The 57,671-nt window shown below is 50.9% G+C and carries 59 protein-coding genes and 1 tRNA gene (2 of these 60 cut by a window edge); 37 read left to right on the plus strand and 23 right to left on the minus strand.

Annotated features, from left to right (window positions below; translation table 11 throughout):
- Window positions 1-1,076: the 3' portion of a DUF262 domain-containing protein gene (locus QUD54_RS11275; RefSeq protein WP_286336829.1), read on the plus strand. Its footprint begins 976 nt before the window's first position; only the last 1,076 of its 2,052 coding nucleotides appear in the window; its start codon lies beyond the left edge, outside the window; its stop codon occupies window positions 1,074-1,076.
- A 481-nt stretch (window positions 1,077-1,557) separates the two neighbouring features.
- Here the strand turns inward: QUD54_RS11275 and QUD54_RS11280 are convergent, their stop codons facing one another.
- The 3 genes from QUD54_RS11280 to QUD54_RS11290 all read right to left on the minus strand — a co-directional run bounded on the left by QUD54_RS11280 (window position 1,558) and on the right by QUD54_RS11290 (window position 3,939).
- The gene (locus QUD54_RS11280) at window positions 1,558-2,535 is read right to left on the minus strand and encodes a helix-turn-helix transcriptional regulator (protein WP_286336830.1); all 978 of its coding nucleotides are present in this window, start codon (window positions 2,533-2,535) and stop codon (window positions 1,558-1,560) included.
- Between the two features lie 198 nt (window positions 2,536-2,733).
- Window positions 2,734-2,810, minus strand: a tRNA-Ile gene (locus QUD54_RS11285).
- Between the two features lie 7 nt (window positions 2,811-2,817).
- Complete coding sequence (locus QUD54_RS11290; RefSeq protein ID WP_286336831.1) at window positions 2,818-3,939, minus strand: FtsW/RodA/SpoVE family cell cycle protein; 1,122 nt, start codon at window positions 3,937-3,939, stop codon at window positions 2,818-2,820.
- Window positions 3,940-3,982: 43 nt separating this feature from the next.
- Here QUD54_RS11290 and QUD54_RS11295 point away from each other — a divergent pair, with 43 nt between their 5' ends.
- The 12 genes from QUD54_RS11295 (at window position 3,983) to QUD54_RS11350 (ending at window position 17,156) form a co-directional block, all read left to right on the plus strand.
- Complete coding sequence (locus QUD54_RS11295; protein WP_286336832.1) at window positions 3,983-4,987, plus strand: RluA family pseudouridine synthase; 1,005 nt, start codon at window positions 3,983-3,985, stop codon at window positions 4,985-4,987.
- Window positions 4,896-6,149 carry a fibronectin type III domain-containing protein gene (locus QUD54_RS11300; RefSeq protein ID WP_286336833.1) on the plus strand — a complete coding sequence of 418 codons (1,254 nt, stop codon included), beginning with the start codon at window positions 4,896-4,898 and terminating at the stop codon, window positions 6,147-6,149. The genes QUD54_RS11295 and QUD54_RS11300 overlap by 92 nt, the downstream gene beginning before the upstream one ends.
- Window positions 6,150-6,157: 8 nt before the next feature.
- Entirely contained in the window at window positions 6,158-7,333 is a 1,176-nt protein-coding gene (gene trmB, locus QUD54_RS11305; RefSeq protein WP_286336834.1) for a tRNA (guanosine(46)-N7)-methyltransferase TrmB, read from the plus strand.
- A complete protein-coding gene (locus tag QUD54_RS11310) occupies window positions 7,326-7,997 on the plus strand; it encodes a cell division ATP-binding protein FtsE (protein WP_286336835.1) in 672 nt (223 codons plus the stop codon). The genes trmB and QUD54_RS11310 overlap by 8 nt, the downstream gene beginning before the upstream one ends.
- Complete coding sequence (locus QUD54_RS11315) at window positions 7,984-8,796, plus strand: cell division protein FtsX (RefSeq protein ID WP_286336836.1); 813 nt, start codon at window positions 7,984-7,986, stop codon at window positions 8,794-8,796. Before QUD54_RS11310 ends, QUD54_RS11315 begins: the two co-directional genes overlap by 14 nt.
- A gap of 5 nt (window positions 8,797-8,801) precedes the next feature.
- Window positions 8,802-10,013 carry a murein hydrolase activator EnvC family protein gene (locus tag QUD54_RS11320; RefSeq protein WP_286336837.1) on the plus strand — a complete coding sequence of 404 codons (1,212 nt, stop codon included), beginning with the start codon at window positions 8,802-8,804 and terminating at the stop codon, window positions 10,011-10,013.
- Between the two features lie 201 nt (window positions 10,014-10,214).
- Window positions 10,215-10,928, plus strand: a complete 714-nt coding sequence (pyrH, locus tag QUD54_RS11325) for a UMP kinase (RefSeq protein ID WP_286336838.1) — start codon at window positions 10,215-10,217, stop codon at window positions 10,926-10,928.
- A gap of 24 nt (window positions 10,929-10,952) precedes the next feature.
- Window positions 10,953-11,165 (plus strand): DNA-directed RNA polymerase subunit omega, encoded by a 213-nt coding sequence (locus tag QUD54_RS11330; RefSeq protein WP_406600565.1) that lies wholly within the window; start codon window positions 10,953-10,955, stop codon window positions 11,163-11,165.
- A gap of 9 nt (window positions 11,166-11,174) precedes the next feature.
- Entirely contained in the window at window positions 11,175-13,331 is a 2,157-nt protein-coding gene (locus QUD54_RS11335; RefSeq protein ID WP_286336839.1) for a RelA/SpoT family protein, read from the plus strand.
- A 47-nt stretch (window positions 13,332-13,378) separates the two neighbouring features.
- Window positions 13,379-14,578, plus strand: a complete 1,200-nt coding sequence (tyrS, locus tag QUD54_RS11340; protein ID WP_286338047.1) for a tyrosine--tRNA ligase — start codon at window positions 13,379-13,381, stop codon at window positions 14,576-14,578.
- Window positions 14,579-14,640: 62 nt separating this feature from the next.
- The gene (locus QUD54_RS11345) at window positions 14,641-15,669 is read left to right on the plus strand and encodes a nitronate monooxygenase (RefSeq protein WP_406600593.1); all 1,029 of its coding nucleotides are present in this window, start codon (window positions 14,641-14,643) and stop codon (window positions 15,667-15,669) included.
- Window positions 15,666-17,156: an N-acetylmuramoyl-L-alanine amidase gene (locus QUD54_RS11350; RefSeq protein WP_286336841.1), complete on the plus strand. Its 1,491-nt coding sequence runs from the start codon at window positions 15,666-15,668 to the stop codon at window positions 17,154-17,156. The genes QUD54_RS11345 and QUD54_RS11350 overlap by 4 nt, the downstream gene beginning before the upstream one ends.
- A gap of 57 nt (window positions 17,157-17,213) precedes the next feature.
- Here the strand turns inward: QUD54_RS11350 and ppa are convergent, their stop codons facing one another.
- The gene (gene ppa, locus QUD54_RS11355; RefSeq protein ID WP_286336842.1) at window positions 17,214-17,732 is read right to left on the minus strand and encodes an inorganic diphosphatase; all 519 of its coding nucleotides are present in this window, start codon (window positions 17,730-17,732) and stop codon (window positions 17,214-17,216) included.
- Window positions 17,733-17,857: 125 nt separating this feature from the next.
- On the opposite strand from ppa, the gene QUD54_RS11360 reads away from it, so the two are divergent.
- The gene (locus QUD54_RS11360; protein ID WP_286336843.1) at window positions 17,858-18,691 is read left to right on the plus strand and encodes an HAD family hydrolase; all 834 of its coding nucleotides are present in this window, start codon (window positions 17,858-17,860) and stop codon (window positions 18,689-18,691) included.
- On the opposite strand, the gene QUD54_RS11365 is transcribed toward QUD54_RS11360, so the two are convergent.
- The 5 genes from QUD54_RS11365 to aspS are packed head-to-tail and all read right to left on the minus strand — an operon-like array spanning window position 18,688 to window position 22,269.
- Entirely contained in the window at window positions 18,688-18,963 is a 276-nt protein-coding gene (locus QUD54_RS11365; protein ID WP_286336844.1) for a DUF503 family protein, read from the minus strand. The genes QUD54_RS11360 and QUD54_RS11365 overlap by 4 nt on opposite strands.
- Window positions 18,932-19,702 (minus strand): competence/damage-inducible protein A, encoded by a 771-nt coding sequence (locus QUD54_RS11370; protein ID WP_286336845.1) that lies wholly within the window; start codon window positions 19,700-19,702, stop codon window positions 18,932-18,934. The genes QUD54_RS11365 and QUD54_RS11370 overlap by 32 nt, the downstream gene beginning before the upstream one ends.
- Window positions 19,702-20,274: an adenylate kinase gene (locus QUD54_RS11375; RefSeq protein ID WP_286336846.1), complete on the minus strand. Its 573-nt coding sequence runs from the start codon at window positions 20,272-20,274 to the stop codon at window positions 19,702-19,704. The genes QUD54_RS11370 and QUD54_RS11375 overlap by 1 nt, the downstream gene beginning before the upstream one ends.
- Complete coding sequence (locus tag QUD54_RS11380; protein ID WP_286336847.1) at window positions 20,271-20,513, minus strand: FeoA family protein; 243 nt, start codon at window positions 20,511-20,513, stop codon at window positions 20,271-20,273. The genes QUD54_RS11375 and QUD54_RS11380 overlap by 4 nt, the downstream gene beginning before the upstream one ends.
- Window positions 20,500-22,269 carry an aspartate--tRNA ligase gene (gene aspS / locus QUD54_RS11385; RefSeq protein WP_286336848.1) on the minus strand — a complete coding sequence of 590 codons (1,770 nt, stop codon included), beginning with the start codon at window positions 22,267-22,269 and terminating at the stop codon, window positions 20,500-20,502. Before aspS ends, QUD54_RS11380 begins: the two co-directional genes overlap by 14 nt.
- A gap of 120 nt (window positions 22,270-22,389) precedes the next feature.
- On the opposite strand from aspS, the gene QUD54_RS11390 reads away from it, so the two are divergent.
- Genes QUD54_RS11390 through mrdA form a run of 13 tightly spaced genes read left to right on the plus strand, consistent with a single transcriptional unit; the run spans window position 22,390 to window position 32,957 of the window.
- On the plus strand, window positions 22,390-23,253 hold the full coding sequence (locus QUD54_RS11390; protein WP_286336849.1) for an NAD(+)/NADH kinase: 864 nt from the start codon (window positions 22,390-22,392) through the stop codon (window positions 23,251-23,253).
- The gene (locus QUD54_RS11395; protein WP_286336850.1) at window positions 23,250-24,788 is read left to right on the plus strand and encodes a DNA repair protein RecN; all 1,539 of its coding nucleotides are present in this window, start codon (window positions 23,250-23,252) and stop codon (window positions 24,786-24,788) included. Before QUD54_RS11390 ends, QUD54_RS11395 begins: the two co-directional genes overlap by 4 nt.
- On the plus strand, window positions 24,785-25,570 hold the full coding sequence (locus tag QUD54_RS11400; protein WP_286336851.1) for a TatD family hydrolase: 786 nt from the start codon (window positions 24,785-24,787) through the stop codon (window positions 25,568-25,570). The genes QUD54_RS11395 and QUD54_RS11400 overlap by 4 nt, the downstream gene beginning before the upstream one ends.
- Window positions 25,571-25,629: 59 nt before the next feature.
- Window positions 25,630-26,835: a lytic transglycosylase domain-containing protein gene (locus tag QUD54_RS11405; RefSeq protein WP_286336852.1), complete on the plus strand. Its 1,206-nt coding sequence runs from the start codon at window positions 25,630-25,632 to the stop codon at window positions 26,833-26,835.
- Complete coding sequence (locus tag QUD54_RS11410; protein WP_286336853.1) at window positions 26,819-27,610, plus strand: septal ring lytic transglycosylase RlpA family protein; 792 nt, start codon at window positions 26,819-26,821, stop codon at window positions 27,608-27,610. Before QUD54_RS11405 ends, QUD54_RS11410 begins: the two co-directional genes overlap by 17 nt.
- Before the next feature lie 3 nt (window positions 27,611-27,613).
- Window positions 27,614-28,189, plus strand: a complete 576-nt coding sequence (gene hisB / locus QUD54_RS11415; RefSeq protein ID WP_286336854.1) for an imidazoleglycerol-phosphate dehydratase HisB — start codon at window positions 27,614-27,616, stop codon at window positions 28,187-28,189.
- On the plus strand, window positions 28,186-28,680 hold the full coding sequence (locus QUD54_RS11420; protein ID WP_286336855.1) for a KdsC family phosphatase: 495 nt from the start codon (window positions 28,186-28,188) through the stop codon (window positions 28,678-28,680). Before hisB ends, QUD54_RS11420 begins: the two co-directional genes overlap by 4 nt.
- On the plus strand, window positions 28,671-29,204 hold the full coding sequence (gene lptC / locus QUD54_RS11425; RefSeq protein ID WP_286336856.1) for an LPS export ABC transporter periplasmic protein LptC: 534 nt from the start codon (window positions 28,671-28,673) through the stop codon (window positions 29,202-29,204). The genes QUD54_RS11420 and lptC overlap by 10 nt, the downstream gene beginning before the upstream one ends.
- Window positions 29,201-29,692, plus strand: coding sequence for a lipopolysaccharide transport periplasmic protein LptA (gene lptA / locus QUD54_RS11430; RefSeq protein ID WP_286336857.1), 492 nt, complete (start codon window positions 29,201-29,203; stop codon window positions 29,690-29,692). The genes lptC and lptA overlap by 4 nt, the downstream gene beginning before the upstream one ends.
- Window positions 29,673-30,290, plus strand: coding sequence for a ribosome biogenesis GTP-binding protein YihA/YsxC (gene yihA, locus QUD54_RS11435; RefSeq protein ID WP_286336858.1), 618 nt, complete (start codon window positions 29,673-29,675; stop codon window positions 30,288-30,290). Before lptA ends, yihA begins: the two co-directional genes overlap by 20 nt.
- On the plus strand, window positions 30,281-30,748 hold the full coding sequence (locus tag QUD54_RS11440; protein WP_406600566.1) for an N-acetyltransferase: 468 nt from the start codon (window positions 30,281-30,283) through the stop codon (window positions 30,746-30,748). The genes yihA and QUD54_RS11440 overlap by 10 nt, the downstream gene beginning before the upstream one ends.
- Complete coding sequence (locus QUD54_RS11445) at window positions 30,715-31,167, plus strand: hypothetical protein (protein ID WP_286336859.1); 453 nt, start codon at window positions 30,715-30,717, stop codon at window positions 31,165-31,167. The genes QUD54_RS11440 and QUD54_RS11445 overlap by 34 nt, the downstream gene beginning before the upstream one ends.
- A complete protein-coding gene (mrdA, locus tag QUD54_RS11450) occupies window positions 31,164-32,957 on the plus strand; it encodes a penicillin-binding protein 2 (RefSeq protein ID WP_286336860.1) in 1,794 nt (597 codons plus the stop codon). Before QUD54_RS11445 ends, mrdA begins: the two co-directional genes overlap by 4 nt.
- Before the next feature lie 78 nt (window positions 32,958-33,035).
- Here the strand turns inward: mrdA and QUD54_RS11455 are convergent, their stop codons facing one another.
- Window positions 33,036-33,968, minus strand: coding sequence for a calcium/sodium antiporter (locus tag QUD54_RS11455; protein WP_286336861.1), 933 nt, complete (start codon window positions 33,966-33,968; stop codon window positions 33,036-33,038).
- The gene (gene ybeY / locus QUD54_RS11460) at window positions 33,968-34,393 is read right to left on the minus strand and encodes an rRNA maturation RNase YbeY (RefSeq protein WP_286336862.1); all 426 of its coding nucleotides are present in this window, start codon (window positions 34,391-34,393) and stop codon (window positions 33,968-33,970) included. Before ybeY ends, QUD54_RS11455 begins: the two co-directional genes overlap by 1 nt.
- Before the next feature lie 99 nt (window positions 34,394-34,492).
- Between ybeY and queC the strand changes: the two genes are divergently transcribed.
- The 6 genes from queC (at window position 34,493) to QUD54_RS11490 (ending at window position 42,005) form a co-directional block, all read left to right on the plus strand.
- Window positions 34,493-35,131 (plus strand): 7-cyano-7-deazaguanine synthase QueC, encoded by a 639-nt coding sequence (queC, locus tag QUD54_RS11465; protein ID WP_286338049.1) that lies wholly within the window; start codon window positions 34,493-34,495, stop codon window positions 35,129-35,131.
- 336 nt (window positions 35,132-35,467) lie between these two features.
- A complete protein-coding gene (locus QUD54_RS11470) occupies window positions 35,468-36,352 on the plus strand; it encodes a VOC family protein (protein ID WP_286336863.1) in 885 nt (294 codons plus the stop codon).
- A 523-nt stretch (window positions 36,353-36,875) separates the two neighbouring features.
- A complete protein-coding gene (locus QUD54_RS11475; RefSeq protein ID WP_286336864.1) occupies window positions 36,876-38,243 on the plus strand; it encodes an NAD(P)/FAD-dependent oxidoreductase in 1,368 nt (455 codons plus the stop codon).
- An 11-nt stretch (window positions 38,244-38,254) separates the two neighbouring features.
- A complete protein-coding gene (locus tag QUD54_RS11480) occupies window positions 38,255-39,421 on the plus strand; it encodes a Rossmann-fold NAD(P)-binding domain-containing protein (protein ID WP_286336865.1) in 1,167 nt (388 codons plus the stop codon).
- On the plus strand, window positions 39,418-41,019 hold the full coding sequence (locus QUD54_RS11485) for an MFS transporter (protein WP_286336866.1): 1,602 nt from the start codon (window positions 39,418-39,420) through the stop codon (window positions 41,017-41,019). Before QUD54_RS11480 ends, QUD54_RS11485 begins: the two co-directional genes overlap by 4 nt.
- 110 nt (window positions 41,020-41,129) lie before the next feature.
- Window positions 41,130-42,005, plus strand: a complete 876-nt coding sequence (locus QUD54_RS11490) for a transporter (RefSeq protein WP_286336867.1) — start codon at window positions 41,130-41,132, stop codon at window positions 42,003-42,005.
- Between the two features lie 43 nt (window positions 42,006-42,048).
- Here the strand turns inward: QUD54_RS11490 and QUD54_RS11495 are convergent, their stop codons facing one another.
- The 7 genes from QUD54_RS11495 to mobB form a co-directional block, all read right to left on the minus strand.
- Window positions 42,049-43,143, minus strand: coding sequence for a TRAP transporter substrate-binding protein (locus tag QUD54_RS11495; protein ID WP_286336868.1), 1,095 nt, complete (start codon window positions 43,141-43,143; stop codon window positions 42,049-42,051).
- A 433-nt stretch (window positions 43,144-43,576) separates the two neighbouring features.
- Complete coding sequence (locus QUD54_RS11500) at window positions 43,577-44,740, minus strand: calcium:proton antiporter (protein WP_286336869.1); 1,164 nt, start codon at window positions 44,738-44,740, stop codon at window positions 43,577-43,579.
- Window positions 44,741-45,757: a hypothetical protein gene (locus tag QUD54_RS11505; protein WP_286336870.1), complete on the minus strand. Its 1,017-nt coding sequence runs from the start codon at window positions 45,755-45,757 to the stop codon at window positions 44,741-44,743. It abuts the gene before it with no gap.
- A gap of 8 nt (window positions 45,758-45,765) precedes the next feature.
- Window positions 45,766-47,733 carry a methionine--tRNA ligase gene (metG, locus tag QUD54_RS11510; protein ID WP_286336871.1) on the minus strand — a complete coding sequence of 656 codons (1,968 nt, stop codon included), beginning with the start codon at window positions 47,731-47,733 and terminating at the stop codon, window positions 45,766-45,768.
- Between the two features lie 94 nt (window positions 47,734-47,827).
- Window positions 47,828-48,031: a hypothetical protein gene (locus QUD54_RS11515; RefSeq protein WP_286336872.1), complete on the minus strand. Its 204-nt coding sequence runs from the start codon at window positions 48,029-48,031 to the stop codon at window positions 47,828-47,830.
- Window positions 48,018-48,869 carry a class 1 fructose-bisphosphatase gene (locus QUD54_RS11520; RefSeq protein ID WP_286336873.1) on the minus strand — a complete coding sequence of 284 codons (852 nt, stop codon included), beginning with the start codon at window positions 48,867-48,869 and terminating at the stop codon, window positions 48,018-48,020. Before QUD54_RS11520 ends, QUD54_RS11515 begins: the two co-directional genes overlap by 14 nt.
- Window positions 48,870-49,367 carry a molybdopterin-guanine dinucleotide biosynthesis protein B gene (gene mobB / locus QUD54_RS11525; protein WP_286336874.1) on the minus strand — a complete coding sequence of 166 codons (498 nt, stop codon included), beginning with the start codon at window positions 49,365-49,367 and terminating at the stop codon, window positions 48,870-48,872.
- A 104-nt stretch (window positions 49,368-49,471) separates the two neighbouring features.
- Between mobB and QUD54_RS11530 the strand changes: the two genes are divergently transcribed.
- Complete coding sequence (locus QUD54_RS11530) at window positions 49,472-49,966, plus strand: hypothetical protein (protein WP_286336875.1); 495 nt, start codon at window positions 49,472-49,474, stop codon at window positions 49,964-49,966.
- Here the strand turns inward: QUD54_RS11530 and QUD54_RS11535 are convergent.
- From QUD54_RS11535 to QUD54_RS11550, 4 genes are read right to left on the minus strand one after another with little or no spacing between them, the layout of a single operon-like run.
- Entirely contained in the window at window positions 49,896-51,518 is a 1,623-nt protein-coding gene (locus QUD54_RS11535; protein WP_286336876.1) for a lytic transglycosylase domain-containing protein, read from the minus strand. The genes QUD54_RS11530 and QUD54_RS11535 overlap by 71 nt on opposite strands.
- Before the next feature lie 4 nt (window positions 51,519-51,522).
- Window positions 51,523-51,816 (minus strand): YggT family protein, encoded by a 294-nt coding sequence (locus QUD54_RS11540; protein WP_286336877.1) that lies wholly within the window; start codon window positions 51,814-51,816, stop codon window positions 51,523-51,525.
- Entirely contained in the window at window positions 51,813-53,111 is a 1,299-nt protein-coding gene (gltX, locus tag QUD54_RS11545) for a glutamate--tRNA ligase (protein ID WP_286336878.1), read from the minus strand. Before gltX ends, QUD54_RS11540 begins: the two co-directional genes overlap by 4 nt.
- A 45-nt stretch (window positions 53,112-53,156) precedes the next feature.
- On the minus strand, window positions 53,157-55,241 hold the full coding sequence (locus QUD54_RS11550) for an EAL domain-containing protein (RefSeq protein ID WP_286336879.1): 2,085 nt from the start codon (window positions 55,239-55,241) through the stop codon (window positions 53,157-53,159).
- A gap of 69 nt (window positions 55,242-55,310) precedes the next feature.
- On the opposite strand from QUD54_RS11550, the gene QUD54_RS11555 reads away from it, so the two are divergent.
- From QUD54_RS11555 to QUD54_RS11565, 3 genes are read left to right on the plus strand one after another with little or no spacing between them, the layout of a single operon-like run.
- The gene (locus QUD54_RS11555) at window positions 55,311-55,769 is read left to right on the plus strand and encodes an iron-sulfur cluster assembly scaffold protein (protein WP_286336880.1); all 459 of its coding nucleotides are present in this window, start codon (window positions 55,311-55,313) and stop codon (window positions 55,767-55,769) included.
- Window positions 55,769-56,590 (plus strand): ferritin family protein, encoded by an 822-nt coding sequence (locus QUD54_RS11560; RefSeq protein ID WP_286336881.1) that lies wholly within the window; start codon window positions 55,769-55,771, stop codon window positions 56,588-56,590. The genes QUD54_RS11555 and QUD54_RS11560 overlap by 1 nt, the downstream gene beginning before the upstream one ends.
- On the plus strand, window positions 56,591-57,418 hold the full coding sequence (locus QUD54_RS11565) for a phosphatidylserine decarboxylase (RefSeq protein ID WP_286336882.1): 828 nt from the start codon (window positions 56,591-56,593) through the stop codon (window positions 57,416-57,418).
- Window positions 57,419-57,486: 68 nt separating this feature from the next.
- On the opposite strand, the gene QUD54_RS11570 is transcribed toward QUD54_RS11565, so the two are convergent.
- Window positions 57,487-57,671 carry the 3' portion of a transglutaminase family protein gene (locus QUD54_RS11570; protein ID WP_286336883.1) on the minus strand. Its footprint extends 1,816 nt past the window's final position, so the window shows 185 of its 2,001 coding nt (coding positions 1,817-2,001); its start codon lies off the right edge, out of view; the stop codon is at window positions 57,487-57,489.

Here is a 57,671-nt window from a genome sequence, read left to right on the forward strand (position 1 = left end):
AATATTTTCTTCTTCATGTTTTGAAACTTTACTCCGAAGAAAAGGAGAGTATTGAAATTAACGACGCCAAGCTACTCGAGCAGTTTGAAAGATTCAAGTCTGCTGAGAAAAAAGAGAAAAAGGCTTTTATGAACGACTTGCTGGCCTATCGGATACTGTACGACTATTTTGTCGTAAAACGACAAATGGATGGTGATGAACCTTTTTTCGCGGTTTTAGAGACGGCAAACAAAGGATTGGGTATCGATAGAAAAGCAGCTGAAAAGGATCTGAAGATATCTCGGGCCATTATGAATATGCAACTGCTATTCAATTTCACGACAGATTTTTTCGCGCAAGACTGGATTTATACGGTATTGAAATGGATCAAAAGTTTGGAAAATGATGTTCTGAGCGAAAAATTTTATGATCGATATTTGGAGTTTTTGAAATCGCTTGACAAAAAGGCAGCTTTGACGAGGTTGCGAAAGGGAGATTTGAAAAAGATGTTCTATTCATATAATGGTCCTCCTGCAACAACGGATGGTGAAGATGCAAAACCGTGGAATTTAGATGAAGTGCTTAATAGAGGTACTTCTACGCCCCATTATTGGTTTTATAAACTCGATTATCTTCTCTGGGAGCAGGAACTCTTGGAATCTAAGTTTGAAAAAGGCGAGTACGAGCATCCTTTTAGTGAAGAGGAGAAGTTTAAATATGAAGAAATCAAAAAGAATTTTCGCTTATCCAGGCTTAATTCAATCGAACACATGAAGCCGCAAAGTAAAGCGAATGATTGGGGAGAGCGATGCAATGGCTGTAAAGCTAAGCGTAGTATAGACTGCTTCGGAAATTTGGCTTTGGTGACGCACCACCTGAACAGCTCGTTGCTTGACGATGAAGTTAATAAAAAATATACCATCCAGCGACAGCTCAACAGGGGAACGATAGAAAGTTTAAAAATGATCGATTTTTACAGCCGTATTCGAAATTCTCAAGAGATGACGATCGACCATTGCCGTGAGCATCATAAAGAGATGGTGGGAATTTTATGCAAATCATTAGGGGTAAACGGAGATAGATCATGTCCCGCCTGAAACTGACCCTCGACGCGCTCTTCCCCCTATCGTGGCGATGAAAAAGAACCGCCGTAGGGTGGAAGATTTCGGCTACCCAGGGAAAAAGCGCGAAGAGCTGGAGCGGATCCGGAACGTCTATGAAGAAAAAAGGTGGCGTTGGGGCTGGCGGACTAGGCAGATCTACTTGCCGAAGGGCTGAAACGACTGCGTTTAAAGGGGGCAGGTGATAGCTGATAACCTTAAGGTTTTTCCGCTACAAAATACCCGGATTTTGCTTTTCAAATGCGCGCCATGCTCCAGTGAGATAGCCCACATACATAGCTATCTGTATCGTCAATTTCAAAGATAGTTAAAATTCAAGCCCCTTTTTAAATCTTGATGTAGTTGTTGATAACGAACCAGGAAATATATTTTCGGATCATCAACTGGGATTAACCGCAAAAGGACGTTAGGATTTTTCGATAGTCGTAAGGGGAGGGGGTACGGATGGAAATCCATCTTAAATCATCTTCTCGCCGGATAGATACGCTTCGGTATCTTTCCGTATCATATCGTCCAGCCATTTCGGCTCCACAATATGGATATGCGGCATCCAGTATTTGACGATGGGAACGATCTCCATTTCATGGGTGATCTTTATGACTGCCTCTATGCTGCCGTCACTGTCCTCTCCCTCGATGGCTTGATTTTTGCAAATCGGCTTGACTCGAAAATATTTTGCGACTTCGGCATCGATGAAAAGCCTTACCTCGAACGGTTCCTTACCGGCATCGAACCATACGTTGATGGCGTTTTCAAGCTTCTCTTCCATTTCACTGGAAACGTCGAATGTCTCGTTCTGTACTGTAATATCCGAAATATTTCGCAGCAGGTATTTTTTAACGATATCGTTTCTCGCATCCATGGCGATAACGTACCAAAACCCTTCGAAATTCGCGATTTTGAGCGGTTTTATATCGATATCGTGTTTGTTTTCTTCCATCTTGTAGACGCATTGCAACAGACGCTTTTGCTTGATCGCCTTTTCAATTTTGGTAGCGACCGTCAGTTTGTCGCCGATATCTTCCATATCGAGTTTCGCGTAGAAGGGATTGGCGGCGGTGGCTTTGAGTTTTTTTAGAAGGTTGTGGGCTTTCGAGTAGAATGCATTTCCCTGTTTTTTGCTCAGTTCATCGAGAAGTTCGAGAACCGAAATCTCTTCCGGAGTGAAAGCCGTCTCGTTTTGCTCGGCCCATTTCAGCCCGAACCTGTCACCGTTTTTTCGTATCGGGAAACCGGCCATACGTTCGTTGACATCCCGCTGGATCGTGCGCAGATTCACGTCGAACTCGTCGGCTAGCTCTCTCATGGAGAGAATTTCGCCCGCATATAGCCTCGACAATATCACGGCGATGCGTTCATTACTTTTTGCATAGCGGCGTTCACGCTCCTTTTTGGTAGTATGGGAAGGTTTATGGCCGGGAAACGGTTTTTGCAAAATTTCATCCTTGAATTATGTTTGTCTAATTATAAACTTTTTATTCCGTTTTATTCTGTCAAATGCTGGAATCGGCAATTTTTCCATGAAAGTACTTGTTTTAGCAGATTCTATCGGATATCTTTGGACGATACAAGTGGCTGAAGGTTCGGATATGCGGTATTTTACGGATTTTTTGGACGCTGTCGGATGCAGGTTTGGTGGGCCAACCAGGACTCGAACCTGGGACCATCCGGTTATGAGCCGGATGCTCTAACCAACTGAGCTATTGGCCCGTGAGCACTAAAGAAAGGTGACTTTAGAGCCGGAATTATACAGGAAATTGAAGCGAAAAGCAATAAAGTTTTCCAAAATACCAAAGAGGACCATAAAGTTGATGAAGCTGCTTCCTCCATGGCTGAGCAGGGGTAGGGGAACGCCGACAACGGGTGCGAGGCCGATAGTCATGAGGATGTTGACGCTGGTGTAGACGAAAAGCAGAAAGGCGATACCGTAGGCTGTGACGCGAATGAAGTAGTCGGCGTGGGCGTGAATGCCCAGACTGAAGATGTGCAGGATCAAAAGCGCATAGAGGAAGATGAGTCCCGCCGCACCGACAAAACCGAAGCGTTCGACGAAATAGGCGAATATGAAGTCACTCGAGGCGATGGGTAGAAACTTCAGCTGGGTCTGTGTCGCTTCCTCTTTGGGTTTGCCCGTCATACCGCCCGAACCGATGGCGATGATCGACTGCTGAACGTGATAGCTCGGTTTTTCTGCCAGGAAATCATGGATGCGTTTTTTCTGATAGTCGTGCAGGTTACTGTAGAGAAAAGGTGCCGCAACAGCCAGCGTGATGGCGATGCCGGCCCAGATTTTCCAGTGAACGCCGACCAGAAAAAGAACGCCGTAGCCGATGATGAGAAGAACGAGGGCGGTACCGAGATCCGGCTCTTTGGCGATGAGCAGAAAGGGAAGCAGAATGTAGAACGAAAACTTCAGGAACTGTTTGAGCCGGTAACCGCCAGGTGGTGGTGGATTCTCCTGAATAAGGTGCCCCAGCATCAGGATAAAGGCGGGCTTGAATAGTTCGGAGGGCTGAATGGTCATGCCGATAAAAGGAAGTTGCAGCCAGCGCTGTGCACCCAGTTTCGTAACACCGAAAAGATCGACACTGATCAGCAATAGTATCGTCGACCAGTAGAAAAAGGGGATCAGCCACCGTAAAGATCGCCATGGAATGAGAAAAAAGATGAAAAACACTACGAAACCGAGCCCGATGTAAAAGAGTTCTTTGCGAAAAAGAGCAGGGCTTATCTCTTTTACGAGGGTCAAAGAGATGAGAATGAGCGGCAAAATAAAAAGAATAAGGAAAAAGTCGAAGTGTGTTAAAATGCGTCTGTCGAACATCAATGTATGTTTCATGGAAACCTGTCCAAATTTTTATCAAAAGAATTGTACCCAACGAATGAAAAAAGAGAGTTTAACAGCAGACCGGCAAGAGCGGCTCGACAAATTTTTGCATCGTCATATCGGCGGGTCACGGAACCAGATAGAGCATCTGATCAAGAGAGGGTTTGTAGAGGCTTCCGGAAAGCAGGTCACGAAAGCCGGTTACAAATTGAAGCCGGGCGAAAGCGTTTTCTATACGATACCGCAGGAACCGGTATACGAGGAAAAAACGGTCGGATTCGACGTTCCGGTCATTTACGAAGATGAAGATATATTGATTGTCAACAAACCGTCGGGGCTGGTCGTGCATCCTGCACCAAGCGTGAAAGAGGCGACACTGGTCGACTGGCTCAAAGCGAAAGGTGTGAACCTTTCGACGATCAGCGGCGAGGAGCGTCACGGTATCGTTCACCGCCTGGACAAAGAGACGAGCGGTGCGATGGTGGTTGCGAAGAACAATGCCGCCCATGAAAAGCTTTCGAGGCAATTGCAGAACAAAACGATGGGGCGTTACTATGTCGCGGTCATCGATTATCCTCTCAAAAGTTCGGGGATTGTCGAAGGGCCGATCGCCCGCAACCCCTCCAACCGTCTGAAGATGGGGATCGTCAATGGTGGGAAAGCGGCGAAAACAGAATTTCGGAAACTTCTGGAAAGTCCGAAGGAACGATACGAGCTGATCGCCGCCAAACTCTACACGGGGCGTACCCACCAGATCCGTGTCCATCTCACTTCGATCGGCCGTCACATCGCAGGTGACAGTTTATACGGTTTTAAGAGCCGGGGCGGTAAAATAGAACGCATTTTGCTGCATGCCTATATACTCTATCTTGACCATCCCGAAACGGGCGAACCGATGCAGTTTACAGCCCCGATACCGGTCGATATGAAAACAGCCTGTGAAAGTTTTTTTGAGAAGGAGAAATTAGATGAAATATTGGATCCGTGCGCTCTGCTTCGGCGCTTTGATGATGATTGCAAGCGGCTGCGCACCCAAGAGCCTGAGCCAGGAGGCTCCTAAAATCCTGCCCAACCTTCCGACGGTCGAATCGATCAAGACGCTCAGCAGCATGACGGCAGTGGGCTTCGAATGGAAAATGGTACCTTCATCGCAGATCGCTGGCTACAGGCTCTACCGTATGGAACCGAATGCAACACAGAAGAGACTCAAGCGTGTGGCACAAATCGACGACAGGTACAGTTCCCACTACGTCGATGTCAAATTGAAACCGGGTATAGAATACATCTATCAGATGTCAACGTTCAACGAAGAGGGATTCGAGTCGAAACAGTCCGAACCCGTACGCGTTCGAACCAAACCGATGGTCAAATCGGTCAGTTTCGTACGTGCCATCACCGATCTTCCAAAGCGGATCAAGCTGATCTGGCGCCCGCATCAGGATCTGCGAGTTACCGGCTATGTCGTCGAGCGTGCACGGGTCACGGAGCCGGATAAATGGAAAAAAATAGCGGAAGTCCCCAATCGCCTGAGTGCCGAATATATCGACAAAGATCTTGGAAACGGGGAAATCTATATCTACCGGGTCCGCGTCAAGCTCTGCAATGGGCTGACGTCCGGTCCGAGCACGGCCGTGAAGGCTATTACCAAGCCGCTTCCGAAGCCGCCGACGGATCTGAAAGCCACGTTTGACCTGCCTAGAAAGATCCATTTGGAGTGGCAGCCGAGCCCGACGCAGGATGTGGTTTACTACAAAGTCTACCGTAGCCCGTTCAATATGGGATTTTATAGCTACCGCGCCAAAACGGATAAAACCTTTTTTGACGATGTCGTCGACGATGATGGAAAAATATACTATTACAAAATTTCGGCGGTCGACAAAGACGGGTTGGAGAGCCCGATACCGGAAACGCCTGTCATGGGAAGCACGCTGGTCAAACCGAGTGCACCGACGATCACCGCTGCGAAAGTCGCTTTCAATCAGGCGATCATTCTTTGGGAGCCGGGTGATTCCCGTGCCGACAGATACGATGTCATCCGAACCGAATGGGAAGGCCTGACCAGGAAAAAGCGTGTCTTTAAAAATATCTACGGAACCAAGTTCGTCGACAAATTCATGAAACCCGGTGTCAAATATACCTACCGGGTTGTCGAAATCGACAAAAACGGGCTACGGTCGGAGCCCTCCGAGCCGGTTGAACTCTACATCGCGACGAAAGAGTAACGTAGTCGATGCCCCATATTCGTATAAAATCTTTCGACCTTTCGAAAATACCGTTTGAAAGGGAGGATGTCCGTTTCGAATGGTACGCCGAAAATCTCCAAAGTGCGGGGGAAGGGCTCGTGGGAGTGCGTGTTTCGAATATCCCTTTTTTACTGCAGGTAAAGCCCAAAGGTGATAGTGTTCTGCTCAAAGCGGAAAAGATATCCCGTCCTTCTCCAAATACATTGGTCAAAAAGGCACTTCATGCCTATATCGAAGAGGCGAGGCCGCAACTTCTCTACTCCAACATCGCCAATGTCGACCAGGCTGTGCTGAAAGAGCCGCTGCCCTGCCTCAAAGAGATCGCCACATTCGATGCATCATCTCTTCCTGAAAAACCGCTTTGGATCGAGATCGGTTTTGGAAGCGGACGGCATCTGCTTCATCAGGCACAAAAACATCCGGATGTCCATCTGATAGGACTCGAAATACACAGGCCATCCCTCGAACAGGTGATGCGCCGTATCGATCTCGAAAAGCTCGAGAATGTCTGGGTGATCGACTACGATGCAAGGCTCTTCATGGAGCTGCTGCCAAGTAATCGTGTCGAGCGGATTTTTGTCCATTTCCCCGTACCATGGGACAAGAAGCCGCATCGGCGTGTCATTTCCGAAAGCTTTCTCGAAGAGGCGTCGAGGGTTCTCTCACCCGGTGGAACGCTCGAACTCAGGACCGATAGCGAAAACTATTTTCGCTATGCGATGGAGGTTTTTACAAAACCCGAACAGGTCAGGCTCAGACTCGAAAAAAATCTCGAAGCAGCCGTCCGGAGCAAATATGAAGAGCGATGGCTGCGCATGGAAAAAAATATTTACGAGATTCATGTCGAGTCGCTCGAGAGATCGCCTGAACGAAGTGTCGAGATAGATTTCGGCTTTCCGGAGGGTGCCTCTATCTCGAAACTTTTCGAAAACCGGCCTCCGAAAGCTTTTCTGACGCCGGAGTGTTTCGTACATGTCGAACGCTTCTACGCCATCAACGAAGAGGATGGCCTCATCCGTGTCTCTTTGGGAAGTTTCGACAGGCCCGAGCACAAATTTATCCTGATACAGAACGGAAAAGCCTCCTACTACCCGCATCCGCCGGTTGCAACGCAGACCAACCGGAAGGCGCATGAAATCCTTCGGGAGTGGTTCCATGCCTAATGTGGTGGAGGCGCAGAGCGTCAAACTCGCCTATCCGCGCCACGAACCGGTGATAAAAGATGCCACGTTCACCGTTGAAACGGGAGAGTTCGTTTTCATTACCGGTGCAAGCGGCAGCGGAAAATCGACACTGCTCAAGTCGATGTACGGTGCCATGGAGATCGGCGGTGGGGGGATGTCCGTCGGAGGGATCGATATGCGCTCGATCTCGGGATCGAAGCTTTACAAACTGCGCAGACATATAGGCATCGTTTTTCAAGACTACAAGCTGATTAGGGAGTGGAGTGTCGAAAAGAATGTGATGCTGCCGCTTATCATCGCGGGATTTCCGAAAGATGTCTGCCGTGCCCAGGCCCAGAAACTTCTCGCCCATGTCAAGCTTTCGCACAAAGCGGACAAGTATCCTCTGGAACTCAGTGGCGGCGAGCAGCAGCGGGTCGCGATGGCGAGAGCGCTTGCCCACAACCCTTTTTTGATCTTGGCCGATGAGCCGACCGGCAATCTCGACGATTACTCCTCCCAGGTGGTGTGGGAACTGCTGGAACGGGCCAACGAGGAGCTCGAAACGACGATTCTGGTTGTAACCCATCACATTCCCGAAATGTTCAGTGCGGACTATCGGCATCTGATGATCGAAAACGGAGTTCTCTATGAAATCCGTTAGAAACCATCTCGCTCTCATTCTCCCTCTGTTTGCGATACTCTTCGCCGTCGAGTATCTGCTTGTTCTCGAGAGAGTCGTTCAGGCATACGAGAACCGTCTCAAAGAGCAGTACAGTGTCATCGTCGTGGCGGACAGAAGTGTGAAAAGCGATACGATCGGCCGGGTAAACGGTCTCATCGAAAATGTCGAGCCTGTCGATGCGGAAAAAGTGCTGATGCGAATTCGAAAGCAGGTGAGCAAGGAGAGTTTGGAGAAGCTTCAGGCGGTGATGCCGGCTTTCTATACGGTCAAATTGCGGCGCTACCCCGACAAGAAGAGCCTGGAGCGTTTGAAAAACGATCTGTTGTCGCTCGAAGGCGTCAAACGTGTAAAGGTGTTCGAAAAGGTTCACGACCCGCTCTATGCGATGCTCGCGTTCATGAAAAGCAATGTTCTCGTCTTCGCCATCCTTCTTGGAATAACCGGTTTCCTGCTCATAATAAAGCAGATGTATATATGGCAGCTCGAGCATAAAGAAAGAATGCAGATCATGGCACTTTTCGGTGCGCCTGTCTGGTTGCGAAGCGGCGTGCTCTTCCGGCTCGCCATCGTGGATGCGATCATCTCTTTGCTTCTTGCCGGTGCAATGACGCTCTATCTCATGACGAACAGTACCGTCAGATCGTTTCTTTATGAGATCGATATGCGAGTGGACAGTCTGGTAGGGTTCGACGATTTCGGCCTTCTCGCCGCCGTGGCACTGGGTATGGCACTTATGTGCGCCTTCTGGGTCGTCGTTCGTTTCAAAGAGGAGTCGTAACGGGCATGGGGGGCAAAATATTTCTTTTTCTGGTGATGCTCCTTCCTTTTCTTTCGGCCGCCACGATCGACAAAAAGATAGAACGCTCCAAAGCACGGCTGGCGAGTACCAAAAACGCCTTTGCGAATATGGACAGAAAGCTCGCGAAAATTGCGAGGCAGATCGCCGCCAACCAGAAAAACCTCAGAAAACTCGACGAAACCATCGCGAAACTCGACAAAGAGATCGCCGTGAATGCAGTGCTTCTTGAAGAGGGTAAAAAACGCCTCGTCACCATCGAGTCCCAACTTCGAAAACTGAAGAAAGAGCGTCTCGAAAAAGAGCGTAAACTGGTCGACATGCTTGCCGACCGTTATGTAATCGAAGAGATCGTCCGAGACAAAGAGATGCAGTCTCCGGAGAACGTCATCGAATCGGAGCTTCTCGCCGCTTTGATCAAATCGGACAGTGAAGCGCTGAAATCGTTGCAGAGCTCCTACTTGAAGACGCTCAAACGGAGTGAAGCGCTGAATCGCGAAGCACAGCGGATCAAAGCGATGATCGTACGCTTGCAGAACCGGAAAAAAGAGGCGGCCAGGGAGAAGGAGCGGCGAAGCAGGCTGATGGCGAAGCTGGAAAAAGAGAAAAAGGCCTACCAGTCCCGTCTTGAAAAGCTTCAAAAAGAGGAGAGCGATCTTAGAAAAACCCTGGCGAAGCTGAACATCTTGAAAAGAGAGTCCCTTTCACAGAGAAAAAAGAAAAAACAGACCAGTGTCGCCATCGCGAAGGGGGACAAACTGAAAGTCCGGACCATCGGCTCTTCCTACCAACGTCATGCCATCGGCCGGTATCGGGGAAAAAAGACGATATCGCCCGTCGGCAAAGCGAAAGTCGTCAAGAAGTTCGGCCCCTACGTCGATCCGGTTTACGGGATAAAAATATTCAACGAATCCGTGACGCTTCAGCCCTATAAAAAGAGGGCGAAGGTCAAAAATGTCCTCAATGGACGTGTCGTTTTCGTCAAAGATACGCCGATGCTCGGAAAAGTCGTTATCATCGAACACAAGAACAATCTGCACACCATCTACGCGAAAATGGATAAAATCGCTCCGACGATCAAAGAGGGCAAGAAGATCAAAAAAGGGTACGTCATCGGCAGGGTGGAGAAGGAGTTGATGTTTGAAGTGACGCAGAAAAACCGACACATCAACCCCCTCGAGCTGATCCGCCTGAAATAGGCTGGCGAGCCTTCGACAAGATCCGCCAAAAGAGGAAAATAGAGGGTAAAAGCGATGATCGTTTCATTCGTTCCCACTCTCGATTGAAGTACCGTTCGGCGTGCGAAGTGTCGCTTGGAAAGAGAGTAGCGGAGAGTTTATATCTTTTTCAAAGTAATTTTTGGGTAAAATCCAATCAATTTTAAGATCGGCGAAAGGATAGTGATGGCGAAGCAGCGGGTATTGGTCAAGTTTTCCGGTGAAGCTTTGGCAGGTGAGAGCGGGTATGGAGTGGATACCTCGATTTTGAAATTTATCGCCGAAGAGATCAAGCAGCTGATAGACAGCGGCATCGAAGTGGGTGTCGTGATCGGAGGCGGAAATATTATCCGCGGTGTGACGGCGGCGAAAGACGGCATCATCAAGCGTACCAGCGGAGACTATATGGGAATGCTCGCGACAGTCATCAACGCCGTGGCGATGCAGGAAGCTCTGGAATATCTTGGGATGCGCGTTCGTGTTCAGAGCGCGATCAAGATGGAGCAGATCTGTGAAACCTTCATTGTAAGGCGGGCGATCAGGCACCTGGAGAAGGGGCGTATCGTCATATTCGCAGCGGGAACGGGCAATCCGTTTTTCACGACCGACACTGCCGCGACGTTGCGTGCCATCGAAATCGGTGCGGATATGATCATCAAAGCGACCAAGGTCGATGGCGTCTACGATAAAGACCCGAACAAATATTCGGATGCGAAGAAGCTTCCGACACTCAGTTACGACGAGGCGCTGGCGGACAATATCAAGGTGATGGACGATACATCCATCGCCCTCGCCAAAGAGAACAAGCTTCCGATTGTGGTATGCGACATGTTCAAAAAAGGCAACCTGCTCGCGATCATGCAGGGCGATTATGAAAAGTGCTCGATCGTCAAATAAAAAAATAAACTTCAGGAGATTAAGATGAGATTGGAAAAAGTAGCGGCAAAAGCCCTGGAAAAAGCGAACTTCAACCGATACCTGCTTTCGGCAGCCGTATCCAAGCGTGCAAACGAATTGGCGGCAGGTGCCGAACCGATGATCGAAATGGATCCGAAAAAACACAAATACTCGGATATCGCCATTACGGAAATCGCGCAGGGGTTTATCAGGATAGAGGGTATGGAAGACAGCTAAGGTCTGTTTGTGCATCCGGCATTGGAGCCTCTGCTCGATATTATCCGTGCGGTCAAGACGGTCGATGAAGCGGAAACCATACTGTTCGATACGATTGAACCGACCGATGCAATCAGGCGTGCTTTGGATTTTGCCGGGGAGGCACATAAGGAACAGCTGAGAAAAAGCGGCGAACCCTATATCATCCATCCGATCCTTGTGGCGGCGATCACCGCTTCGATCAGCGAGGACGAGACAATGGTCCTGGCGGCACTTCTTCATGATGTCGTGGAGGATACACCCTATACGATCGACGATATCGAGGAGCGCTTCGGCGAGGATGTCGCCTATCTGGTGGAGGGCCTTACGAAGATAGTCGAGATTCGCGACAGCGAGTTGGTTCCCTCCACATCCGACGAAAAACTGATCTCTTCCGCCCTCAGTTTCCGGAAGATGCTGATCTGTTCGATCGAGGACGTCAGGGTTCTGGTCATCAAGCTGTGTGACCGCCTTCACAATATGATGACGCTCGATGCACTTCCCGAGCCAAAACAGCACCGCATCGCCGAAGAGACACTCGTCGTCTATGCACCGATCGCACACCGTCTCGGTATCGCTGCGCTCAAAAACAAGCTGGAAGATCTCAGTTTCTACTATCTTTTCCCAAAAGAGTATGCCAAAATCGATGCGTACATCCGTTCGCATCGTCAGGATTTTCAGATCAAACTCAACACTTTCATCTCGAAAGTCAAAACGCTGATGGTCCATAACGGATTCCACGCAGACAGTTTCGAGATATTTGGCCGCGTAAAACATTACTACTCGATCTATCTGAAGATGCAGCGAAAAGGGATATCGATCGACGAGATTCTCGATCTTCTGGCGATTCGGATTCTGGTCCCCGAACCGATCGATTGCTATCGCTCGCTAGGAACGCTGCATCTGAATTTCAAACCGCTGATCGCACGTTTCAAAGACTATGTGGCACTTCCGAAAGAGAATGGCTACCAGACACTGCATACGACAGTCTTTGACGATACGTCGATCATCGAGGCGCAGATTCGTACATTCGAAATGCACAAAACTGCCGAATTCGGCATCGCGGCTCACTGGAAGTACAAACTCGGCGAGTCTTTGATCAACATCGAATGGTTGAAAAACCTGCAGTACCAGAACGAATCGATCGAAGAGTTTTACGAGCTCGTCAAAAACGATCTCTACAGCGAGGATATCAGCGTCTTCACTCCCGCGGGCGATCAGATTACGTTGCCAAGGGGCGCTACGGTTCTCGATTTCGCCTATGCGGTCCATACACAAGTCGGTGAACGTGCGAGTGCCGCACTCGTCAACAAACAGCCCTCTTCGCTTTTGAGCGAGTTGAAAAATGGTGACCTCGTCCGGATAATCACGGCCGATCATCCCATTTATCACTGTACCTGGATCGACGCGGTCAAAACCTCCCGTGCCAAGAGCCATATGCGTACCCGCTGTAACCAGCGCCGCAAAGAGATCGACCGGATGAGTGCCGTCAATATCCTCTCCGCGACCCTGGGCCTGCCGGCCGAAAAAACGGAAGCGTGGATCGAAGAACAGGGACTTGCGGAACAGATTTACCGCGTTGCGAGGGAGTTAAGTTTCTACAAAGAGGTCATTCATCGCTTTTTGGATACGAAAAAAGAGAAGTCGATCCTTTCGTCGATTTTCCAGCGCCCGTACCGGCGCCTCAAACGGTTCGATTTCGAAAATTTCGTCATCTATTCGACGGAGAGTGTCAACAGTGTCGAGTTCGACTACTGCTGCCATCCCAAAAGGGGAGACCCTATTGTCGCATTCAAGCTGGGAAACAAGGCCGTCGTCCACCACAAGTTTTGCGAAAAGGCCTACACACTCATTCAAAAACGGACGCCGATGCTGTTCGTCGAATGGAGCGAGAACAGAATGCAGCGCTACCGTCTTCTGGTAACGCTCAAAGACGAGAAAGGGGCTTTGGCGAAACTTCTTGCCTACCTGGCGAAGATCGATAGCAACATCATTTCGATCAAGCTGGGGGATGGAACGTCCCAGAGCAATCTGTGCGAAGTGATTTTCGAAAGCAAAGAGCACGACCAAAATCATCTCAAAAAGATCATAGAACGCCATTTCAAAGTGATCGAACTGGTGAGCCTCACCGATGCGTACAAACAATAGCAGGAAGGAAAGAAATGGAGGAAAATCGCGCAATGGAAAACGATAAAATGATAGAAGAAGCTTTAAACGAGATCAAACGCGGAGCTGCGGAGATCATCACCGACGAACAGATCGAAAAACTGCTGAAACGCTATTACGAAACAGGTGAACCCTACTATGTCAAAGCCGGCTTCGACCCGACGGCGCCCGACTTGCATCTGGGCCATACGGTTTTGCTGCAGAAACTGGCAACGTTTCAGAAGTATGGAGGGATCGTTCAGTTTCTGATCGGAGATTTTACCGGTATGATCGGGGATCCGACCGGAAAGAGCCAGACGCGAAAGAAACTGACCCAGGAAGAGGTGAAAGCCAACGCCAAAAGTTATGAAGAGCAGGTTTTCAAAATTTTGGACCCGGAAAAGACGGTCGTCGTTTTCAACAGCGATTGGCTCGGCAAACTGAGCAGTTACGAGATGATCGAACTCGCCTCCAAACGCACCGTGGCCCGAATGCTCGAGCGTGACGATTTCGAGAAGCGTTTCAAAAGCGGGCAGGATATCTCTTTGTACGAATTTTTCTATCCGCTCTTCCAGGGCTACGACAGCGTCGTACTCAAAAGCGATATCGAGATCGGCGGAACCGATCAAAAGTTCAACCTCCTGATGGGACGTCATCTGCAGCGCGCCTACAATGTCGGCAAAGAGCAAGTGGTCTTGATGATGCCGATTCTAGAAGGCCTCGACGGGGTTCAGAAGATGAGCAAGTCACTCGGAAACTTCATCGGTGTCGCGGAAGACCCGAACACGATGTTCGCCAAAGTGATGAGTGTCAGCGACGATCTGATGTGGCGCTATTACGAACTGCTGAGTGCACGTTCGCTCGGAGAGATTGCACAGATGAAAGCGGATGTCGAAAGCGGAAAACTTCATCCCAAGCGTGCAAAGGAGATGCTTGCCGAAGAGATCGTCGAGCGTTTCCACGACAAAGAAGCGGCGCTGGCGGCGTGTGAAGAGTTCAACAAGGTCTTCAAACAAAAAGACCTTCCCACCGATATGCCCGAATACGAGATCGAAGGACCGATCTGGATCGCCAAGGCGTTGGTCGAAGCGAAACTCGAACCCTCCACCTCACAGGCCAGGCGTGACCTTCAAGCCGGTGCTGTACGTATCGATCAGGAGAAGGTGAACGACAAAGACTTGCAATTGGAAGCGGGAGATTATATACTTCAAGTTGGAAAGAAAAAATTTGCAAAAGTGAAGGTGAAATAGTGGAGCTGAAACCTGTAAAAATCGGAAAATATACGCTGAAATATCCGATCATCCAGGGCGGTATGGGTGTCGGAATCAGCTGGGACAAACTTGCGGGGCATGTGAGCCTCGAAGGCGGCCTCGGTGTCATCAGCAGCGTTGGGACCGGGTATTATGAAGATAGAGCCTATGTGGAGAAACTGGTTGCCGACAGACCGCTGGAAGTGGAGAACTTCTACTCCAAAAAGGCGCTTGTCAAAATTTTCGAGAATGCGCGTAAAATCTGCGGTGACGCACCACTCGCATGCAATGTACTGTATGCGATCAACGACTACGGACGTGTCGTCGAAGATGCGTGTGAAGCGGGTGCGGATATGATAATCACCGGTGCCGGCCTTCCGACCAACATGCCGGAGTTCACTGCCGACTATCCCGATGTGGCGCTCATCCCCATCGTTTCGTCTCCCAAGGCGTTGCGGCTGATCTGCCGTCGGTGGGAAAAACGCTACGGTAGGATCCCCGATGCCGTGGTCCTCGAAGGGCCGCTCAGCGGTGGCCACCAGGGATTTACCTACGAACAGTGTCTGATGGAAGAGTATCAGCTCGAAAACCTGATCGGTCCGGTCGTCAAAGAGGCGAACAACTGGGGCGGTATTCCCGTTTTCGCAGCCGGCGGTATTTGGGACAAAAAAGATATCGAGCGCTGCATCGAACTGGGCGCCGCAGGCGTACAGATGGGAACGCGCTTTATCGGTACCCATGAGTGTGACGCGCACGACAACTTCAAAGAGGTGCTGCTCAAGGCGAAAAAAGAGGATATCCTTCTGCTTAAATCGCCGGTAGGCTATCCTGCACGGGGTGTCCGCACGAATCTGATCGACCTCGTCGATAAACGTGAAGGCCCCGCGATCAAATGCATCAGCAACTGTGTCGCTCCCTGCAAACGCGGTGTCGAAGCCAAAGAGGTCGGCTACTGCATCGCAGACCGATTGAGCGACGCCTATATGGGCAACAAAGAGCTTGGACTCTTTTTTACCGGCTCCAACGGCTATCGCATCGATGAATTGATCAGTGTCAAAGAGCTGATGCACAAACTCGTCCACGGGGAGTGACCATAAAAAAGGCGCTGCTACTTCTGGCGTTTTTCGCCGTATTTCTTTTCGGGTCCGATTATGCTTCACGGCTTGAAAATGCGGCGAAAGCGATAGGCTCCGATAAAAAATCGATCGTCTGGAAAGGGTATCACGACTATCAGTCCCTTTACATGAAAGGGTTGCTCGAACAGAACAAGACGCTTCAGGTCGAAGCGCTTCAAGGGCTTATCGAGGCATCCTCTTCCCTCGGACTCGATCCTGAACGTTATAAAAATGCGTTAAAGAGTCTGCGCCCCGATCTATTTTCCAAACAGAAGAAGCGCTCCAAACGAAAAGCGTCCCTCAAAAATGGCACGGCCAAAACGCAACCGGCACCGGTTTCCGGAAAAAAAGCGAAGCTTCTCTCGTCGCGCCTCGATGCCAACCGGCTGATTTTGGAATTTTCGCTTCCGATTTCCGAAAGGGCGATCCGCCATTTCGTTCTCAAAAGAAAACATAGCGTTCTCTACGTTTACGACATAAAACCCGCTCGCGTCCCTTTTTCCATCAAACGATACAAAGGCGGCCGTTTCAAAGAGATAAGAATCGCACAATACGATCCGAAAAAGATACGTATCGTCATCGAAACGCAGCGCCCCTATACGCCCCAATTGAAAATTACGGGGCAAAAGGTGGCAATCACTCTTCCCGGAGCCGCAGCCGAAATGGCCTCCTCCAAGAAGCCCGGGCACGATACGAAAAAGAAAAAGAAACTTCATTTACAACCGCAAGCTTCTCAGAGTGCCTCTGCCGCCACAACTCAAAAGAAGCCGAGGCTGAAAACCTATACCGTCGTTATCGACCCGGGCCATGGCGGCAAGGATGCGGGGGCTGTGGGGTATAAGCGAAGAAAAGAGAAAGATGTCGTGCTAGCGGTTGCGAAAGACCTGAAAAAAGTGTTGAAAAAACGTGGTTTCAAAGTCTATCTGACACGTGAACGGGACAAGTTCATCCCGTTGAAACGGCGCACCCATTTCGCCAACAGGAAAAATGCCGACTTCTTCATCTCGATCCATGCAAACGCCGCTGCAAAGAAGAGCAGTTATCTCAAAAACAAAGGGATAGAGACCTATTTTCTTTCATGGAAGCGCAGCGGACGTGCCAAACGGGTGGCTGAGCTCGAGAACAGGGCGGATCTGAGCGACAAAAACTTCTATACGAAAAATACCTATCTCGATGTCATGAATAGAGAGAAGATCATCGAGTCGAACAAACTCGCCATCGATCTACAGCGGCAGATCCTCTCATCGGTCAAAAGAAAGTACAAGGATGTCGTGGACAACGGCGTGCGGGATGGGCCGTTTTGGGTGCTGGTCGGTGCGCAGATGCCCGCGGTGTTGATCGAGATCGGCTACATCACCCATCCCAAAGAGGCGAAACGGCTTTTCAACCCCTACTATCGCAAACTTTTGGCCGAAGGGATCGCCAACGGAATCGAAAGTTACATCTATCATAACAAACAGTAAAAAATAGGGGAATGGTTAGGGAGTCGGAGGGGGATAACCCCTCCGGCATACACTCTTTTATTTGTAGTTTTTGATCGAAATCTCGAGAAGTTTCGCAGCTTCCTCTTTGCCCTGGAAGTCTTTGACCTTGACCCATTTGTTGGGTTCGAGCATCTTGTAGGTTTCGAAGAAGTTTTTGATCTTGTTCAAAGTCGCCTGCGGCAGATCTTCGTAGCTCTGAATCGCATCGTAGGTCGGGTCGATTTTGCTAACCGGAACCGCGAGGAGCTTTTCATCCATTCCTGCTTCATCTTCCATGATCAAAACACCGATCAGACGGCATTTGATGACGGAACCCGCCTGAACCGGATAGTCGTTGAGAACCAGTATGTCGATCGGGTCGCCGTCGTCGGCGAGTGTATTGGGGACGAATCCGTAGTTGGCCGGGTAGAACATGGCAGAGTAGAGTACCCGGTCTACGACGACGGCACCGCTCTCTTTGTCGAGTTCATACTTGATGTTCGATCCGTAGGGGATCTCGATGAGTGCGTGAACCTTGTCGGGGCATTCGCCGCTTCCGATTTTTGATATATCCATCGTTGCTTTCTCCTTGCAAAGTTGATGTGGAATTTTAGCGCAATGTGATTGAAAATCAAATCAAGCCAACCCGGAGCCGGTATGCTACAATTGCGTGAATTTCAAATACGAAAGAAGAGAGTGGAATGAAACAGTTTTACTTGACCGACCTCGACAAAACTTTTCTACGCACCGACTTGAGCATCAGCCATTACAGCCGGAAAGTTTGGAACGAAGCGGTGGAAAGGGGAGAGAAACTCTCGATCGCCACGGCTAGAAGTTACACCGGTGTTCGCAAACTCTTGAAAGAGCTGCATCTCAAAGAGCCGCTGATCCTTCTGGATGGCGTCATGATCGCCTCCCCGGAGGGAGAACTGCTTCACGTCAGTGCATTGAATCGTGAAATAGGCGATGAGATCATCGAGACCGGATACAAAGTCGGCGGACTCTACCCATTGCTTGTAGGCCTGGACGATGAAGGCATCGAACGGTTCGTCTACCCCAAACATCGCAACCATTATCAGGAGGAGTTGCTTGGAACTTACCACAACGATCGCAGAGTGCTCGATGCCGACCCGCTCCGGGCGATGAAGAGAAACCTCAAAATCGTCTATATGGAAAGCGAGGATGTGACGGCGGAGCTCGAGCGTGCTTTGAAGGAGCGGTTCGGCGGGACAATCGAGATCAAACGCTCCAAAGACCCCTATATGGACTGCTGGTTCATGACGGTGTTACATGCCGAAGGGGACAAAGTGCATGCGTTGATGCGATTGGAAGAGATCGAAGAGGTCGATCGAGACCACACCACCGTTTTTGGCGACAGTCACAACGACTTAGGGCTTTTCACCGCCGCCGGACGAAAGATCGCCGTAGCCAACGCCATCGACGAACTCAAAGCATCTGCCGATGAGGTTCTGCCGTGGACGAACGATGAAGATGCGGTGGCGAGGTTTTTGGAAAAAGAGTTTTCGATTGGCTAAATCGATTCATAACTCAATTCTGCTTCGATCTCCGGAAATCTGGTTTCGAGCATGGTTTCGATCTTTTCGATTTTCTGTTTTGCCTGTTGCTCATCGGGTGAGAGAAAGGCGATGGCGATCTCTGCCTCTTTCGGATACTCGCCCGAGATATCGAGAACAGAGCAGTTTAACGCCGCAAGGCGGTCTTTGATGGCATTGAGGATGGCGCGTCTTCCTTTTTTCGAGGAGACGTAGGGCAAGTCAATCGTCAGGGTTGCATAGGTCAGGGTCATTGTGCCTGTCTCCTTCTATCCACTCTATGCCTTTTTCTTTCATGAATCGAACAAACTTCCCATACCACGTATCGACCAAACTTTTCTCTTTGCTGCACAGACTTATGACGGCGATACGCCTGTCGCCACAGAAGGTGGGAAGCGATGAGAGTTCCACCTCTTCGGGGACCTGCTGCATTATTTCGATCAGATCGTTTTCGCTCGTGAGGGCCGTGAAGGTTTTCCGGTGAAGCGGTTTGGCGTCGGGCAGCAGGGTCGTGATGGCTTGCTTTATCATCGGGTGGGCCATCTGCGGAAAGCCAGGGACGAAAAAAAAGCGGCCGCCGACACTGAAACCGGGAACGTTGTTGACGGGATTGTCAAGCAAATCGGCACCTTCTGGCAGTTCCGCCATATGGATGCGGTGCGGATAGGCGTCGTCGCCAAACTCTCCTATAATGCGCCGTTTCGCCTCTTCGTGCACGGCAAGCGGCTTTCCGGTAAAGACTTTGGCGGCGATTTCGCGGGTCAGGTCGTCGGGTGTGGAGCCGATACCTCCGAAGCTGAACATGATGCTTTCGGGGTCGTTTTTTATGAGTTCGAAGACATTTTCGATGAGCTGTTTGTCGTCTTCGATGATGAAAGAGGCATAGAGCTTCTCTCCGCGGGCAAGTAGCTCGGCGGAGAGAAAGTCGAAGTGTTTGTCGCTTCTGCGACGGCCCAGTATCTCAGATCCGATGATGACCTGGTAGATGTGCATCAGATTTTGCTTTTGATGAACGCTTCCATCTCGTCGACGATCTCTTCGATGCTGCGTTCGCCGTTGATCACATGCAGCAGGCCCTTTTCTTTGTAGAACTTGCGGATCGCGTCGATCGGCTCGGTGTAGACTTTCATACGGTTTTTGAAAACCTCTTCGTTGTCGTCGGCACCGCGTGCACGTCCCAAAACACGCTCTTTTGCGACATCTTCGCTGACGTCGACTTCGATGACCGCTTCGAGTTTGACCTCCGGCTCATCGCTGAGAATCTTGTCGAGTGCTTCCATCTGCTCGACACTGCGTGGGAATCCGTCGATGAGAATGACGGGTTTGTCGCATTTTTTGATCGCACTTATGATCGTATCGATGACGATCTCGAGCGGTACGAGGTTGCCCTGGCTGATGTATCTGTCGATGGTTTGACCCAACATGGAGCCACTGGCCACTTCGGCGCGAAGCAGTTCACCGGTAGAGTAGTGTGCAATGGTATCGGCATTGTTGGCCGCGATGATTTCCGCGTCGGTGGTTTTTCCGCTGCCGGGGGCGCCGATGATAAGAAACAGTTTTTTCATGATGTTCTCCTGAGTTTGATTGGTTTTATTATAATTTTCTCTGCCTGACCGCGACATAAAGCGATGTCGATATTGTCGTTTTTGATTTCGATGGGGCCCAAAAAGGCCTTCGATTTCACCTCGACGATATCGCCGATGCGAATACCCAGGGCATCGAGGCGGCATTTGAATTCGTCGCAGCCACCTTCGAACCCCCTGATTTTAACAAGATCGCCCGGTTTTGCCTCACTGAGTCGCATCGGTCTTAGGCTGCTTCCTGATTCTGATTCCAAGCTCTTTGAGCTGTGCGTCGTCGACCGGACTCGGTGCATGGGTCAGCAGACAGGTGGCACTCTGTGTTTTCGGGAAAGCGATGACGTCACGGATGCTCTCTTTTTTGGTCAGAAGCATCATGAGACGGTCGAAGCCAAGGGCGAACCCACCGTGTGGCGGCGCACCGAATTTGAGTGCGTCGAGGAGGAAACCGAACTTTTCGTCCGCCTCCTCTTCGCTGATGCCCAGCATCTCGAAAACCTTCTTCTGAATATCCAGTTTATGGATACGGATACTTCCGCCGCCCAGCTCGATGCCGTTGAGAACGACGTCGTAGGCGATCGAGTCGATCGCTTCGATATCCTCTTCGTCGATGTTCTTAGGCATCGTAAAGGGATGGTGAAGCGCTTTGAGATGCAGTTCGCCCTCTTCGAGTTCGAACATCGGGAAGTCGACGACCCAGACGAACTCGAAACGGTTTTCGTCTATCAGGTTCATGCGCTTCGCCACTTCGGTGCGCAGGCGCCCCATGTAGTCCCAGACCGTTTTGCGGTCACCCGCACCGAAGAAGACGATGTCGCCGACTTGCAAATCGAGGCGCGATTTCATCGTTTCGACCGCTTCTTCGGAGAGGAATTTGAGGATCGGCCCTTTGAGACCTTCCTCTTTGACCTGAATGTAGGCGAGGCCTTTGGCACCGAATTTCGTGACGAAGCTCTCGAGCTCTTTGATAATCTTGCGCGAGAAGGCGTTGTCACCGCCGGGGACCTTGAGCGCTTTGATGCGGTTGAGCTTCTTGTACTGGGCGATCTCCGCGAAGATCGGACTGTCGCAGTTTTCGAAGAGGTCGATGACGTCGACCAGTTCCAGGCCGAAGCGCAGGTCGGGGCGGTCGTTTCCGTATTTCTCCATCGATTCGCGGTAGGTGATGCGGTTGAAGGGGGTCCGGATCTCATGGCCGCAGGCATTGAAAACGGCTTTGAGAAGATCTTCGGCCACTTTCATGACGTCTTCTTGGGTGCAGAAACTCATCTCGACGTCGATTTGCGTAAATTCCGGCTGGCGGTCGGCGCGGAGGTCTTCGTCGCGGAAACATTTGGCGATCTGGAAATAGCGGTCGAACCCGCTGACCATCAGCAGCTGCTTGAAGAGCTGCGGCGACTGGGGCAGGGCGTAGAACTCGCCGTTGTGAACGCGGCTCGGGACCAGGTAGTCGCGCGCCCCTTCGGGAGTCGACTTGGTGAGAATCGGTGTTTCGACCTCCAAAAAGCCCTGCGAGTCGAGCAGGTTGCGTGCCGCGATCGCCGCTTTGGAGCGGAGTTTGAAGGTTTCGAACATCTCTTTCTGGCGCAGGTCGAGGTAGCGGTACTTGAGACGGATGTCCTCGCCGACGTTCGGGTCGCCGAGGGTAAAGGGCATCGGCTCGCTGCGGTTTTCGACAACGAGTTCGTCGATGACCACTTCGATTTTACCTGTCTCGAGGCGTGGGTTTTCAAGCCCCTCTCCGCGCCGTCGTACTTTGCCTTTGGCGATCAGGACATACTCATCCCGGATATGGGAGGCGACTTTATGGGCCTGCTCGTTGTCGGCGGGGTCGCAGACGAGCTGGATGAGGCCGGTTTTGTCACGCAGGTCGATAAAGATGACACCCCCGTGGTCGCGGTAGCTGTTGACCCATCCGGCGAGAGTGACCTCTTCGCCGACATGGTTTTCATTAAGATCGGTACAGTAATGTGTTCGCAAATCGAATCTCCAGTATCCTGGGCGCAAAAGGAGGCACCCGTTTGAGTTAATGGCGCGATTATATCAAAACCAAACTTATTTTTTGTTAGAATCGCCATAGATATTGAAAAAGGTTTTCCCGTGCAAGAGAAACTAACCATCAAGCGTGTCGGCATTGTACTGCGTCCTTCCACGCCGGAGCTCAAAGCACTTTTCTATCAGGTGAAAGGGGCGTTTGAAAAACATGGCACCGAAGTTTTCATCGATGCGATCAGTGCCGGAATGATCGGTGTTTTGGGGCAAGAGTTCTCTTCGATGTGCCGGGTAAGCGATATTCTGGTCTGCATCGGCGGAGACGGGACGCTGATTTCGCTCGCACGCAGAAGCTACAGGTATCACAAGCCGATTCTGGGGATCAATGCCGGTACACTCGGCTTTCTCGCGGACATCAACCCTTCGGAAGTGGAGACCTTCATCGACAAACTCTATACGGGCGAGTATCGGATCGATGAGCGTATGATGATCGAGGGCGTACTCGCGGGCGGCGGTGAAGAGACGATGCTTCACTCTTTCAACGATATCGTCATCAGCCGCCCCTCCATTTCGAAGATGGTCAAAGTGGATGCCTATATCGACAGCAAATGGTTCAACACCTACTACGGCGACGGGCTGATCATCTCGACGCCGACCGGATCGACCGCCTACAACCTCGCCGCCGGCGGGCCGGTTACCTTCCCTTTGACGGACGCCTTTATTCTCACACCGATCTGTCCGCACTCTCTGACCCAGCGGCCGCTCGTAATTCCCGCCAATTTCGAAATCGAGATCAAAACACCCGAAAAAGAGTCGCTTGTCATCATCGATGGGCAGGAGCAGTACGATTTCGGTCCCGACGACACGCTCGTCATCCGAAAAGCGCCCATCGGTGCGCGTCTCATCCACCGGGTCGAGCGCAACTATTTCGATGTGCTTCGCGAAAAACTTTCATGGGGACAGGGACGATGATCGAGCGTTTTTACGCCCGAAATCTGATCGGGTTCGAGACCATCGACCTGACGTTTGAACCTGGCCTGATCGCCATCACCGGTCCAAGCGGAGCGGGGAAATCGGTCTTTATGGGCGCGCTGCTGGCACTCTTCGGGCGTGCCGACATTCGAGCCGATGTCTCGGAAGCGGTACTTCGAAAGAGCCCCCTGCTGCAGCTGGAGAGTTTCGAGGTCGAGGAGGCGGAGGTGACGGTACGTGCGGTAAAAAAAGAGAAGATTCGCTTCTTTCTCAACGACCTCACCATCTCCAAAAAGCGGCTCAAAGAGATGCTCTCACCGCTGGTGCGGCATATCGCGCAGCGCAGCAACAACGAACTCTCTTCCGAACTTCTGTTGGCGCTACTGGATGCGATGGCGGCGCAGGAGGATGTCTCCTATACGGAGCGGATCGGAACCTATCGGGAGATTTATGACGACTATCAGGCGAAACTTCGAAAACTCGAATCGATGCGGGCCGACGAGAAGCGTGTCAAAGAGTTGATCGAGTTCGCGGAGTTCGAGATCGCCAAGATCGATGAAGTCGCGCCGCGCCCCGGCGAGGACGAGGAGCTGATGGTCATCAAGCGAAAACTCTCCAAAAAGGAGAAGATCGGCGAGGCGATCGCGAAGGCATCGAGGATTTTCGAAGCCGAAGACGATGTTTTGGAAGCACTCTCCCTGATCGAGAGTGATACGGTGCTTTTCAACGAAACGATGAATATGCTCAGAAACGAATTCGAACGTGCCGAAGAGATGCTGGGAGAGCTCGAGGAGACCGATGTAGAGCAGGTACTCGACCGTATCGAGGCACTCGCCGCTCTCAAGCGGCGTTACGGTTCGATCGAGGATGCGCTCGCCTACCGTGACGAAAAGATCGAAGAGCTCGAGTATTACAGAAATATCGATCATGAACTGGGCGGACTGGAAGAGGAGACGGAACGGCTCTACCTGCAGCTTGAAAAGAGTGCCGAGGCGATCAGCCGGGCGCGAAAGGCAGCGGCAAAAGATGTAGAGCGTTTTATCAACAGTTATCTCGAGCAGTTGAGAATGCCTGAAATGCGCTTCGAATTCGGATCCAAACCACTCGACAGAGAGGGTTCCGACGCCGTCAATATCGATCTACAGGGTTCCTCGATCGAGACACTCAGCGGCGGGGAGTTCAACCGTATACGGCTTGCGTTGCTCCTGTGCAAAAGCGAACTGGCCGGCGGGGAGGGGATTTTGCTGATTGACGAGATCGACGCCAATGTCAGTGGCGATGAGTCGATCGCCATCGCGAAGCTTCTCAAGCGGCTTTCGAAGAACTACCAGATCGTCGCCATCTCCCACCAGCCCCATCTGAGCGCTGCGGCACGACAGCACTTTCTGGTCACGAAAGAGGGGGGAAGAAGTGTGGCCAGAGCGCTGAGTGCCGATGAGCGCATTCGTGAAATTTCACGGATGATCGCCGGAGAGAAGGGAATGCAGGAAGCCCGGAATCTTGCCGAAAGAATTGTAAAGGAGTTTTCAGCATGATTATCGATACCCACTGCCATCTCGACGATCCGAGATTTGACGACGACCTCGAAGAGGTAATCGCCAGAGCCCGGGAGCATGGTGTCAGAGGTTTTCTGATACCCGGTGCCGATCCCGATACTCTGCAAAAGGCGCAGGCCATCGCACATCGGTTCGATGGAGTCTATTATGCAGCGGGCGTCCACCCGTACGATACGCAAAAGTATGACGAAGCACTGCTGCGTGAGCATTTAAAAGATGAAAAGTGTATCGCGGTGGGCGAGTGCGGGCTGGATTACTACCGGCTTTCGGAGGACGAGGCTCAAAAACATGAGGAAGTCGCCGAACAGAAACGTGTTTTCGGACGTCAGATCGAGCTGGCAAAGGCGGTGGGAAAACCGCTGATCGTCCATATCCGCGATGCGAGCGACGATTCGATGCAGATGCTGATCGACCACGGGGCGGGCGAGGTCGGCGGCGTGCTGCACTGCTACAATGCTGACGAACAGCTGCTGAAACTCGCCGACTACGGCTTCTACTATGGTATCGGCGGGGTAGTGACGTTCAAAAACGCCAAAAAGCTTCCCCATGTGCTGCCGAAAATTCCCTACGGCCGTCTCGTTGTCGAGACCGATGCGCCTTATCTGACGCCTCACCCTTTCAGGGGGAAACGAAACGAACCTTATTACACGGTTTTCGTCGTCGAAAGAATTGCCGATATACTCGGAAAGAGCGTCGAAGAGATCGAAAGGGTGACGACGGAAAACGCCTGTCGGCTCTTTCGACCGTTTTCCACGGTTTGAAAGTTGTCAGTCTTTAAATGGTATAATAAAAGACTTTTGCCAAATTTCCAGGGGGTATTGTGAAAAAATTTCTGCTTGTTTTTGTCACGGCATTTGGATTTTTGCATGCATCGCTCTTTATGGAACCGCAGTACAACGACGATGTCAAAGTACTGCAGACGCTCGACATCGAATCTTCGTTTTTACGGGATCCCATCTTTCTTCAGCTCAAAAACAGCCTGACGACGAGCAAACGGAACCATTACCTCAAAATGCTCGAACGCGGGTCGCTCTATATTCCGACGCTGCGAAAGATGATTCACGACAACAACATTCCGCAGGTCTTTTTGTATATGGCGATGGCGGAATCCAACTTCGACACCCACGCACTTTCACACGCCAAAGCTTCCGGCCTCTGGCAGTTCATGCCGAAAACGGCGAAAATCTACGGCCTGAAGATCGATCGTTACATCGATGAACGCAGAGACCCCGTCCGTTCGACCGAAGCGGCCATCGCCTACCTCAAGCGTCTGCACAGACTTTTCGGTAAGTGGTATTTGGCGGCACTGGCCTACAACTCCGGAGAAGGAAGGGTGCTTCGTGCGATCAAGAGAGCGGGCAGCGACGACCTGCATGTACTTTTGGACGAGAAAAAGAAGTATCTGCCGCGAGAGAGCCGAAATTACATCCGAAAGATCGTGTCGCTCGCCCTGGTCGCCAACGATGCCGAAATGTGTTTCTCCGGCGAGCAGTCGCATATGTTCAATCGTACGGAGGGCCGGTCGCTGGTACGTGTGAAGGTGAGTGGGGGCGAAACCCTCGAACACATCGCCTCCCAGATCGGCATGAGCGGTAACGACCTCAAACTCCTCAACCCGCAGTTCAACTACAGCTTTACGCCGCCGGATGAGGGGGCGCATATCAACATCCCCTACAGCAGACTGACCCGTTTCAAGGAGGTCTACCGGCCTGGCAGGCAGAAAAACATGTTTCTGGTGCATACCGTCAAAAAGGGGGAGAGTCTCAGCAAAATCGCGCATCGCTATGGCATTTCGTACAAGATGATTCTCAGTTTCAACCGGATGAAGAGACCGGTTATCTACCCGAAACAGGAGCTCATCATTCCGGTACCGAAGGGTTCGCTTCACCACTACAGGGTGAAGAAGGGAGACTCTATCTATAAAATCGCGAGACGCTTCGGGATCAAAGTCGCGACGCTCAAGGCGCGTAACGACCTGAAGGGGAACATCATACATATAGGTGACAAGCTTGTCATTCCGAATTGACCGTTTTGCACTGATGCTTTTTGGAGCATGGATGCTCGTTGGATGCAGCAGCCATACCTACGTTCCACCAAATTCCTCTGTCATCGAACCGGCACAGACGAAACCGCGCTCGTCCGAAGCGATTCACAGGGCGACGCTGCGGCCCTATACGATAAACGGAAAAACATACCATCCGACGGTCGTTTCGCTCGGATGGACGCAGGAAGGGATTGCGAGCTGGTACGGCCCCAATTTCCACGGAGGAAAAACTTCCAACGGTGAACGTTACAATATGTATGCGATGACGGCGGCACACAAAACGCTTCCGATGAATACGATGATACGCGTCACCAACAAGCGTAACGGCAAATCGGTGGTCGTCAGGGTCAATGACCGCGGGCCGTTCGTACGCGGGCGGATCGTCGACCTCTCCTATATCGCGGGCAAGAAGGTCGGCATCGACAAGACCGGAACGGCACCGGTGAAACTGGAGGTTCTCGGTTTCGATTCGCTGATCGCCTCGATGGCTTCGAAAAAAGGAAAGCGTGCCAGAAAAGAGGTCGTTCTGGGCGGATTCGGTGTACAGGTGGGCGCGTTCCGGCGTCTGCAAGGGGCGCAGATCTATCAGCAGCGCTACGACAATTTCGAGGGGCGATACCATACGAAGATTCGGAAGTTCATCGTCGACGGGGAACCGCTTTACCGTGTCTGGCTGATGGGATTCAAAAGCGAGGCGGAAGCGAAAGATTTTATCGAAGCGTGGGGTATTCCCGGCGCATTTATCATAAGGGGGTAACAGGTGAGTGTTGAAAAAAGACGTGTAACGAAAGAGACGAAGATCGTACTGAAACTGGATGTGGACGGTTGCGGCGAATCGAAAATATCGACGGGTGTCGGATTTTTCGACCATATGCTCGAGAGCTTTTCGAAGCATGCTCTTTTCGATCTGGAGGTAGCGTGCGAAGGGGACATTCATGTGGACGATCACCACAGTGTGGAGGATGTCGGTATCGTGCTCGGGCAGGCGCTGCGCGAGGCGATCTATCCGCTGCAGGGGGTGGAACGTTTCGCCAATACCATCATCGTGATGGACGAGGCGGCAGTCGAATGTGCGATGGATCTGAGCAACCGTCCCTACCTGGTCTATGAGATCGACGTCGAAGGAAAAGTGGGGCAGTTCGACGTGGAGCTTGCGGAAGAGTTCTTCAAAGCGCTGACATTCAATGCGGGATTGACGGTCCACCTTTCCATGCTTCGCGGAAAGAATCGACACCATATCGTCGAAGCGGCGTTCAAAGCGTATGCCGTCGCACTTCGGCGTGCACTCGCGCCCAATCCGAAAGCGGGGGTTCCGAGTACAAAGGGCGTACTGTGATCAGGCTTCTGGTTCTCGATGTCGACGGATGTCTCACCGACGGTAAAATCATCTATACCGACGAGGGGGACGAGATCAAGGCGTTCAACGTCAAAGACGGTTTCGCCATCGTCAACTGGATGGCGCTGGGACGGCATGCCGCCATCATTACCGGCCGTCGTTCCAAGATCGTGGAACGGCGTGCGAAGGAGCTCGGCATTGTCCACTTCTACCAGGGTGTCAAAGACAAATTGGCGATGCTGCAGGAGCTTTGCGACGAACTCGGCATGACGCTTGATGAAGTGGCTGTCATAGGCGACGATTTGAACGATTACCGAATGCTCGAGGCGTGTGGACGGTCGTTCGTCCCTGCCGATGCGATGCATCATGTCACTGCGATCGCCGATGTCGTATTGAGCCAAAAGGGAGGGGATGGCGCCGTCCGGGAGATGATCGACCTTCTGATCCGTCAGGAGGGACTTGAAGAGGAGTATCTGTCGCGGTGGACCTGAACGTCAAACACTTTTTCGGCCTCCTCTTTTTGCTGATGGCAGGCGCGATTTTCTGGCTCAAACCGCACAAAGTGGACGTGGTGAAGAAGAAGGGTGTCCCGCAGGTCGCCTTTATCGATTTCCAAAGTTACGAGATCACCCCCAATGGGGTCGAAGCGCTAATGCATGGCGAGCGTGCCCTGAAGTTTGCGGACTATATGCATGTGGAGCTTCCGGAGATGAAACGCCTGACCCCCAAAGGTGTCGAGTCCGTCAAGGCGAAAGAAGCTTTTTTGTATGACCGAGAGGGCATCGAACTCAAAGAGCGTGTCCATCTGGCCAGAAGCGACGGGTGGGAGATCACGACCGACAGGATCTATTACGATCTGAAGAAAAAAGTCTATACGACGAAGGGACTTCCCTTTACAGCGCGCTACGGCAAGAGTGTCGTCGAGGGAAAGAGTATGGTGTATGAGCAAAAAAGTGGTAAAATCAGTGCGGAATCGATCCGTGCGATTATCAACGAAGAGGATAGAATAAATTGAAAAAGCTATGGAGTCTAACGCTGTTCTGTCTGTCGGCAGTGGCAATCTACGCGGCATCGGAACAGGTCGAGATTACAGCGGACCGTTTCGAAGCGAGCGAAACGGAGCGGCTGACGAAATTTATCGGGCATGTCCATATGAAAAAAGGGCCGGACGAGCTGAACGCATCGAAAGTCTTCGTCTATTTCGACAAGGCACGCAAACCTATGCGGTATGAAGCGGTTGGAAATACGTCGTTCGTCATTCATATGGACAACAACCAGACCTATGTCGGCCGGGCCGACAGACTTCTCTACCGCCCTGGCAAAGAGATTTATGAACTCTTCGGCAATGTGGTGTTGAAAGAACCCAGGCTCGATCGTACGCTGATGGGTGAAAAGGTTGTCGTCGAGAAGATCAGCGGGAAAGCCCATGTCGAAGGGAAAGAGGACAAACCGGTAAAATTCATTTTCAAAGTGGAGGACAAGAATGCCAGCAAGGATCGTTGATGCCTCCTTCCTCACGAGTGCAAGCAAGATCGATGAGGCGCCTGCCGAAGGGATTGGCGAAGTGGTCTTTCTTGGCCGTAGCAATGTAGGAAAGAGTTCGCTTCTAAACTCCCTCACCCATCGCAAGAGCCTCGCCAAAAGCTCTTCGACTCCTGGAAAGACCCGTCTCATCAACTACTTCGAAGTGGTCTACAAAGATGACGAAGCGGATGAAAAATACAATCTCCATTTTGTGGACCTGCCGGGATTCGGATACGCCAAAGTTTCTAAGAGTATGAAGTACGAGTGGCAGAAAAGCCTCAACGAATTCATCAAAAACCGAAGGACGATCCGCCTTTTCGTCCATCTGCGCGATGCACGCCATCCCAACGAGCCGATCGACGACGATGTCAAACGCTATATTGAAGAGTTTATCGGCCCCGACCAGTGCTATATCGAAGTTTTCACGAAATCGGACAAGCTCAAACAGAAAGATCTCTCCAAAATACTCAAAGAGCATCCGGGGGCACTTCTGGTTTCGAACCTGAAGAAGCGCGGCATCGAGAAGTTGGAGCATCTGATTTTCGATATCGTCATCAAGGGGCAGCCGTGCCCGTGAAGTTCGAAAAACCGATTCTGCCCGATATCCCCGAGATGCAGGCAATCGTCAAGAAAGAGGTGGAAGAGGGGGTGATCCTGCCCCGAAGCGACGACGAGCTGGCGACGAACATACGCTCCTACACGGTAGCGAAAGAGGCGGAAACGGGGGAGATTATCGGGTATGTGGCACTTCATATCCACTCGATGCGCCTTGGCGAGATACGCAGCCTCATCGTCAAAGAGGGGCACCGTCACAGAAAGGTCGGCAGCCGCCTGGTCGAATTGGCGGTGGAGGAGGGGCGAAAACTCCGCCTTCAGGAGGTGCTCGCACTTACCTACATGGGATCTTTTTTCGAGCGTCTCGGCTTTAGCGAGATTCCCAAAGAGACGATTCCCGAACATAAAATCTGGGCGGACTGCATCAAATGCAAATATTTTCCGGTGTGCAACGAAATATCGCTGATAAAAAAACTCTGACGCCGCTGCTTCTGCTGGGTTTGATCCTTCTCTATCCTTCGATGGAGGCGATCTATCCGCTGCTGCCACCGCTGCTCGGCATCGCCTATGTCAAATGGAGGGAAGCGGTTTACCGGCACGATTTTGTGCAGGCAGGTGCCTGGATGCTCTATACCCTCGTACTGGAATCGGTTTGGGGCTTGCCGTTTTACGGTACCTGGACCGTCATGCTCGTCACCTTTACGATATTCGATCCGAAAATCACGCAGCTTCTGCATATGCCTTCGATGATACGTGTCATCAGTGTCATATTTTTCGATCTGCTCTATCTCGCCTTTTTGTATGGATACGGCGCTTTGATGCATCTGAAACTTGTCGATGGTGATCTTATTTTGCTCTACTATCTTTTGGTCGATATATTGGGAGTGCTTCTGTTTTGAGAATCAAACTGGTCATCACGGTTTTTCTTGTCGTTTGGACGATTCTGCTCGTTCGCATCTATCAGCTGACGATCAAGTCCAATGCCTACTATGAGACACTGGCGACGCAGAATATCATTAAAAAGGAGTGGATTCTTCCTGTACGTGGGGAGATACTCGACCGTTCCGGGAAGCCTTTGGCGATCAACAAGATCGGATTTAAAATTTTGATCGATCCACACCTGAGTTCGAAAAAGCGTTTGCCGGAACTTGAAAAAGCACTCGTACATATTCAAAGAGACTTTCCCGATGTCAATACGACCAAGCTGCTGAAGCGCTACAAACGGCTCGATTCTCCCTACCGGCACGACCCGATCGTGATGGTCCGTTTTCTCCCCTACGAAAAAGTGCTTCCACACTTTACGGAGCTTTCCCGAAAACCCCATATCAAAATCGAGCCGACGACCAAACGCTACTATCCCTACGGATCTATGACGGCGCATGTCATCGGCTATGTCGGCAAGGCGAACGAAAAGGATATGGCGAACGACGACGTGGTAAAGCTGACGATGATTGCCGGCAAGAGCGGACTCGAAAAGTACTACAACCGATTTTTGGAGGGAGAACCGGGGTACAAACATGTGAAAGTGAGTGCTTTCAACAAGCAGATCGGAGTTATCGAAACGGTGCCGCCCAAAGAGGATCGAGACATTACTCTCCATCTGGATATGGACCTCCAGGCGTTTATCTCGAAGATGTTCGACAAGGGACACAAATCGGGTGCCGTCATCGTCATGCGCAAAGACGGGGCGATTTTGAGTGCCGGCAGCTACCCGGCTTACGACCCAAACGAGTTTGTCAGCGGCATCAGCCGTGCCGAGTGGAAGCGGATCATCGAAAACCTGAACCATCCCTTCACGAACAAACTGATTCACGGCCTCTATCCGCCGGGATCGGTCATCAAACCCGGGGTGGCCCTTGCTTTCGTCGACTCGAAGAAGGTGTCGCCCTATACGAATTTCTACTGCAATGGCGCCATCGAACTCGGCAAACACAAGTTCCGGTGCTGGAAAAGCGAAGGACATGAAAAGACCGATATGATCAAAGCCATCCGTGAGAGTTGCGATGTCTATTTCTACAAAGGAAGCCTCCTGACGGGTATCGACAAGATCGCGCAGGAGCTCAGAAAGATGGGGCTTGGGCAAAAGACGGGTATCGACCTTCCCAACGAGTTTATCGGAGCCGTACCCGACAAGCCGTGGAAGATGAACAAATATGGCCAGCCCTGGTACCAGGGAGAAACGCTCAACGCCGCGATCGGCCAAGGGTATATGCTGGTGACGCCGATGCAGATTGCACGTTATACGGCCCTTTTGGCGACAGGAAAATTGCCACGTCCCTCCCTGGCCGAATCGCTGGCGGGCAAAAAACTCGAACCGGTGCTGGAAGATGTTTTGAGCCTTCGCGAAAAACGGGCCCTTCCGCTGGTGCGGCGTGCGATGTACGAAGTGTGCAACCACCCCAAAGGAACGGCCTACTGGGCGATGCGCGGAACGAAAGTGAAAGTGGCAGGAAAGACGGGAACGGCACAGGTCATCGGTATCCCGCAAGAAGAGAAGAAGCGGATGAAAGAGGACGAACTCGCCTACTACCACCGTTCACACGCATGGCTGACGACCTATGCCCCATACAAGAACCCGCAGTATATCGTCACAATCCTCGTCGAACACGGCGGCCACGGCGGTTCCGCCGCCGGACCGATGGTCAAGGAGATTTACAACTGGCTTGTCGACCACGGGTACATCAGGTAACGGCTACGCCCGAAGCCCTCCGCTTTGCTTGCATGCGTTCTCGTTCGACAGATGGTGGTATATGGTGCGTAACGCCGGTCAATGAATCAAAGCGTGTTGCAGGAAAATGGCGAGCACGATAAGGAGCATGACGCCGGAGGCTTTGGCGTAGAGTTTGTTGGCGGTGATGAAGACCAGCATCAGAGTGACGCCGATCATCAAAAAGATGTCGAACGAGCTCGATGCCAGGTCGATCGTAAGCGGCCTCGTCATCGCCGCGGAGCCAAGCACCACGGAAGTGTTGGCCATGTTGGAGCCGATGATGTTGCCGATGCTCATATCGGCTTTTCCCTGGCGTGCCGCTTTGATGCTGACGACGAGTTCGGGCAGACTGGTACCGAACGCGATGAGCAGAAGGCCGATGATCCACTCGCTGATGCCAAAGGTCCGCGCGATGTTCGCGGCACTGTCGATAGCGTAGTCGGCACCGACGACGACAAGGATGAATCCGATACCGAGAAGAGCGAGCGTTTTTTGCCAGTTGAAGGGCTCTTTTTTGAGCTCTTCATCGACTTCCGCGAGCTGCTCTTCCCTGCTGGACTGCATAAGGAAAAGGAGATAGGCCCCCATCATCGCAAAGAGCAGAAAGCCGTCGAGACGTGAAAGTGATCCGTCGATGATCATCAGAGGGAAGATGATGACCGGAAAAAGAAGCCATGCGCTGTCTTTGAAGAAGAGGTCTCGGCCGGGTGTGATGCGTGAAGCGATCAAAAAGACGAGACCCAGTACGAGCGAGATATTCATGATGTTCGAACCCAGAACGTTGGCGACGGCCATGTCGCTCTGGCCTTTGATACTCGCCGCGACACTCGCCGCCATCTCCGGAAGACTGGTTCCCAGGGCGATGAGCGTCGCACCGATGATGAACTCGCTGATGTTGTAGTGGAACGCGATGCGTTCGGACTCTTTGATGATGAATTCGGCACCCAAGATGAGCGCACCCATACTGATGACGAAGATGATGAAATCCATCAGTCGTCTCCTTCCGTTCGAACGATGAGGCTCCCTGGAAGGCCGAAGTGACGGATCAGCTCTTCCTCTTTTTTTCGCATTTCACCTTGGTCCGTTTCGTGATCGTAGCCGAGTAGGTGCAAAAGGCCGTGAATGAACAGAAGTGCGATTTCATCATCGAGGGAGTTTTTGTATTCGCTCGCTTTGTTCTTCGCATAGTCGACACTGATGACGATCTCACCCAGCGGCGCGAACGGCACCTTTTTCAACGGAAAGCTGAGCACGTCCGTCGGTGCATCGATGCCGCGGTGTTCGCGGTTCATCTCCTGTATGGTCGCATTGTCGGTAAAAATGAGCTCGATGTCTCGGTCGGTAAGCTCCGCTGCAATCGTTTCGAGCAGGTTGACGTTGGGTTGGTAGTCGGTTTCGTTGGCAATCTCTATCATGGGGGCGATTTTAGCGAAATTTGGATAAAATTCCCACTTCAAGACATTCTTTATAAAAGGTTTTTTTTGAAAAAAGCGGTAGTGATTCTCAGCGGGGGAATGGATTCGACGACGGCAGCCTATATCGCCAAGTCGGAGGGGTATGAAATCGTTGCGCTCCATTTTGATTATCGGCAGCGGACTCAGCGTCGCGAGCATGAAGCGTTCGATGCCATCTGCGATGCCCTTGCCGTTGCGAACCGATATGTGATCGATCTGCCGTTTTTTGAGCAGATCGGTGCTTCGGCACTGACGGACGCCAGTATCGATGTTCCTACCGGAGGGATCGAAGAGGGTGTTCCCGTGACCTATGTGCCGTTTAGAAACGGGATTTTTTTGAGCATCGCGGCCGCAGTGGCGGAAAAAGAGAGAGCCGAAGCGCTCTATATCGGTGTCGTCGAGGAGGACAGCAGCGGCTATCCGGACTGTCGGGAGGATTTCATCGCCGCGATGCAAAAAGCCATCAATCTCGGGACCAAAGAGGAGACGAACCTCGTCATCAAAACGCCTCTGGTCCATCTGAAAAAAGAGGATATCGTCAAAACGGCTCTAGAATACGGTGTGCCGCTGGAGCTGACCTGGAGCTGTTACCAGAACGAGGATGAGGCGTGCGGTGTCTGCGACAGCTGCCGCTTGCGTCTCAAAGGATTTGAAAAAGCCGGTATCGAAGATCCGATTGCCTACAAGATACGGCCGTGAGTGAAAATTCAGGACCCTTTGGTCTTTTGCGACGCGATAATTGAGATATTGCCAAAAACTTCTCTTCGTTGTTTGAAGGGAAGCTCCATTCTTGCAAGTTGTATGTACCACCTCTCTCCTCTTTCGGTAAATCATTGAAACCGGATCATCTCTTTCTGTTTGGTTATTATAAAGGTTCTTAATGTAAAATGGTGAATGTTCGTGAGAAATTCATATAAACAGTACAGTGATGGGATGGAAGAAAAGGCCGTTATATCCGTTTCGATGTCGATGTGAATGGATTTTCTATCGGCAAAAAGGAATTGTAAAGTAGAAAGTAGAAGGAGAAAACGATTGATGCGTGGAAAGATCGGAAAATATATAGGGATGCTCGTTGTTGCATTTTCACTTTCAGGGTGTTTGCAACCCTCCCCACCTTCGTCTTCGGAGGGGGAAAAGGTCCTGCCTGCAATCACAAAAGAGGATACGCATAAACATTACCAGGGTAAGTTCGTATGGCATGACCTATTGACCAATGACGTGGCATCGGCACAGACTTTCTATGCCGGGCTCTTTGGATGGTCGTTTCAAAAGCGAGACAATTATGTGTTGGTTATGAATCACGGTGAGCGTATCGGTGGTATGGTAAATATCGCATCGCCACGCGGTGAAAAAGTCACGGCTATATGGTTGCCATCCATCTCCGTTGCAGATGTCGACGAAGCGGCCGAGTATCTGGTTCGAAAGAAAGGAAAAGTGCTGAAAGGCCCTATGGATATGAAAAAAAGAGGCCGAGGAGCACTCGTAAGAGATCCGTATGGGGCGTTTGTTGTATTGCTACATTCAAAAAGCGGAGACCCTTTGGATACGACACCGAAAATAGGTGACTGGCTCTGGAATGAGCTTTGGAGCAATTCCCCATCACAAAGCTACAGCTTCTATCGTGCGTTGGGTGGGTATGACAAGGAAGCCGACACCGAAAAGGATTATCTGATTCTCAAACAGAAAGGTGTGTGGCGTGCCGGTATCAGATATGTCGAAGAGGATGCGTTCGACGTTCAATGGGTACCCGTCGTTCGTGTCTCCGACCCCGAGGCCATCGTCGCCAAAACTCCCGAGCTGGGTGGCCGTGTTCTCATGAAGCCGCAAGCTACGTTAATGAATGGCGATGTGGCTCTGATTGCCGATCCATCGGGTGCATTATTGATCGTACAGCGATGGAAAGAGGGGGATATGGAATGAAGTGGAATATCGAAAGCATTGTCCGCATCGCCATCGTATTGGGAGGATTGGGATTTCTATCGGGGTGTACGGGGCACCATTATTCGTCGGTAGGGTATGGTGTGTATGGTGGATATGGCAGCTATGGGGGCAGTGGATGGTATTATCGCCCGCCCTATTACCGCCCGCCGAATAGGCCGGGAAGGCCCAAGCCGGAGCATCCTATTACGAAACCGTCGATACGCCCATCCATAGGACGCCCACCTGCACGGCCGACCATGAGACCTTCGGGTGGCCCGGCGAGGATGCGATAAGGTTGACGAATTCTTGGAGTCAGGGTTTCCATAAAATTCCAAAGTGGATCGCGGCTTCCGCAGCCCGGTGACTCAACCCTCCTTGGCCATGATGTGTATTTTTCGTCATATAAATTGTTCCATTTTGCCGAATTTCATTGATTGGATATAATGGGTATTCAACGAAAACCGATTACCGAAGAGGTAGAGAGAGTCGTCAACGTAGAGTTTCCATAAATGAAAGGATTGAAATGGAGAGAATGATATGTGATGTTTTGATCATTGGCGGAGGACCTGCAGGAGGGGTATGTGCGGTGACTGCAAAAATGAACTATCCGGAGAAGAAGATACTGGTTGTTCGTGAGATGGAGGTGCAGATGGTTCCCTGTGCCATTCCATATGTTTTTGGACCGACACTCGGAAGTAGTGAAAAAAATATCGCCTCTTGTGGCAAAGCGGATGAAATGGGTATCGAAAACCTCGTTGCCAAAGTCGAAGAAGTCGACATCGATGGAAAGATTGCCTATACCCCTACCCATCGGATAGATTTCGACAAAGTGGTTTTTGCAACGGGTTCGATACCGTTCGTACATGCATCGTTGGAACCTTCGCTCGCACTCGATGGAGTTTTTACCGTACCCAAAAACAAAGAACTGATAGACAAGGCGAAAAAATATTGTGACTCCGTTACCGATATTGTGGTTGTCGGTACGGGTTTTATCGGTGTCGAGATGGCGATGGAACTTAGGGAGAGTGGAAAAAACGTAACGCTTCTGGGCGGGAGCCCTCATATATTCAAGGGTATTTTCGACCGGGAGATAGCTGCACAGGCAGAGGAGATACTCTCTTCTCAAGGCATCACTTTTATCGGCGGAGATCGTGTTGCCGCCATTCTCGATCGAAACGGAGACAATATAGTCGACGCCGTACAGCTTGAAAGTGGTACGATCATCGATACGCAAGCGGTGATATTGGCGACGGGGTACAAACCCAATACGGAACTGGCGGAAAAAGCCGGCCTGCCTTTGGGAGATTATGGCGGAGTCGTTGTCGATGAGTATATGAGAACGAAGAATGGCGACGTTTTCGCCATTGGAGATTGCAGTGCAAGAAGAGGGTTTATTACGAGAGAACCTTCCAAAGTGATGCTGGCATCCACTTCCGCTGCAGAGGGACGGGTGGCAGGGAGCTCTCTGTACAGTCTGAAATATATGAAAAAATTCAACGGAACCATCGCTATTTTTTCAACCATCGTTGGCGATACGGTATTCGCTTCTGCCGGGATCACAGAAGAAGATGCATTGCGAAACGGTGGGGAGATCGTCGTGGGCAGCTTCAATGGCGTGAATAGACACCCTTCGACCATACCGGGGGCTCAAAGTCAATTCGTTAAACTCGTCGCGATGCGGCATGGAGGGCAGATTATAGGAGGACAGGTTGTCGGTGGAAACGAAGCAGGTGAAATGATCAATATCATCGGCCTCATGATAGAGAACAACATGACCATTTACCAGGTCATGTCCATTCAGGTGGCGACCCATCCGATGTTGACTGCTGCACCGACGAGCTATCCTATCGTGATGGCGGCGAGTATGACGGCGAATGCTATGGAAAAATAGAGGAGAGATTGATGAAAAGAAAAAAAGTACTTATTACTGGTGTAGGTGGCGTAGGCGTTTTTGCTGCACATTTGATCGCGAAGTTGCCGGAGGTGGAACTCTATCTTGGACGGCGCGGGTATGACTTCATCAAGCACAAAGCGAATGGGATCATGGATTCCGCATACTACATGAATCCGGATAATCCGTATCCGACCGTTGTTCCTGTGAAAATGGACCTGATGGATCTCGAGAAAACCACCGAACAGCTTGAGGAGATACAGCCGGATGTCATCTTGCATTTGGCGACACTGCTGGCTGCTCAAAAAATACGTGAAGGTTTGCCGGTTGACGTTGCAAAAAAGATTTACGATGCCAATCCGGTCGGGACCGGACTGAGGCCATGGGCACCTGGACATACGGTCTTGCTGCTCAATTTGATGAAAGCGGTCAAAGCGAGTGGAATAGAGACGAAAGTCGTCAATGGGTCGGGATGTGATTTTTTGCATCTTTCATTCAGCAAATTTGGACTCGAACCCACATGCGGGTTGGGTGATTTCGCTCTGTTGGAACCGGGGATCAAGCGTATTCTGGCGCGAACCAAAGGCCTCGACCAGACAAAACTTCAACTACATATGGTAGGGCACCATTCATTGGTGATGCCCATCATGTTTTTTGGTGACTCCCAGGGGATCCCATACAAGATCAGGACTATTTATGATGGAGAAGATATCAGTGACAGTATCGACTATGAAAAAGATGTCTTCCCCTATATGCCGGAAGAGTCTTCCTGGCCTCCCAATGCTTCGTCACACGATCAGGAGCAGACGGCGGCCCATGCAGCGAGAATCGTCAAAGCGATTCTGTATGATACGAACGAGATCTTGAACGTACCAGCGCCTGAGGGGCAGCCGGGATGTTATCCCACGAGAGTCGGAGCCTTCGGAGCCAAAATAGTGGTTTCGGAAGGAGAAACCCTCGAGGAATTGGTCGAGATCAATGTCGATGGAAATATCGCTGAAGGTTTCAAGGAGATTCGAGATGACGGAACGATGGTTGCAACAGACAGAACGGTAGAGCTCGTCGAGGAGATATTCGGTATCGATTGGAAATATAAAAGTTTTCATCCTGAAGAAGCTTTCGAGGCTTACAAAGAGATTCAGGAAGCCTATGATAATTTCGCTAAACAATACAAATGAAACTACAAAAACTCTTTGAGAACAAATGGTACACCTTGGGTGTACTGTTGATGGCTCAGATTTTGATCATATTCGACAATACCGGACTCTCCATCTCCACTGCAAATATCATTTCGGAACTCAATACGACGCTTGACCAAGTTCAATTTTCGTTGGCGATGTATCCCATGGTAGCCGGTTCTTTGATGATCGCTGGTGGTATGCTGGGGCTGGTGATCGGATGGAAACGCCTGTTCCAGATCGGAGTAGGGCTTTATGTTCTGGCCGAACTCATCGTCGCAACTGCCGGCAGTATCGAAATTCTGATTTTCGGAGGCAGGGTTTTGGCGGGTTTGGCGGGAAGTATGATCATCCCTGCCGTTTTGGGCATGATCCCGGGCCTCTATTATGGAAAAGATAGGGTGCAAGCCTTTTCGTTGGTTGCGGTTGCGGTTGCGATAGGTTCCGCGATCAGTCCTTTTGTTTTTGCGATCATTATCGATAATTATAGTTTCAAACTGGGTTTCGGATTCATGATGGTCATGTTTGGTTTAATGTTCACTTTCAGTTTTTTTATCAAAGACATTCCACTGCCCGACAAAAAGATCGTATTCGATTTTGTAGGCATGCTTTTGATGAGTACTTCGGTTTTTCTTTTTATGATCGGCTTGATGAAGATCGGTGAATGGGGTATTTGGTCTGCGCATAACGACGAAACCGCCATCATGGGTTTGAGCCCTTCACCGATTCTGGTATTGCTTGGATTTTTCATTTTTTATATTTTTTTGAAATGGGAGTCGAAAGTCGACAAAAAAGGCGGCGATTGCCTCTTGCCTTTGGAGTTTATCGAAAGTGCAGAAGTTCGTTCGGGATTGGGGTTTACTGCAGTTGTCTTCATGGCTTTCGTGACCATTACATTCATAGTTATATCCTATATCCAGATTGTCGGAGAGTTTTCGGCTTTGAAAACGGCCGGGATGCTACTCTTTTTTTCGATAGGAATGATCGGAGGGTCTTTGGGGGCACCCGCATGGCTCTCTCGAATGTCGGCGAAAAGCGTCAATACACTTGGGTTCATAGCACTTATAGTTGGTCTTGTATCGATGTATTTCGGCTTGGAATACGCGGGAATCAATACTCTCATGCCGATAGGAATGTCGATCTTCGGGGTAGGGTTGGGAATCATTTCTGCCCAGATGTCTTTAATGGTAACCGAATCCCTTTCGCATCAAGGTGCCATGCAGTCGGGAGGCGTTCAAGCGACTTTTAGAGGGATTGGCGAAGCGCTCGGAGTGGCTGTGCTCGGCACGACACTCATGCTCTCCACCACACTTTCAATCAAAAATGCCGGCCGCTCCAACAACGAAATTTCCAAAAAGACAGCGGATTTGATCGTAGAAGTCAATACCATCCCGTTCAGTGCGGATAAAACATTTAAAATAATGTTAGATAAACACATCGAAGACGAGCGGGACAAAAAAGAGTTGATGCTGATAAATACCGAAGCGAGAAAATATGCCGCCGAGAATGCGCTTGTCATCATGATCTTTCTGGTCTCGTTCTTCTATATGTTGCTTCAAAGAGGTGTTCGTGACGAATCGATTTTGAATAGTTCATAGAACTCCATTTTCAATCTAGTGGGGTGAAGAAAAGCGGAACTTAAACAGAATTAACTAAAGGAGCTAATATTAATCAGCAAAATTTATTACAGACAATTTTTATGGCTACCATGTTTCTGTCAACACAGCTCATCTGGGCAATGGATGTGGGAACGATCGCCGCGGCATATACTTCTGAAGTGAAAGATGAAATCGAAGAAGAGGCCCTGGAGGAGGATAAAAGTGCCGAAGAACTTGCCAAACAATTGGCAAATCCCATCGCAGCTTTGATATCCTTGCCATTTCAGCTCAATTATGACAGAGGATACTATCATTCAACTGGCGACGATAGCAATAAATGGACATTGAACATCCAGCCGGTCGTACCTATATCGCTCAACGAAGATTGGAATTTGATTTCCAGAACGATCGTTCCGATCGTTCGAATGGATAATACACCTCCAGGAAACGGCATTGAGAGTGGAGTAGGCGATATCGTTCAAAGCCTTTTTCTCTCCCCGGCTCTCCCGACCGAGAATGGATGGGTATGGGGAATCGGCCCGGTATTTCTGATTCCTACGGACAGCGACAATATTTCCGCCAGAAAGTGGGGAGTGGGTCCCACAGCCGTAGCGCTCAAACAAGATGGCCCTTTGACCTACGGAGTGCTGGCGAACCATCTGTGGTCAATCGCCGGAGAGGATATCGAAGACGACAATGGGAATGTCTTGAACGATATAAGCCAGACATTCGTACAGCCGTTTTTCTCCTATACGACATCGGAAGCGATCACCGTGACGACAATGATGGAGACCACCTATAACTGGAATGCCACGAATGGGAATGAATGGAGTGTGCCGATTTTCCTGATGGTCTCGAAAGTCGATAAAATAGGCGGACAGCTCGTCAATTATGCGGGAGGTGTCAAGTATTATGCCCAAAGCCCGGATGGAGGGGCCGAAGGATGGGGAGCACGGATCGTCTTTACATTTTTGTTTCCCAAATAAAATACATACTTAATTAAGTTAAGGATCAAGCGTAAAAAGCGGCTCAACGGATGGAAAAATACTTCGCTTCACTGGTGTCGGTCCACGGTTTGATGCGGCGGTAGTAACTCTCCATCGAAGCGTAGACGTGTTTGAAATCTTCGCTTCGGGCACTCTGTTCTTCGACCACTTCCATCACCGCTTTTTTCGCCGCTGCGATAATATCGGAGGGAAAATCGCGTATCTGTACGCCGAGCTCCTTCAGTTTTTTGAGGGCTTTGGCATTTTCGTCCATAAATTCGTGGTACATTTCGTTTGTCATCGCTTCGGAAGCGTAGCGAAGGATCGCTTTGTGTTCGTCGCTGAGGCTTTCGAAACGTGCCTTGTTGAACGTGAGTTCGAGGATGGAGCCCGGTTCGTGCCATCCCGTGTAGTAGTTGGGGGCGACTTTGTAGAAACCCATGCGGATGTCGAGTGCCGGCCCGACCCACTCGGTCGCGTCGATCGTGCCGCGTTCGAGCGAGGTGTAGATTTCGCCGGCAGGGAGCAGGATGGGGTTGACGCCGAGCTTCGCCATCACTTCGCCCCCAAGCCCGGGAATGCGCATCTTCAATCCCTTCAGGTCGGCGAGCGATTCGATCGGTTTTCTGAACCAGCCGCCCATCTGTACACCGGTATTGCCGCCCATGAAGGGGTAGAGGTTGAATTTGGCGTAGAGTTCGCGCCATAGGTCGTAACCGCCGCCGTAGTTCATCCAGCAACTCAGTTCACTGGCCACCATACCGAGCGGCAGGCCGCTGAAGAGTGCGAATGCCGGGTTTTTCCCTTTCCAGTAGTATGGCCCCGAATGGAAACCGTCGATCTGTCCGCTGCTTGTCGCGTCGAAAACGGCGAGTGCAGGAACGAGAATGTTTTTTGGATAGACCTTGATCTCCAGACTCCCGCCACTCATCGCCTTGACCTTCTCGGCGAAGCGGTCGACACCCGTCCCCATAATCGGGAAGTTCGCCGGCCAGCTGGTGGCGATTTTGAGTTTCACTCTGCGCTGCCGATTGACGCTGAAACTCTTTTTCCCTTCGACCTGTTCTCTAGTACACCCCGAAAAAGTGGCGGCCGCACCCACAACCGCCGCCGATTTCAGAAAATCTCTTCGTTTCATCGTTTGCCTTTTTCAATAGAATCGATCAATACGGAAATAAAATATTCAAATTATACCGACCGAAGCAAAAATTATCGATAAGAGTGATTGAAGGAGAAACATAGAACGGAGTGAGCCGAAGCGATACGACAAGCAGCCGCACCAGTGCGGCGGGCCTGCTGCCGAAGCGAACCCAGTGTTAACGTAGGGCGAGTGGCTTTGCCGGTCGACTGTGTTTGCCGAAGGCAAGATCTGAAGCGGTACAACCGCGTGGGCCCGCTGCCGAAGCGAACCCAGTGTTAACGTAGGGCGAGTGGCTTTGCCGGTCGACTGTGTTTGCCGAAGGCAAGATCTGAAGCGGTACAACCGCGTGGGCCCGCTGCCGAAGCGAACCCAGTGTTAACGTAGGGCGAGTGGCTTTGCCGGTCGACTGTGTTTGCCGAAGGCAAGATCTCTAATGATAAAAGGCGGCGATCACCGCATAGGCGAGGAAGAACATCAGATGCGATATCCCCTCGACGTAGTTGGTCTCTCCATTGTCCGTCGTTTTCCATGCAAGAATGACCGTTAGAATCAGTGCGCCGATCTGCAAGGAGTTGAAGTCGAGAGAGAGCTGGACATCGGCGAGCGGTGCCAGCATCATCAGGATGGGAACCGTCAGCAGGATCGAGACGGTCGACGCACCCATCGCTATGTTGACGACACGCTGGATCTGGTCGCTTTTGGCCGCTTTGACGGCAGTGAAGAGTTCGGGCGAGACACTGATGATCGCGATGACGAGACCGGCGAGGGCAGCCGAGACACCGAAGTCATTGGCGATCTGCATCCCATCACTCGCGAAGATCTCTGCGATAATACCGATGAAGAAAATGAGACCGAAAATGGCGAAGAAATTGGCGATATTCGGAAGCTTTTCGAAGATGTAGTCATCATCTTCCTCCTCTTCGTTGTGCTGTGCCTTTTTACGCCGTAGACGGAAGATTCGGCTTCTCGCCGTCGCCTTGAAGAAGTGGATATGCGTTTTGGTTTGGAAAATGAAAATCGTCACATAGTAGACGATCAGCAAAAAGGCGATGATGTAACTTGCCGTCATGATCGATTCGCCACTTCCTTTTGAATACTGCAGCAGACTCGGCACGAGCAGTGCAACCGAAGCGACGAGGAGAATGGTCGTGTAGGTGCTGGAGGTGTCTTCGTTGTGCTCCTGCTCCTTGAAACGAAGTCCTCCGACAAAGACGGCGATGCCGAGCAGGACGTTCATATCGACGATGACGGCGGAGATGATTCCTCCTTTGACCGTTTCGAGGGCATGGGCGCCATGGCTGCTCTCCATCAAAATCATGAAAAGGAGCAGTATCTCGACGGCGACGGCACTGAATGTCAGGACGAAACTGGCATACGGTTCCTGCAGCCGTTCGGCTAGAATCTCGGCGATTTCGGAAACGGTAAACGAAAAAGATGCGATGCCGAGACCTGCAAAAAGTGTCGCCAGATAGGGATGGTCGGTAAGATGGAAGGTAAAAGCGGCGATGGCGAAAAGAAAACCTGCGATCAGGTCCCAGTAGTCTTGAAGAAAGTTCTGTAAGTCCGACGACGAGGGTTCGGAAGTACTGTTCATCTAAAATAGTCCTTTTGTCATGGTGTGGTGGCCGATCAGGCCGAGTTTTTCCATTGTATCGAAAAAAGGTTCGCTTCGCATGTCGACGAGAATGGAGTATCCCGGATGCTGGAGCTCTTCTCGAACCAATTTGACCAACTTTTCGATGGCTCCGTATTCGCGCTTTGGTAACTTTATATCACATTGAAACTTAATTTGAGTTGGGATGTAGAGGCTACATCTGGTCCAGCGGACCCTGTCGAACTGAGTGAGACAGCGGCATCCGAGACGGCTGTCGGCAAAGAGCAGTACCCGGTCGCTCTCTCCGAAATCGCGCCGAAACCCTTTCGCGTCGACGAAAATGGGTTCAAAGGAGGGAGTATATTCGAGATGTGTGAGCGTGAAGGGAGCGTTTAGTGTCTGAAGCGTCCCCACGGCATCGAGAAAAGAGGCCATCATGCAAGGAACGAGCGGGAGCCGTTCGTAATACTTCTCTTTGAGGATGAAAGAGGTCTCGAAGAGCGTCTGCGAGACGATCTCGGCGTCTACAGGCTCCGGCTCTATACGTCTAGGGCCGACTCCGATATGCTCCAGAAATAGCCTGTCGTCGCACAGTATCGTCTGCTTTTGGCTGGAGGCGAAAATTTGGGCGCTCATCCGGGCACTCTCTCCATCGAGAAGAAGAACTGCAGAGTCGAAACTTATATGGTAAAGAAACTCCATCACCTCTTTGGAAACGAAAAAAATAGTTCGGGGATTGACCATCAGCCAGAGACGAAGGAGTTTGGGAAGTGTGCAGGAGATGTCGTCTACTAGAATCCATGCGATCTCTTCGTCTTCCGGTACGACGGGTTTGTCGGTGATGATACCGTAAGCCCCCTGGGCAATGGCCTGTGCAATCTCTTCGGAAGATCGTGCGACGAAAAGGGCACCCCTCGTCACTTTCTTGAGTGTGAGTGCGACGGCGTCGAATCGGGAAATGGAGGGGGCGTTGAGAAGCTTGCCACCCGTGACGGCAAGAACGTTTTCAAGCCGCATCGGAAACGTCAGCCGATGGCACTGCCGGCTTTTCTCGGTTTTTCCGGGCGAATGAGGCAGAGTCCTTCATCGTCTTTCGCTGCGAGCAGCATGCCTTCGCTCAGCATGCCCATCAGTTTCGCCGGTTTGAGGTTGGCGACGACGCAGACCTGTGTATCTTTGAGGTCTTCCGGGCTGTACCACTCTTTGATGCCGGCGACGATCTGGCGCGGTTTCTCTTCCCCGAGGTCGACCTGGAGTTTGAGAAGCTTTTTGCTTTTCGGAACCTCTTCGGCTTCGACGACGGTTCCGACTTTCAGTTGGACCTGGAAGAACTGGTCGATCGTGATGAGGTTCGCACCGCTCTCCTCATCCTGAGTCTGGGGTTTTGATTTTTGATTTTTGATTTTTTCCTCTTTTTTTGCGGCTTCGGCTTTTGCGGCGGGGGTTTCCACCAACGGTTCTTCGATACGTGGGAAGAGAGGCGGGATCTTTTCGATCGTGAATTCGTCCAGAAGTTCGTTGTTTTTGATCAGTTCGACGTAACTGGCATTGTTGACCGTAAATCCCAGCGCCTTTGCGATGGTTTGCGTGGTTTTCGGCATGAAAGGGTGTAGCAGAACCGCCACTCTCGCCAGGATGTTGGCGACGAGCGCGATCGTTGCCATCGCTTCATCCTCTTTTCCCTCTTTCATCTTGACCCACGGCATTCCGGTGTCGATCGCTTTGTTGGCGATGCGCAGTGTCTTCCAGAGGTCTTCGAGGTAGCGATTGGTCTGGATCTCGTACAGATGCTTCTCGACAGGCTCCAAAATGGCTTCGACCTCTTTCAGTTCGGACGCATGAAACTTTCTGACGCCATCGCTTGTGATTTTGAAGTCGAAATATTTTCCGCTCATTCCGATGATACGGTTGAGCAGGTTTCCGAGGTCGTTGCCGAGATCGGAGTTGATGCGGTCGATCAGAGCACGCTGGCTGAAGTCGCCATCCTGGCCGAAAGGGACTTCGCGCAGCATGAAATAGCGAAAGTTCTCCAATCCGTAGGCGTCGGCGATCTCTTTTGGGTCGACGACATTTCCTTTGGATTTGCTCATCTTCTCCCCGTTTCGCGTCCACCAGCCGTGTGCCGCGACATGGTGGGGAAGCTCGAGACCGAGACTCATCAAAAATGCGGGCCAGTAGATGGCGTGAAAGCGCAGGATGTCTTTGCCGATCAGGTGGACTTTGGCCGGCCAGTACTCCATCAGCTTTTCGTCGGTACCGTATCCGAGTGCCGTCACGTAGTTCATCAAAGCGTCGAGCCAGACATACATGACATGTTTCGGATCGTCGATGCTCTTGGGCAGTTTGACACCCCAGTCGAAACTGGTACGGGTGATAGAGAGATCCTCCAGACCGTTTTTCACGAAGTTGATCACTTCATTGCGTTTGGCTTTGGGAAGGATGCAGTCGGATTTGCTCTCATACCACTCGAGCAGCCTATCCTGATATTTCGAAAGTCGGAAAAAGTAGCTCTCCTCCTCCACCATCGTAGTCGAGCGGCCGCATTCGGGGCAGAATTCATCGTCGATGAGCTGGGTTTCGGGGAAAAAGGTTTCACAGCTTACGCAGTAGTGGCCGCGGTAGACATCTTTATAGATATCGCCGTTGTCATACATCACTTCGAACGCTTTTTGCACTCCCTTCATGTGGTCGGGATCGGTCGTTCGGATGAATTTGTCGTAACTGATCTCGAATTCGTCCCAGAGCTGCTTGAAGCGGTTGGAAATTTCGTCGGCGTACTCTTGCGGGCTTTTTCCGCGCGCTTTCGCCGCCTGCTCGATCTTCTGGCCGTGCTCGTCGGTACCGGTAAGGAAAAAGACATCCATCCCTGCCATGCGCGAGTATCGTGCCAGTGTATCCGCGATGATCGTCGTATAGGCGTGACCGATGTGTGGCACGTCGTTGACATAGTAGATGGGGGTGGTGATATAGACTTTTTTACATTTGTCGCTCATAAATTAACCTTCGATTTGGTGAATATTGAAAAATGAATAGTGAAAACTCGAGGGGCGTTGCACTCCATTTCATTTTTCCACTATTCATTTTTCATTAAAATTCGAATCCGCCGCCCTGGCCTTTGCTCATGCTCTCATAGACTTTTTTGACATAGTCGCTGCGGATTTCACATCCGATCACTTTCTCGCACTTCATGCAGCTTTCGATGCCGTGCTCTTTTTGACACGCAAGAAGCCTCTCTTTCGCTTCTTCACGTGCCAGTTCCCATTTGTCGGGCCTTTTTTCAGTCGACGTCATACGCCGCTTTCACCTTCGATATCTCATATTTGCTGCCGAAGAAGCAGGGGGTCGTTTCGTGCGGGTCGTCGCAGGAGAGCTCCATCAGGCGGCGTCCCTTCTCGTCGATCGCTTCGCCGCCGGCCGTTTCGTAAACGAATGCGAAAGGAAAGACTTCGAAAAGTTTGCGCAGTTTCCCTTCGGGTTTGTCGGTCGTTCCTGGATAGCTGAAGAGGCCGCCCCCCTTGAGAAGGATCTGGTGCAGATCGGGCACCATGCCGCCGGAGTAGCGCAGACGGTATCCTTCGGCGAAGAGCCCGTCGATCATCTTTTTGTGGTGCGGTGGCCAGTGTTTCTGCGTCCCGCCCGGTGCGTTGAGCTTCCCTTTTTCATTCAGTTTGATCGTCTCCTGCTCCATGAATCGGCCATGGCGGAAGATGTAGTGGCGGACGCCCCCTTTGTAGGCGGTCACCAACTCCAGGCGAGGGCCGTAGACGACATAGACGGAGGCCAGCATGTTGGATGCCTGGAACTCTCCGTCGTAGATGCCGAAGATCGATCCGACACTGAGGTCGACGTCGATAAGGCTCGAACCGTCGAGCGGATCGTAGGCGATCATGTAGCGGCCGTTGGGATGAAGTGTTTCAGCCTCCTCTTTCTCTTCGCTTGCGATCGCCTTGATCGCGGTGATCTTGGAGAACTCTTCGGCGATGATCAGGTCGCTTTGTATGTCGAGTTTGAGCTGCATGTCACCTGTCGAGTTGCACTGTTGGGAATAGCAGAGATCTTCGTTCGTGATCGCATCGCGAATACGGTGCGCGGAGCGTTCAATGGCGTCGAATATCGGTTTGAGTGTCATTTAAACTGCCTTTGCATGGGTTTTGATCCAGCCGATAATCTGCTCGACATCATTGAGGTCGAGAATGTCGATGGCCGGAGGGATCTCGTAATCGTTCGGGTCGATCGAATCGTCGATCGCGATCGCTTCGGAGTAGGAAAAGTAGCTTTCGTCGATCGCGTTGCGAAAGATCGCGATACGCGGGAGGGGAAGCGTTTTCAACCCCTCTACGAGCAAGTAGTCGAAGTCGTCGACCATCCGGATGATCTCTTCGATGCTCTTTTTACGATGAGAGAAGTAGGTGGTACGTGTCGGCGAAGTGACGACCACTTCCGCACCCGTTTGAAAAAACTTCCAGCTGTCTTTCCCTTCGACGTCGAAGGTCGCTTTGTCTTTTGGGTCGTTTTTGACGATGGCTACCCTGTATTCACTGATCAGGATACGTGCGACTTTTTCGATGATCGTGGTTTTACCGCTGTTGGACGGGCCGGTAAAGGCGACGGCTAGACGTTTTTTCAAAGTTCTACCTTGCTCTAAAATTGAAAGGATTATAGCCAAAAAAGGTTTAAAGAATGGAATGTGTGTTAAAATTTTACACGATTACAATACAAAGGCTTCGGCACGTGAAAAAAGAGATTCTTACACTTCTTACCGCTCTTTTCGTTCTGACGGGATGCAGTGGAAAAAACGAAATTTCCCAAATGCTTCAACCGGACGTTATCTACGAAAAGGCGCTGGTGCATACCCGTGAAGCACAGATCATCCGATCGTTCGAAACCAAAGCCTCCATCAGCGCGACACTTCTGAACGAGGTCTTTCCTCAGAGGTACTCTTACGAAAAAGGGGTATTCTTCTTTGTAGGCGTTATCACGGATATGAAGGCGGAGGAGTTCAAAAAACGATACCACATCACCCTCAATGGCGACGAACCGGTCAACATCGAACCGGTGACGCGAAACGACGATCTCTATATACTGATGCCCAGTGTCACACGGTGGGGGAAATACTGGATTGTCACTTTCCCGCCGCAAAAAGCGAAAAAATTCGTTATCGACTTCGGAATCGATCCGTACGGTTCGGTAGAGTTAGCGTTTCAACGGCCGATGCCACGCCGATAGGCTCTCCCAGAATCTTTTTGTAGACGATATAGTTGGCGAGCACCTTCTTGCCGTATCGCCGGCTCTCGTCGTAGTAGACCAACTCCATGCTAAGCCACGGTTCGTAAGGCCCCTTTTCAAAAAGCCCTCTTTCTGTCAGCAGCCGTTTTGTAAACCCTATCCCGCCGTTGTAGGCATAGGAGATGAAGAGCGGATGCCATAGATGGCGCTTGAGATACTTCAGGTGCGTTCGGGCGTAGGAAATGTTGGTTCGCGGAATCAACATCGCATCGAGATCGAATGGTTCGTGCCGCTCTTTCGCCAGCGCTTTGACCAGAAACGGCATGATCTGCATCATGCCGAGTGCATAGGAGGGTGAAATGGAGGAGGGGATGAAACGGCTCTCCTGGCGTGCCAGGGCGAGCATGAGCGCTTTGTCGTCGGTTTTCATCCCTTCATACGCATCTTCATAGGGGATCGGGAAGTAGTGGGTCCTGTAGCGCGAAGCACGTTCCATCACGAAGCAGTAGTGCCCTTCCGTGCGGCTGCATGCGAACCGTTTTCCGTAGTCGATCAGCTCCGGGGTAGTTTTTCTTCTCTTTATCTCTTTCAGGCTCTTCAGCCATGCAAATGGATCGGAGATGTTGTAGTCGCACCCTTTTTTTCCAAATTTCGGCCTGACGATCCGCGGCCAGCGTGTTTTCAGTTTTTCATGCGCATAGAGGGTGTAGATGTTGAGGTCGAAACTCTCTGAAAGCGCTTTGAGGTAGGGGCCTTTGGGATCGAGTTGTGAGAGCCAGAAAAGCGTTTTGTCCTTGTCGAAGCGGTACCATGCTTTGTTGTAGGCATCGGCCAGGTAGATGCCTGCCAGTTTGGCTCTGTCGTGCCTCAATGCGTTCATGGCGAGAAAAAAGGTGCTCTGGTGATCGAGGGTTTTGCTATCGATTCCCAGAAGCGACCGCTGCAGTCGGGTGAGTCTGTTGTCGGTGACGATCAGTTTGATTGTCTGGGAGAATTCCCGTTTCGAAGCGAGACGTTTGATCAAGGAGGGGGGAAGCGGATGGTCGAGATACTCCTCTCTCCATGTTCTTCCGCAGTTGTTGAAAACTTCGAAAAAGGTGTCGGCATCGCTTTTGACGAGTTCGTAAAACGGGCTTTCCGATATCATCACATTTGTCCAGCGAAGCAGATCGGGGTAGTTTTCCAGCTGTTCGACGAGTCGGAACTGCCGTTTTTTCGGAAGTTTGGTGAATTTGTAGGGGGTGAGTGCGACAGCGCTGCACTCCGCACGCTCCGCCGGCAGCTTGGAAGGTTTGAGCCGGTAGCACCGGACGGCCATCGCGAAGCCCGGCATTTTCGTCTTTTCCGCGTAGCGGCGAATCAGCTTCCAGTTGACGGATCGGATCTGATAGAAGGCTTTATCGGCCTCTTCGGAGGTGATATTCTGGTCGAAAAAACGCCAGATGTAGAAATCTTTGGCGTAACTTCGCGGCATCTTCTCCAACTGCTGCAGAGTAATTTCGGCCGAGAGCAGCAGAGGGAGAAAAAAGAGAGAAAAGAGGAGTCGCTGCATCGCCTTACATGCTCATCGACAACTCAAACAGCAGTTTGACAAAGAAGAGGTCGATGAACTGGAGCCCGAAGATGACGATGAGCGGTGCGAGGTCGATACCGCCGACCGCCGTCGGAATGTAGCGGCGGATCCAGGCATAGACCGGCTCCGTCAGACGGTAGAGCGTCTGGACGATCGGGTTGTAGGGATCGGGGCGTACCCAGCTTACCAGTGCTGCGATGATGACGACCCAGATGTAGATGTTGATGACCATATGCAGAATCTGCGCGAGGGCCTGGATAAGTGTCGAAAGAATCATTTTACAATCTCCATGAGGTAGGATTTGAGATAGGGGTAGAGGTGTGAAAGTTCGGGGCCGTGTTCACTGCCTGTCAGGAGCAGCCGCAGTGGTTTGAAAAAGTTTTTGCCTTTCAGCCCTGTCGCTTTCATCAGGTAGCTTTTGAGCTCGTCGAACGTCTCGAACTTGGGGGCGGTTTTTAGTGCGTCACGCAGCGTTCTCATCTGCTCACCCCATTCGTTGTCGAAAGGTTTTGCGCTGAAGATCGCCTCGATTTTCGGTTTGATCTCTTTGATCGTGCTGCCCTCTTCGAGGTAGCATTTGGCCACTTCGCCGATCGCCGCGTCGGCGAACCCGAAAGCCCGGGAGAGCTCTTTGGGATCCATCATCTTCATATGTTCGCGGTTGATATAGCGCAATTTGTCGATGTCGAACTTCGCGGCCGCTTTCGAAATGTTTCGAAGGTCGAACCACGTGATCGCTTCTTCCATCGTAAAGATCTCTTTGGGCGTCTTGTTGCCGAGAAGGATCAGGTAGTTGGCGACCGCTTCGGGCAAGAACCCCTCTTCCAGAAGCCACTTGACGCTCGATGCGTCGTCGCGCTTGGACATCTTTTTGCCTTCCGTATTGAGAATGATCGGAAGGTGTGCGTAGGCGATCTGCTTGTCGTAACCGAGTTGATTGCGGATGTGGATCTGTTTGGGTGTATTGCTGACATGGTCCTCTCCCCGGATAACAAGGCCGATATCGTGGATCATGTCGTCGAGTGCACAAGCGAAGTTGTAGGTGGGGGTCTTGTCGGCACGCATAATGACGAAACTGTCGATATCGTCCGGTGCGAAAGATTGACGCCCTTTGATGAGATCGTCGAATATGACCGCACTTTCCGGTTTTTTGAGGCGGATCGTGAAAGGCTTTTCGTTCGCGAGCACCTCTTCGTCACTCAACGTTTCACATTTTCCACTGTATCGGTATGCCTTTTTTGCTGCTTTGGCGGCTTCACGCTCCGCTTCGAGCTCTTCGGGGGAGCAGAAACAGGCGAACGCTTTGCGTTCTTCGAGCAGTTTGATCGCCATATGCTGATGAATCGTCAAATTGTGACTCTGGTAGTACACATCGTCTGGATGGAGGCCGAAAAGCTGAAGAATTTCGAGAATCTCCCGATCTTTCCCCTCGATATTCCGCGCTTGGTCGGTATCTTCGATACGAACGATGAAACGCTCACGCTTCTGTTTTGCGACAATATAATTGAAGATGGCGACACGCAGATTGCCGATGTGCATATCTCCGGTCGGACTGGGTGCGAAACGCAACATAAAATCCCTTTCGCCTTTGTTTTTGGAGGCTAAATTTTAAAGCGATTATACCAAATTGGGCTTAGGTTCGGATATATAATAGCCCTGAACATAGGTGACACCGAGATCTTTGACGGTATCGTAGATCGCTTTTGAACTGACGAATTCCGCACAGGTGTCGATCTGCAGTTTGTTGGCGAAGTCGATGATCGTCTCGACGACGATTTGGGAACTTATGTCGGTGTCGATATTTTTGATCAACGCTCCGTCGATTTTCAGCATATCGACTTCGAGTTTGAGAATGTGTTCGAAGCTGGAGTAGCCGGAACCGAAATCGTCGAGCGAAATGTGGCAACCAAGTCTCCGAAGCTTTTTGAGACACTCCGAAACCTCTTCGTACCGTTCGATTCCTTCGCTCTCCAAAATTTCGAAATGGATTCTTCCTGCGTCGCTGAAGGATTCGATCCGGTCGATGATGTATGTCATCGTCTCTTTGTTCATGATGTCGAGATAGGAAATGTTGATTGAGAAATCGTAGGGTTTGTCTTTGAAATATGTGAAGGTTTTGTCGATCACCCGTTTGGTCAAATCGGGATAGAATTTGGTCTGTTTCGCGACATCCAGAAAATAGAATGGAGAGTGGACCGTGCCGTTCTCGTCGATCAGGCGTACAAGCGCCTCATAGCTTTTGACGCGGTTGTCGCCCGTTGAGACGATGGGCTGAAAGTAAGGGACGATCCGGTCCTCCTCGAGTGCCTGTTTTATCTTTTCCGCCCATTCGAGATTTTCCGCGTACTTTTCGCTCAGGTCCATGGAAGGGTCGTAGATGACATAGTCCGCTCGGTCTGCTTTCGCTTTTTTCATCGCCATATCCGCCGTAATCAGAAGATCTGCCCCGTCGTTCGAGGCTCCGATGGCGATTCTTAGATGAACGACGTTTTCATCGATATCGAAGTCGTGATTGTTGATCGTCTTGACGAGGTGCGTGATGAACGTTTCGAGTCTCTCCTGCGATAGATCGTCATAGATCAAAATCGCGAATTCATCCGCTGGCATTCGGTAAAGGTCGCAGGTATCGATACGGCACTCGGCCTTTAGCAGTTTCGCGAGCCCCTGGATGAGCTTGTCTCCCGCACTGTGGCCGTAAAAATCGTTGATCTGTTTGAAGTCGTCGATATTGATGAGAATCAAAGCTTTCGGAACGCTGGAGTGCAGGTCCTGAATCAACGCGTTACGGTTGCGGAGTCTTGTCAGGGGGTCATGATAGAGCCGGTGCTCGAGCTCCATTGACTTGGTTTGCAGGGCTTTGGTTTTGTTTTCGACCTCTCTTTCCAGGTTTTGCGTGTATTCGGCCGCGTTTTTATAGATTTTCTTTGTCAGTATGTAAAAGATAAAAAGAAAGACGAGCGAGATCGCGAGCATCACGACGATATTTTGATAGACGATGGCCGAGAGTGACGCGTTGAGCTGTTTTTGTGAAAAATAGATGGCGGTGATGCCTCTTAAATCACCGATCTCGTAATCATAGGCTTTGTCGTAGTTTTCTCTGATGTACGCGGGGGCGTCTTCCCTTTTCCCGTGACACCGCAGGCAACTCTTTTTGATATAGAGCGGTGCGGCGAAAAAGAAGGTTTTGTCGTTTTCATGATCGACCAGTGTATAGTAATTTTCTATTCCGCTGTGGCTTCTAAAATAAGCGATGGTCCGCTTTTCGAGTTCGTTCGCCATATTTTTCGGGTCTCTTGGATTGTCCGAAACCGTTTTGATGGAAGCCTTGCTGGAGAGATAATTCTCAAAGCGCCTCGATATGTCCGGTATCGTCACGACGGGAAGCAGGTTGATCGTCTCTTCGTTGAAGGGAATATGCTTGTGTATGAAGGTATCCTGATAACTTTCGCGAAACGCCTTTAAAAAAGCGTTCAGATTTTCAGCCTGATTCTTTGCGATAAAGAGTTGGAGATGGTGTATGCGTCGCAACTGGTCATAGGCGAAAAAGATATTGTACAGAAATGCCAAAATAGCGACGACAACGAAGAGGGAGATGAAACGATTGTTTTTCATAGTGGGAACATGACCGTACTTTCGGATTTTTTGGAGAACGGTTTCAACCGATCGTGCATGGTTGTGATATTCGGTTTTTTTATTTTTCACTCTATTGTAACGAAAATCTTGTATTAATGCTATAATCTCGGTTCGTTTCAAACAGATAAAATGGAATATATGGAAAAAGTTATGGAAAAGAGTGAACTTTACGATATTACGATGGATCATATGATGAATCCTCGCAATTACGGGAAATTGGAAAATCCTGACGCCCAGGGAATAGGAAAAAACCCGGAAAATGGGGAGATGGTGATCGTCTATTTGAAGATACACGACGGGAAAATCGAAGATATCGCGTTTCAGGCCAAAGCGTGCATGACGACGATCATCGCAGGCTCGATCTTCACGGAAACCGTCAAAGGCGCTTCGATCGAAGAGGCTCGGGAACTGGCACAGATCATGCTGGACAAACTCGATCAGATGCCCCCTGAAGAGGCGGCCTGTTCGGAAATGGTGGCCGAAGCGTTTCTGGCTGCGTTGGAACATTATGCGGCCATACGCACGGAACCCGAAGCGCTGGTGCCGACCCATATGATTACCCGCGCGTGTACACTACCAGAAGAGGAGGCGAAATAATGCAAAAACGGCTATTTACAACGGTACATGAAGGGTGGCTCAAACTGCTCTTTTCTTCATTCGCAGTGAACGACAGGGCCTGGGGAGAGAAACTCTACGACTACTCGGAGATCATCTACCGCCATCTGCGCTTTATCGAGAATCTTTATGTCCAAAAAAAGATCGAGTACAGCTACGAGCGACCGGCCATCCAGCTCTCCTTCACCACCGAAGGCGAAGCGGCGATGTTTTGTGACGAAGTACTCGAACGCATCGAGTTGCAGCTGAGCGACAACGGCGACCCGCTTGCGAAACGGATGCTGAGCGACCTGCGCTATATTCGCGCGACTTTGCAGCGGAAGTTTATGCGCAGCGAAAAAGTCACGGCGTTCGACAAATCGCTGACGCTGAATGGAATCGAGCTCGAAAAAGGTTCGTTGGACGCACTGGTGCTTTTTCTGTTCGAAGAGAGTTACAAGGAGTACGAACTGATCGTCATCTACTCTTATGCCCAGACCGTCGTTGAGGATAAGCGGCTTGGCGAAATTTTCCAGATACTGATCGACGAGTCGAAGTTTCACCTCAAATCGTTTGCGAGAATGATGGCGGAGATGGGGATATTGGCGGTACCGCGCATGGTGACGCAGGAGATTTACAAATTCGATTCGCTGAAAAAATTCCTCGAAGATGGCATCGAAGAGGAGAAGGGCGCCAAGGAGCAGTGCCGCGCCCTGGCCGAAGCGGTGGACAACGAAGTCCTGCAACAATTTTTCGATTTTATCAATTTTCAGGAAGATTACCACATCACCCTCATGCAAGAGGCTTTGGAGAGAATCAAGTAAATGGTCAAAAAACACATTACGAACACGGTATCACAATGGTTCGGCCGATTCGCCAACCATGAGTTTTCGAGCGGTGTGCAGTCGTTTATCAACCATGCCTATGTCAACCTTCTTGGGCTCGATATGTCGGAATTCGCCCCGCCGTCGACCTATCCGACACTCAACAAACTCTTTACCCGCGAGTTGAAAAAGCGGCGCCCGATCGACTATCGGCACGGTGCGCTGATTTCGCCGGTGGATGCGTACGTAACCGAATGTGGAAAGCTCGAACAGGACAAGGCGCTGCAGATCAAGGGGATGAGTTACAGCATCGACGATCTTTTGACATTGCAGTACGGCCGAGAAGCGAAAGCGCTCTACGACGGCAGTTACATCAACTTCTATCTCTCCCCCAAAGATTACCACCGTTACCATATGCCCTACAAGCTGCGTATCGCCTCCATTCTGCACCAGCCGGGAAAGCTCTACCCGGTCAACTTCCCTTCACTGCGCCGGACAAAAGAGCTTTTCGTTGAGAACGAGCGTGTGATTTTGGAGTGTTTCACCGAAAAAAATCACCGTATTTTCATCGTCCTCGTGGGTGCACTCAATGTCGGAAAGATGACGATAGCCTTCGACCACCGCATCAAAACCAATGCCGACAGACGCGAACCGACCTTTTACAAATACGACAAAAAACCGGTTTGGTTGCACAAAGGGGACCTGCTCGGCATGTTCATGATGGGTTCGACCGTGCTCATCTTCGCCGAGCCGGGTCTTATGGATGTCCGGACGAACGACAGAACCCACGTCCGCTTCGGGGAACGGGTGGCGATTATCAACGAATAGAGTCAGCCGGCCACCGGTAAGTGAACTTTGGATACGAAAGATTTCCCGCCGATGCGCGGGGAGAATTTTTACCTCTCATCGATCCGGTTTTTCAAAAACGCCCGGATCTTTTCTTTCAGCTCTTTCAATTCATTCTCATTTTTTCCATACCGTAAATGATGGTAAATTCGATCGATTGTCTCGATCGGCTCTTCTTCGGGATGATCTTCGAGATAGCGCTTGAAAAGTGAGCGGAGTGTCTCTCCCTCCTTAC

The organism is Hydrogenimonas cancrithermarum, assembly GCF_030296055.1.
Lineage (GTDB): Bacteria > Campylobacterota > Campylobacteria > Campylobacterales > Hydrogenimonadaceae > Hydrogenimonas > Hydrogenimonas cancrithermarum.

Bases quoted from the DNA above. Each gene is read 5' to 3' on its own strand.
- QUD54_RS11295 (WP_286336832.1), top strand. From the start codon at position 3,983: ATGAAAAAAGAGAGTTTAACAGCAGACCGGCAAGAGCGGCTCGACAAA.
- QUD54_RS11345 (WP_406600593.1), top strand. From the start codon at position 14,641: ATGGGTGTCGGAATCAGCTGGGACAAACTTGCGGGGCATGTGAGCCTC.
- QUD54_RS11365 (WP_286336844.1), bottom strand. From the start codon at position 18,963: ATGACCCTGACCTATGCAACCCTGACGATTGACTTGCCCTACGTCTCC.
- QUD54_RS11330 (WP_406600565.1), top strand. From the start codon at position 10,953: ATGAGATTGGAAAAAGTAGCGGCAAAAGCCCTGGAAAAAGCGAACTTC.
- gltX (WP_286336878.1), bottom strand. From the start codon at position 53,111: ATGTTGCGTTTCGCACCCAGTCCGACCGGAGATATGCACATCGGCAAT.
- QUD54_RS11290 (WP_286336831.1), bottom strand. From the start codon at position 3,939: ATGAAACATACATTGATGTTCGACAGACGCATTTTAACACACTTCGAC.
- QUD54_RS11380 (WP_286336847.1), bottom strand. From the start codon at position 20,513: ATGCGACTCAGTGAGGCAAAACCGGGCGATCTTGTTAAAATCAGGGGG.
- queC (WP_286338049.1), top strand. From the start codon at position 34,493: ATGGATTCGACGACGGCAGCCTATATCGCCAAGTCGGAGGGGTATGAA.
- QUD54_RS11375 (WP_286336846.1), bottom strand. From the start codon at position 20,274: ATGAAAAAACTGTTTCTTATCATCGGCGCCCCCGGCAGCGGAAAAACC.
- QUD54_RS11480 (WP_286336865.1), top strand. From the start codon at position 38,255: ATGAAAAGAAAAAAAGTACTTATTACTGGTGTAGGTGGCGTAGGCGTT.
- QUD54_RS11500 (WP_286336869.1), bottom strand. From the start codon at position 44,740: ATGAACAGTACTTCCGAACCCTCGTCGTCGGACTTACAGAACTTTCTT.
- QUD54_RS11515 (WP_286336872.1), bottom strand. From the start codon at position 48,031: ATGACGTCGACTGAAAAAAGGCCCGACAAATGGGAACTGGCACGTGAA.
- QUD54_RS11315 (WP_286336836.1), top strand. From the start codon at position 7,984: ATGAAATCCGTTAGAAACCATCTCGCTCTCATTCTCCCTCTGTTTGCG.
- QUD54_RS11370 (WP_286336845.1), bottom strand. From the start codon at position 19,702: ATGCACATCTACCAGGTCATCATCGGATCTGAGATACTGGGCCGTCGC.
- QUD54_RS11475 (WP_286336864.1), top strand. From the start codon at position 36,876: ATGGAGAGAATGATATGTGATGTTTTGATCATTGGCGGAGGACCTGCA.
- tyrS (WP_286338047.1), top strand. From the start codon at position 13,379: ATGATAGAAGAAGCTTTAAACGAGATCAAACGCGGAGCTGCGGAGATC.
- yihA (WP_286336858.1), top strand. From the start codon at position 29,673: ATGCCAGCAAGGATCGTTGATGCCTCCTTCCTCACGAGTGCAAGCAAG.
- QUD54_RS11360 (WP_286336843.1), top strand. From the start codon at position 17,858: ATGAAACAGTTTTACTTGACCGACCTCGACAAAACTTTTCTACGCACC.
- QUD54_RS11535 (WP_286336876.1), bottom strand. From the start codon at position 51,518: ATGCAGCGACTCCTCTTTTCTCTCTTTTTTCTCCCTCTGCTGCTCTCG.
- QUD54_RS11400 (WP_286336851.1), top strand. From the start codon at position 24,785: ATGATTATCGATACCCACTGCCATCTCGACGATCCGAGATTTGACGAC.
- QUD54_RS11560 (WP_286336881.1), top strand. From the start codon at position 55,769: ATGCAAAAACGGCTATTTACAACGGTACATGAAGGGTGGCTCAAACTG.
- ybeY (WP_286336862.1), bottom strand. From the start codon at position 34,393: ATGATAGAGATTGCCAACGAAACCGACTACCAACCCAACGTCAACCTG.
- QUD54_RS11505 (WP_286336870.1), bottom strand. From the start codon at position 45,757: ATGCGGCTTGAAAACGTTCTTGCCGTCACGGGTGGCAAGCTTCTCAAC.
- trmB (WP_286336834.1), top strand. From the start codon at position 6,158: ATGCCCCATATTCGTATAAAATCTTTCGACCTTTCGAAAATACCGTTT.
- metG (WP_286336871.1), bottom strand. From the start codon at position 47,733: ATGAGCGACAAATGTAAAAAAGTCTATATCACCACCCCCATCTACTAT.
- QUD54_RS11310 (WP_286336835.1), top strand. From the start codon at position 7,326: ATGCCTAATGTGGTGGAGGCGCAGAGCGTCAAACTCGCCTATCCGCGC.
- ppa (WP_286336842.1), bottom strand. From the start codon at position 17,732: ATGGATATATCAAAAATCGGAAGCGGCGAATGCCCCGACAAGGTTCAC.
- QUD54_RS11495 (WP_286336868.1), bottom strand. From the start codon at position 43,143: ATGAAACGAAGAGATTTTCTGAAATCGGCGGCGGTTGTGGGTGCGGCC.
- QUD54_RS11300 (WP_286336833.1), top strand. From the start codon at position 4,896: ATGAAATATTGGATCCGTGCGCTCTGCTTCGGCGCTTTGATGATGATT.
- QUD54_RS11455 (WP_286336861.1), bottom strand. From the start codon at position 33,968: ATGGATTTCATCATCTTCGTCATCAGTATGGGTGCGCTCATCTTGGGT.
- QUD54_RS11540 (WP_286336877.1), bottom strand. From the start codon at position 51,816: ATGATTCTTTCGACACTTATCCAGGCCCTCGCGCAGATTCTGCATATG.
- QUD54_RS11395 (WP_286336850.1), top strand. From the start codon at position 23,250: ATGATCGAGCGTTTTTACGCCCGAAATCTGATCGGGTTCGAGACCATC.
- QUD54_RS11320 (WP_286336837.1), top strand. From the start codon at position 8,802: ATGGGGGGCAAAATATTTCTTTTTCTGGTGATGCTCCTTCCTTTTCTT.
- QUD54_RS11490 (WP_286336867.1), top strand. From the start codon at position 41,130: ATGTTTCTGTCAACACAGCTCATCTGGGCAATGGATGTGGGAACGATC.
- QUD54_RS11485 (WP_286336866.1), top strand. From the start codon at position 39,418: ATGAAACTACAAAAACTCTTTGAGAACAAATGGTACACCTTGGGTGTA.
- QUD54_RS11520 (WP_286336873.1), bottom strand. From the start codon at position 48,869: ATGACACTCAAACCGATATTCGACGCCATTGAACGCTCCGCGCACCGT.
- QUD54_RS11470 (WP_286336863.1), top strand. From the start codon at position 35,468: ATGCGTGGAAAGATCGGAAAATATATAGGGATGCTCGTTGTTGCATTT.
- QUD54_RS11565 (WP_286336882.1), top strand. From the start codon at position 56,591: ATGGTCAAAAAACACATTACGAACACGGTATCACAATGGTTCGGCCGA.
- QUD54_RS11555 (WP_286336880.1), top strand. From the start codon at position 55,311: ATGGAAAAAGTTATGGAAAAGAGTGAACTTTACGATATTACGATGGAT.